Origin of the sequence: Mesorhizobium sp. M0518, assembly GCF_040321125.1 — a bacterium.
In the GTDB taxonomy this organism is placed as follows: Bacteria; Pseudomonadota; Alphaproteobacteria; order Rhizobiales; family Rhizobiaceae; genus Mesorhizobium.
The window spans coordinates 1-54,269 of record NZ_JAMYQY010000021.1 but is presented as its reverse complement, the minus strand read 5'-3'; the positions used below and the strand labels follow the sequence as shown (position 1 = coordinate 54,269).

62 protein-coding genes and 2 tRNA genes (1 of these 64 running past the window's edge) are annotated in these 54,269 nt (G+C 61.9%); 41 read left to right on the top strand and 23 right to left on the bottom strand.

The genetic code is table 11. From position 1 onward, the window contains the following. A protein-coding gene (locus NKI66_RS25870; RefSeq protein ID WP_352722762.1) for a sulfatase-like hydrolase/transferase crosses the window boundary here: on the top strand, positions 1-1,522 show its 3' portion. Its footprint begins 920 nt before the window's first position; the window shows 1,522 of its 2,442 coding nt (coding positions 921-2,442); its start codon lies beyond the left edge, outside the window; its stop codon occupies positions 1,520-1,522. A 446-nt stretch (positions 1,523-1,968) separates the two neighbouring features. Then, the gene (locus NKI66_RS25865) at positions 1,969-2,379 is read left to right on the top strand and encodes a hypothetical protein (protein ID WP_352753436.1); all 411 of its coding nucleotides are present in this window, start codon (positions 1,969-1,971) and stop codon (positions 2,377-2,379) included. A gap of 161 nt (positions 2,380-2,540) precedes the next feature. Here NKI66_RS25865 and NKI66_RS25860 read toward each other — a convergent pair whose 3' ends face one another. Both NKI66_RS25860 and NKI66_RS25855 read right to left on the bottom strand, forming a co-directional pair. Next, positions 2,541-3,542 carry a glycosyltransferase family 2 protein gene (locus NKI66_RS25860; protein ID WP_352631921.1) on the bottom strand — a complete coding sequence of 334 codons (1,002 nt, stop codon included), beginning with the start codon at positions 3,540-3,542 and terminating at the stop codon, positions 2,541-2,543. Positions 3,543-3,586: 44 nt separating this feature from the next. After that, positions 3,587-4,513, bottom strand: a complete 927-nt coding sequence (locus NKI66_RS25855) for a lysylphosphatidylglycerol synthase domain-containing protein (RefSeq protein ID WP_031213747.1) — start codon at positions 4,511-4,513, stop codon at positions 3,587-3,589. Positions 4,514-5,060: 547 nt separating this feature from the next. On the opposite strand from NKI66_RS25855, the gene NKI66_RS25850 reads away from it, so the two are divergent. Continuing rightward, complete coding sequence (locus tag NKI66_RS25850; protein WP_352442186.1) at positions 5,061-5,537, top strand: DUF995 domain-containing protein; 477 nt, start codon at positions 5,061-5,063, stop codon at positions 5,535-5,537. Positions 5,538-6,227: 690 nt separating this feature from the next. Here NKI66_RS25850 and galE read toward each other — a convergent pair. Together galE and NKI66_RS25840 are read right to left on the bottom strand one after the other, a co-directional pair. Continuing rightward, a complete protein-coding gene (gene galE / locus NKI66_RS25845; RefSeq protein ID WP_352442187.1) occupies positions 6,228-7,307 on the bottom strand; it encodes a UDP-glucose 4-epimerase GalE in 1,080 nt (359 codons plus the stop codon). Next, on the bottom strand, positions 7,304-8,341 hold the full coding sequence (locus tag NKI66_RS25840) for a UDP-glucuronic acid decarboxylase family protein (RefSeq protein ID WP_352442188.1): 1,038 nt from the start codon (positions 8,339-8,341) through the stop codon (positions 7,304-7,306). Before NKI66_RS25840 ends, galE begins: the two co-directional genes overlap by 4 nt. A 1,053-nt stretch (positions 8,342-9,394) precedes the next feature. Here NKI66_RS25840 and NKI66_RS25835 point away from each other — a divergent pair. From NKI66_RS25835 to NKI66_RS25815, 5 genes are all read left to right on the top strand, one after another. Next, positions 9,395-10,000: a hypothetical protein gene (locus tag NKI66_RS25835; RefSeq protein WP_127289220.1), complete on the top strand. Its 606-nt coding sequence runs from the start codon at positions 9,395-9,397 to the stop codon at positions 9,998-10,000. A 62-nt stretch (positions 10,001-10,062) separates the two neighbouring features. Next, positions 10,063-10,917: a 23S rRNA (adenine(2030)-N(6))-methyltransferase RlmJ gene (locus tag NKI66_RS25830; protein WP_128305672.1), complete on the top strand. Its 855-nt coding sequence runs from the start codon at positions 10,063-10,065 to the stop codon at positions 10,915-10,917. Between the two features lie 193 nt (positions 10,918-11,110). Further along, positions 11,111-11,563 carry a hypothetical protein gene (locus NKI66_RS25825; protein WP_023813788.1) on the top strand — a complete coding sequence of 151 codons (453 nt, stop codon included), beginning with the start codon at positions 11,111-11,113 and terminating at the stop codon, positions 11,561-11,563. A gap of 133 nt (positions 11,564-11,696) precedes the next feature. Then, on the top strand, positions 11,697-12,278 hold the full coding sequence (locus NKI66_RS25820) for a TetR/AcrR family transcriptional regulator (RefSeq protein WP_352753433.1): 582 nt from the start codon (positions 11,697-11,699) through the stop codon (positions 12,276-12,278). Continuing rightward, positions 12,275-13,111: an EamA family transporter gene (locus NKI66_RS25815; RefSeq protein WP_352753431.1), complete on the top strand. Its 837-nt coding sequence runs from the start codon at positions 12,275-12,277 to the stop codon at positions 13,109-13,111. The genes NKI66_RS25820 and NKI66_RS25815 overlap by 4 nt, the downstream gene beginning before the upstream one ends. A gap of 38 nt (positions 13,112-13,149) precedes the next feature. Here the strand turns inward: NKI66_RS25815 and NKI66_RS25810 are convergent, their stop codons facing one another. Together NKI66_RS25810 and NKI66_RS25805 are read right to left on the bottom strand one after the other, a co-directional pair. Beyond that, positions 13,150-13,461, bottom strand: coding sequence for a transcriptional regulator (locus NKI66_RS25810; RefSeq protein ID WP_352550507.1), 312 nt, complete (start codon positions 13,459-13,461; stop codon positions 13,150-13,152). 464 nt (positions 13,462-13,925) lie between these two features. Next, positions 13,926-14,492 (bottom strand): hypothetical protein, encoded by a 567-nt coding sequence (locus tag NKI66_RS25805; RefSeq protein ID WP_352753429.1) that lies wholly within the window; start codon positions 14,490-14,492, stop codon positions 13,926-13,928. A gap of 418 nt (positions 14,493-14,910) precedes the next feature. On the opposite strand from NKI66_RS25805, the gene NKI66_RS25800 reads away from it, so the two are divergent. Continuing rightward, positions 14,911-15,507, top strand: a complete 597-nt coding sequence (locus tag NKI66_RS25800) for a glutathione S-transferase family protein (RefSeq protein ID WP_027037945.1) — start codon at positions 14,911-14,913, stop codon at positions 15,505-15,507. 106 nt (positions 15,508-15,613) lie between these two features. Here NKI66_RS25800 and NKI66_RS25795 read toward each other — a convergent pair whose 3' ends face one another. Next, the gene (locus tag NKI66_RS25795; RefSeq protein ID WP_023812630.1) at positions 15,614-16,270 is read right to left on the bottom strand and encodes an outer membrane protein; all 657 of its coding nucleotides are present in this window, start codon (positions 16,268-16,270) and stop codon (positions 15,614-15,616) included. Between the two features lie 413 nt (positions 16,271-16,683). Between NKI66_RS25795 and NKI66_RS25790 the strand changes: the two genes are divergently transcribed. The 6 genes from NKI66_RS25790 to NKI66_RS25765 all read left to right on the top strand — a co-directional run bounded on the left by NKI66_RS25790 (position 16,684) and on the right by NKI66_RS25765 (position 21,818). After that, positions 16,684-17,448, top strand: a complete 765-nt coding sequence (locus NKI66_RS25790) for an SDR family oxidoreductase (RefSeq protein ID WP_352753426.1) — start codon at positions 16,684-16,686, stop codon at positions 17,446-17,448. Beyond that, positions 17,445-19,508, top strand: coding sequence for an excinuclease ABC subunit UvrC (gene uvrC, locus NKI66_RS25785; protein ID WP_023812628.1), 2,064 nt, complete (start codon positions 17,445-17,447; stop codon positions 19,506-19,508). The genes NKI66_RS25790 and uvrC overlap by 4 nt, the downstream gene beginning before the upstream one ends. Positions 19,509-19,608: 100 nt before the next feature. Beyond that, complete coding sequence (gene pgsA, locus NKI66_RS25780) at positions 19,609-20,205, top strand: CDP-diacylglycerol--glycerol-3-phosphate 3-phosphatidyltransferase (RefSeq protein ID WP_023673449.1); 597 nt, start codon at positions 19,609-19,611, stop codon at positions 20,203-20,205. A 1-nt stretch (position 20,206) separates the two neighbouring features. Further along, on the top strand, positions 20,207-20,464 hold the full coding sequence (gene moaD, locus NKI66_RS25775) for a molybdopterin converting factor subunit 1 (protein ID WP_023812627.1): 258 nt from the start codon (positions 20,207-20,209) through the stop codon (positions 20,462-20,464). 1 nt (position 20,465) lies between these two features. Further along, positions 20,466-20,942: a molybdenum cofactor biosynthesis protein MoaE gene (locus NKI66_RS25770; protein ID WP_023812626.1), complete on the top strand. Its 477-nt coding sequence runs from the start codon at positions 20,466-20,468 to the stop codon at positions 20,940-20,942. Between the two features lie 111 nt (positions 20,943-21,053). Continuing rightward, positions 21,054-21,818, top strand: a complete 765-nt coding sequence (locus tag NKI66_RS25765; protein WP_352753424.1) for a YbaY family lipoprotein — start codon at positions 21,054-21,056, stop codon at positions 21,816-21,818. 69 nt (positions 21,819-21,887) lie between these two features. Here the strand turns inward: NKI66_RS25765 and ndk are convergent, their stop codons facing one another. Then, positions 21,888-22,310 (bottom strand): nucleoside-diphosphate kinase, encoded by a 423-nt coding sequence (gene ndk / locus NKI66_RS25760; protein ID WP_013532476.1) that lies wholly within the window; start codon positions 22,308-22,310, stop codon positions 21,888-21,890. 345 nt (positions 22,311-22,655) lie between these two features. Here ndk and NKI66_RS25755 point away from each other — a divergent pair, with 345 nt between their 5' ends. Beyond that, positions 22,656-22,913: a DUF2934 domain-containing protein gene (locus tag NKI66_RS25755; RefSeq protein WP_023812624.1), complete on the top strand. Its 258-nt coding sequence runs from the start codon at positions 22,656-22,658 to the stop codon at positions 22,911-22,913. A gap of 17 nt (positions 22,914-22,930) precedes the next feature. Here NKI66_RS25755 and NKI66_RS25750 read toward each other — a convergent pair whose 3' ends face one another. Continuing rightward, positions 22,931-23,623 (bottom strand): glutathione S-transferase family protein, encoded by a 693-nt coding sequence (locus NKI66_RS25750; protein WP_128305352.1) that lies wholly within the window; start codon positions 23,621-23,623, stop codon positions 22,931-22,933. 60 nt (positions 23,624-23,683) lie between these two features. Here NKI66_RS25750 and NKI66_RS25745 point away from each other — a divergent pair, with 60 nt between their 5' ends. After that, positions 23,684-24,196, top strand: coding sequence for a DinB family protein (locus NKI66_RS25745; protein ID WP_023812622.1), 513 nt, complete (start codon positions 23,684-23,686; stop codon positions 24,194-24,196). 48 nt (positions 24,197-24,244) lie between these two features. On the opposite strand, the gene NKI66_RS25740 is transcribed toward NKI66_RS25745, so the two are convergent. Further along, positions 24,245-24,835 (bottom strand): GNAT family N-acetyltransferase, encoded by a 591-nt coding sequence (locus NKI66_RS25740; protein WP_206535255.1) that lies wholly within the window; start codon positions 24,833-24,835, stop codon positions 24,245-24,247. A gap of 1 nt (position 24,836) precedes the next feature. Continuing rightward, entirely contained in the window at positions 24,837-25,796 is a 960-nt protein-coding gene (locus NKI66_RS25735; RefSeq protein ID WP_023812620.1) for a LysR substrate-binding domain-containing protein, read from the bottom strand. Between the two features lie 110 nt (positions 25,797-25,906). Between NKI66_RS25735 and NKI66_RS25730 the strand changes: the two genes are divergently transcribed. From NKI66_RS25730 to NKI66_RS25710, 5 genes are all read left to right on the top strand, one after another. Next, the gene (locus tag NKI66_RS25730) at positions 25,907-26,740 is read left to right on the top strand and encodes a hypothetical protein (RefSeq protein WP_023812619.1); all 834 of its coding nucleotides are present in this window, start codon (positions 25,907-25,909) and stop codon (positions 26,738-26,740) included. Positions 26,741-26,785: 45 nt separating this feature from the next. Beyond that, complete coding sequence (locus NKI66_RS25725) at positions 26,786-27,712, top strand: DMT family transporter (protein ID WP_352753423.1); 927 nt, start codon at positions 26,786-26,788, stop codon at positions 27,710-27,712. Then, the gene (locus tag NKI66_RS25720) at positions 27,705-27,908 is read left to right on the top strand and encodes a hypothetical protein (RefSeq protein ID WP_023812617.1); all 204 of its coding nucleotides are present in this window, start codon (positions 27,705-27,707) and stop codon (positions 27,906-27,908) included. The genes NKI66_RS25725 and NKI66_RS25720 overlap by 8 nt, the downstream gene beginning before the upstream one ends. A gap of 162 nt (positions 27,909-28,070) precedes the next feature. Next, complete coding sequence (locus NKI66_RS25715) at positions 28,071-28,520, top strand: Ros/MucR family transcriptional regulator (protein WP_023812616.1); 450 nt, start codon at positions 28,071-28,073, stop codon at positions 28,518-28,520. A 124-nt stretch (positions 28,521-28,644) separates the two neighbouring features. Further along, the gene (locus NKI66_RS25710) at positions 28,645-30,522 is read left to right on the top strand and encodes an ABC-F family ATP-binding cassette domain-containing protein (protein ID WP_023812615.1); all 1,878 of its coding nucleotides are present in this window, start codon (positions 28,645-28,647) and stop codon (positions 30,520-30,522) included. A 244-nt stretch (positions 30,523-30,766) separates the two neighbouring features. Here NKI66_RS25710 and NKI66_RS25705 read toward each other — a convergent pair whose 3' ends face one another. Beyond that, entirely contained in the window at positions 30,767-31,105 is a 339-nt protein-coding gene (locus NKI66_RS25705; RefSeq protein ID WP_023812614.1) for a winged helix-turn-helix transcriptional regulator, read from the bottom strand. 135 nt (positions 31,106-31,240) lie between these two features. On the opposite strand from NKI66_RS25705, the gene NKI66_RS25700 reads away from it, so the two are divergent. The 3 genes from NKI66_RS25700 to NKI66_RS25690 all read left to right on the top strand — a co-directional run bounded on the left by NKI66_RS25700 (position 31,241) and on the right by NKI66_RS25690 (position 34,805). Beyond that, complete coding sequence (locus NKI66_RS25700) at positions 31,241-32,155, top strand: NAD(P)-dependent oxidoreductase (protein WP_128305354.1); 915 nt, start codon at positions 31,241-31,243, stop codon at positions 32,153-32,155. Continuing rightward, complete coding sequence (locus NKI66_RS25695) at positions 32,079-32,561, top strand: GFA family protein (RefSeq protein ID WP_348625600.1); 483 nt, start codon at positions 32,079-32,081, stop codon at positions 32,559-32,561. Before NKI66_RS25700 ends, NKI66_RS25695 begins: the two co-directional genes overlap by 77 nt. A 135-nt stretch (positions 32,562-32,696) precedes the next feature. Beyond that, positions 32,697-34,805, top strand: a complete 2,109-nt coding sequence (locus tag NKI66_RS25690) for a molybdopterin-containing oxidoreductase family protein (protein ID WP_023812610.1) — start codon at positions 32,697-32,699, stop codon at positions 34,803-34,805. A 137-nt stretch (positions 34,806-34,942) separates the two neighbouring features. On the opposite strand, the gene NKI66_RS25685 is transcribed toward NKI66_RS25690, so the two are convergent. The 3 genes from NKI66_RS25685 to NKI66_RS25675 all read right to left on the bottom strand — a co-directional run bounded on the left by NKI66_RS25685 (position 34,943) and on the right by NKI66_RS25675 (position 37,488). Further along, on the bottom strand, positions 34,943-35,446 hold the full coding sequence (locus tag NKI66_RS25685) for a hypothetical protein (protein WP_128305355.1): 504 nt from the start codon (positions 35,444-35,446) through the stop codon (positions 34,943-34,945). A gap of 313 nt (positions 35,447-35,759) precedes the next feature. Next, positions 35,760-36,902: a flavin-containing monooxygenase gene (locus tag NKI66_RS25680; protein ID WP_023812609.1), complete on the bottom strand. Its 1,143-nt coding sequence runs from the start codon at positions 36,900-36,902 to the stop codon at positions 35,760-35,762. Positions 36,903-36,978: 76 nt separating this feature from the next. Beyond that, the gene (locus NKI66_RS25675; RefSeq protein ID WP_196815338.1) at positions 36,979-37,488 is read right to left on the bottom strand and encodes an Lrp/AsnC family transcriptional regulator; all 510 of its coding nucleotides are present in this window, start codon (positions 37,486-37,488) and stop codon (positions 36,979-36,981) included. 75 nt (positions 37,489-37,563) lie between these two features. Between NKI66_RS25675 and NKI66_RS25670 the strand changes: the two genes are divergently transcribed. The 10 genes from NKI66_RS25670 (at position 37,564) to NKI66_RS25625 (ending at position 46,592) form a co-directional block, all read left to right on the top strand. Continuing rightward, a complete protein-coding gene (locus NKI66_RS25670) occupies positions 37,564-38,772 on the top strand; it encodes a diaminopropionate ammonia-lyase (RefSeq protein WP_023812607.1) in 1,209 nt (402 codons plus the stop codon). After that, positions 38,769-39,995 (top strand): Zn-dependent hydrolase, encoded by a 1,227-nt coding sequence (locus NKI66_RS25665; RefSeq protein ID WP_023812606.1) that lies wholly within the window; start codon positions 38,769-38,771, stop codon positions 39,993-39,995. The genes NKI66_RS25670 and NKI66_RS25665 overlap by 4 nt, the downstream gene beginning before the upstream one ends. A gap of 11 nt (positions 39,996-40,006) precedes the next feature. Further along, positions 40,007-41,179, top strand: a complete 1,173-nt coding sequence (locus NKI66_RS25660) for a M20 aminoacylase family protein (RefSeq protein ID WP_023812605.1) — start codon at positions 40,007-40,009, stop codon at positions 41,177-41,179. Positions 41,180-41,666: 487 nt separating this feature from the next. Continuing rightward, on the top strand, positions 41,667-41,840 hold the full coding sequence (locus NKI66_RS25655; protein WP_023812604.1) for a hypothetical protein: 174 nt from the start codon (positions 41,667-41,669) through the stop codon (positions 41,838-41,840). Between the two features lie 88 nt (positions 41,841-41,928). Continuing rightward, positions 41,929-44,022, top strand: coding sequence for an ATP-dependent helicase (locus NKI66_RS25650; RefSeq protein ID WP_023812603.1), 2,094 nt, complete (start codon positions 41,929-41,931; stop codon positions 44,020-44,022). Positions 44,023-44,041: 19 nt separating this feature from the next. Continuing rightward, positions 44,042-44,821, top strand: coding sequence for a 4-hydroxy-tetrahydrodipicolinate reductase (gene dapB / locus NKI66_RS25645; protein WP_352753421.1), 780 nt, complete (start codon positions 44,042-44,044; stop codon positions 44,819-44,821). A gap of 397 nt (positions 44,822-45,218) precedes the next feature. Then, positions 45,219-45,422, top strand: coding sequence for a DUF680 domain-containing protein (locus NKI66_RS25640; RefSeq protein ID WP_352611869.1), 204 nt, complete (start codon positions 45,219-45,221; stop codon positions 45,420-45,422). A gap of 47 nt (positions 45,423-45,469) precedes the next feature. Continuing rightward, a complete protein-coding gene (locus NKI66_RS25635; RefSeq protein ID WP_023812600.1) occupies positions 45,470-45,673 on the top strand; it encodes a DUF680 domain-containing protein in 204 nt (67 codons plus the stop codon). Positions 45,674-45,720: 47 nt separating this feature from the next. Then, a complete protein-coding gene (locus tag NKI66_RS25630) occupies positions 45,721-45,948 on the top strand; it encodes a DUF680 domain-containing protein (protein WP_023812599.1) in 228 nt (75 codons plus the stop codon). 410 nt (positions 45,949-46,358) lie between these two features. Next, entirely contained in the window at positions 46,359-46,592 is a 234-nt protein-coding gene (locus NKI66_RS25625) for a DUF680 domain-containing protein (protein ID WP_023812598.1), read from the top strand. 51 nt (positions 46,593-46,643) lie between these two features. Here NKI66_RS25625 and NKI66_RS25620 read toward each other — a convergent pair whose 3' ends face one another. The 3 genes from NKI66_RS25620 to purM form a co-directional block, all read right to left on the bottom strand. Beyond that, positions 46,644-47,150, bottom strand: a complete 507-nt coding sequence (locus NKI66_RS25620) for a SixA phosphatase family protein (RefSeq protein ID WP_023812597.1) — start codon at positions 47,148-47,150, stop codon at positions 46,644-46,646. A gap of 195 nt (positions 47,151-47,345) precedes the next feature. Next, a complete protein-coding gene (gene purN, locus NKI66_RS25615; RefSeq protein ID WP_023812596.1) occupies positions 47,346-48,059 on the bottom strand; it encodes a phosphoribosylglycinamide formyltransferase in 714 nt (237 codons plus the stop codon). Next, entirely contained in the window at positions 48,056-49,135 is a 1,080-nt protein-coding gene (gene purM / locus NKI66_RS25610; protein WP_023812595.1) for a phosphoribosylformylglycinamidine cyclo-ligase, read from the bottom strand. Before purM ends, purN begins: the two co-directional genes overlap by 4 nt. A gap of 238 nt (positions 49,136-49,373) precedes the next feature. On the opposite strand from purM, the gene NKI66_RS25605 reads away from it, so the two are divergent. The 3 genes from NKI66_RS25605 to hdaA are packed head-to-tail and all read left to right on the top strand — an operon-like array spanning position 49,374 to position 51,811. Further along, positions 49,374-49,931 (top strand): CDP-alcohol phosphatidyltransferase family protein, encoded by a 558-nt coding sequence (locus tag NKI66_RS25605; protein ID WP_023812594.1) that lies wholly within the window; start codon positions 49,374-49,376, stop codon positions 49,929-49,931. After that, positions 49,903-51,105: an AI-2E family transporter gene (locus NKI66_RS25600; RefSeq protein WP_023812593.1), complete on the top strand. Its 1,203-nt coding sequence runs from the start codon at positions 49,903-49,905 to the stop codon at positions 51,103-51,105. The genes NKI66_RS25605 and NKI66_RS25600 overlap by 29 nt, the downstream gene beginning before the upstream one ends. A 1-nt stretch (position 51,106) precedes the next feature. Then, positions 51,107-51,811: a DnaA regulatory inactivator HdaA gene (gene hdaA / locus NKI66_RS25595; RefSeq protein ID WP_023812592.1), complete on the top strand. Its 705-nt coding sequence runs from the start codon at positions 51,107-51,109 to the stop codon at positions 51,809-51,811. A 15-nt stretch (positions 51,812-51,826) separates the two neighbouring features. On the opposite strand, the gene NKI66_RS25590 is transcribed toward hdaA, so the two are convergent. Both NKI66_RS25590 and NKI66_RS25585 read right to left on the bottom strand, forming a co-directional pair. Further along, positions 51,827-52,108 carry a hypothetical protein gene (locus tag NKI66_RS25590; RefSeq protein ID WP_023812591.1) on the bottom strand — a complete coding sequence of 94 codons (282 nt, stop codon included), beginning with the start codon at positions 52,106-52,108 and terminating at the stop codon, positions 51,827-51,829. A gap of 102 nt (positions 52,109-52,210) precedes the next feature. Further along, positions 52,211-52,287, bottom strand: a tRNA-Pro gene (locus tag NKI66_RS25585). Positions 52,288-52,427: 140 nt separating this feature from the next. On the opposite strand from NKI66_RS25585, the gene NKI66_RS25580 reads away from it, so the two are divergent. Together NKI66_RS25580 and NKI66_RS25575 are read left to right on the top strand one after the other, a co-directional pair. Beyond that, positions 52,428-52,733, top strand: coding sequence for an ETC complex I subunit (locus tag NKI66_RS25580; RefSeq protein ID WP_023812590.1), 306 nt, complete (start codon positions 52,428-52,430; stop codon positions 52,731-52,733). Between the two features lie 47 nt (positions 52,734-52,780). Beyond that, positions 52,781-52,857 (top strand) — tRNA-Arg (locus NKI66_RS25575). 75 nt (positions 52,858-52,932) lie between these two features. On the opposite strand, the gene NKI66_RS25570 is transcribed toward NKI66_RS25575, so the two are convergent. Genes NKI66_RS25570 through NKI66_RS25560 form a run of 3 tightly spaced genes read right to left on the bottom strand, consistent with a single transcriptional unit; the run spans position 52,933 to position 53,818 of the window. Next, positions 52,933-53,214 (bottom strand): hypothetical protein, encoded by a 282-nt coding sequence (locus NKI66_RS25570; RefSeq protein ID WP_023812589.1) that lies wholly within the window; start codon positions 53,212-53,214, stop codon positions 52,933-52,935. Positions 53,215-53,253: 39 nt separating this feature from the next. Beyond that, positions 53,254-53,535, bottom strand: coding sequence for a helix-turn-helix domain-containing protein (locus NKI66_RS25565; RefSeq protein ID WP_031213538.1), 282 nt, complete (start codon positions 53,533-53,535; stop codon positions 53,254-53,256). Between the two features lie 4 nt (positions 53,536-53,539). Then, complete coding sequence (locus tag NKI66_RS25560) at positions 53,540-53,818, bottom strand: hypothetical protein (RefSeq protein WP_245273258.1); 279 nt, start codon at positions 53,816-53,818, stop codon at positions 53,540-53,542. 232 nt (positions 53,819-54,050) lie between these two features. Between NKI66_RS25560 and NKI66_RS25555 the strand changes: the two genes are divergently transcribed. Continuing rightward, on the top strand, positions 54,051-54,269 hold a 219-nt coding region (locus tag NKI66_RS25555; protein ID WP_502900969.1), incomplete at its 3' end, for a helix-turn-helix domain-containing protein.

The following is a 54,269-nucleotide window of genomic DNA, read 5'->3' as shown; positions in this document are numbered from 1 at the left end:
CACTCCCTCTACAAACTATTCGATATTTTCGTTGTTCAGCTCGATGTACAATGACATATCTTACTATGGAATGACCGCGAGCCATCCGGATCTGCCGCTGAGTTCAATATCCAACACTCTGACCGCAAGCGGCTTTCGCACCGGATTTTTCTGGAGTGCGGATTCACGGTTCCAGCGCGTGGATGAGTTTCTGCTCAACAAGGGGCTTGATGTCATTCAGGACTACCGTGGGCAGAAATGCGATATTCCCACATTCAAGCTCAGTTCCAAGGAATGGAAGAATTTCGACTACAACAGCGATCTCTGTACCGCTCAATCCGTCATCAACTGGGTGAATGAGGATGCCGAAAATCCCTTCTTCGCGGTGATGTTTACGGCGATGACCCATTACCCGTATCTCATCGACAGCCCGCTGTTTACGGCGATGAAAGAGATCCCCGACCTCTCTGACGGCTCGAAAGTTCACTATTCCGATGACGAGAAGTTCAACGCCTACCTCAACGCGCTGAAGGTCGGCGACCAGGCGCTGGGACAGATACTCGATTCACTCAAGCAGTCCGGCAAACTCGATTCGACGCTTGTGGTCATACTCGGCGACCACGGTGAAGCGTTTGGAGAGCATGGGAACTACGTTCATGCCAGTGCTCTCTACGAAGAAAATATCCATATCCCGCTTATCATGATCAACAAGCAGCTTTTCCATGATGACGTCGCACATGCTGTCGGTGGGATTATCGACATAGCCCCGACCATCCTCGATATACTCGGCCTTCCGCTTCCAAGATCCTGGCAGGGTCACAGCTTGTTCAGCGAGCAGCGGCCGAACAAGACATTCTTCTTCATTCCCTGGAGCGGTTTCCAATTCGGCTACCGCGAAGATGATCGAAAGGTCACCTTCAACGCGACCACCGGCAGCATCGAGGCGTATGACCTCAAGACGGATCCTACGGAAAAGGTCAACCTCATCAAGGCCGGCACCGGCGATCGCACCGCCATCCTGCAGCCGATCGCGGGATGGGTACAGTCGCAGAAGCGCCGCGTTGCCGATATGATCGCCGATGCGACGAAAGACGCGGCGCGTTGCAGCATTGCCAGCCTCGAGATCGACGCGGCCGGTACCAGCTTCGAGGGTTCCCCTCGGCTCGACGTGCTTGTCGACGGAAAGCCGGTTGGACAGGCGGACGTCCTGGGGACGGAAAGCACGGCGATCACAGCAGAATCGATCGTCGCGGAGTTGAAGGCAGCGTCCGCTCATACCGTACCATTTCGCTTCAATCTAAGCGCCGTGCCCAATCCGCGGAAAATCGAACTCCGCTATGCCAACGACTTGTGGGCGGGGCAGGGCAAGGCTGGCGATCGCAACCTGTTCGTCAAGAATATCAAGATAGACGGCCGAGTGGTGCCGAAGAGCAAGCTGCATGTCGACAACAAGACTGTAGGGTTCATCGATGACAGCGGGACCAGCATGTTCAACAGCGGCTCGCTGTGGGTCAGCGGTCCATTTGTCGAGGGGTGCATATAGCGGCATAGGCACTCTGGAGCGGGCCGCCACATCCAGCCACTTCCGGCGATAAGGATCGCCAGCCCTTTTTGTCGGCTGGAGAGAGCCTGGGGCAGTCGGCCCTGCCGGCGCCGGTTGCGGCGCTGAGCGTTTTATACATCGCAACATCCCTGACAGCCCGAGCGCCGGCTTCTGTTTGCCGCGGGCGCGAGTCCGTCGCGTATGCCGGTGTGCCGTTTGGCAAGGCTCCGTCTGCCAGCCGATCCGACAATCGAATTTCCTTCAAATTCGAGCGAAGAGTGAAAGGCTGCGTTCATTATGACGTTTGCACGAATTTTAATAAGTCTCTTCTAATATGACGGAACGATGTGAGTGGAAAACGACCACTCACGAGCGATTAGAAACGACGGATTCGAAGTATATTCTTCGCTTTCAATCACGTTGCATTACAGGGCAGGGAGCAGATGATGAGACAGTTTATGGAAAATCTGACCGGCAGAAAATATGCCTATGCTGTTGCTGCAATCGCATTGGCCTCGATGTTGTCAGGCTGCCAGACGATGGACACGACCAAGACCAGCTCAATCAACGGACGGATCGTTGATCAAGGTTTTGGCAAGAAGGTCCAGCACGTCAGGAAGCTCGATCGCGTCGGAAAGAAGGTTCTCTACCGCAAGCCGCTCACACAGACGACCATGGTGACGCGTACGAGGCAGGAGACCTATGCGGCCTTCGTGCGGCCGCAGCGGGTCGGCAGGCCGGCGACGGTGAAGGTCTCCTACAGCCCGGGCAATGGCGGCCCGTTCCTGGGTCATTCGCCCTGGATTTGCGGCCCGAGCGGTTTCGGCCAGCGCGCCAGCTGCCGTTCGCGTTACTAGACTGGAACATCGGACCTGAAGTGGCGGCCGATTTGATCGCCGTCTGGTCTTCGCCGGGGGGCGCCGTCGAGGGCGAGAGGTTTGGCGCGTTGCGCCTTGCCTCTTGCCCTCCGGGCGCCATCGGTCTGTTGGGCGGGAACCTTCAGGAAGTCCCGATCAGCTCATGATGGCCGGCCCGGGCGGAGCCAGCCGTCATTGTCACTGGGCGCCGGCTGTGGCCGCGCGACATAGGCCGATGCTCCATTCGCTTCGTGATAGACCCGTGCCAGCATTTCAGCCAGCACGCCCGACGTCACCATCTGCACCCCGGCGATGAGCAGGAAGAAGCCGGTGAACAGCATCGGGCGTGTTCCGATGTCCTCGGCGAAAAGCAGCTTCAGGCAAAGCAGGTAGGCAAGGATCAGCGAACCCAGCGCGCCAAGCACGATGCCGATGCCGCCGAAGAAGTGCCCGGGCCGTGTGCGATAGCGCATGAAGAAATACATGAACACCAGATCGAGCACGACCCTGAAGGTGCGCGAAATGCCGTATTTGGACTGGCCGTGGATGCGGGCATGGTGCGTCACCACCTCCTGCGCGATGCGTCTGGGTGTCGTCACCGTGGCCAGCCATGCCGGGATGAAGCGGTGCATCTCGCCATAGAGCTTGACGCTGCGGATGACGTTGCCGCGATAGACCTTCAGGCTGCAGCCATAGTCCTTGAGGCGCACCCCGGTGACGCGCGCGATCAGCGCGTTGGCAATGCGCGAGGGCAGCCTGCGCATGAAAAACCCTTCCTGGCGATCCTTGCGCCAGCCGACCACCAGGTCGAGATCCTCGCTCAACAGGCGGTAGACCATACGCGGAATGTCGAAGGGATCATTTTGCAGGTCGCCGTCGATCGTGGCGATGACGTCGCCGCGCGCCGCGTCGATGCCGGCCTGCATCGCGGCGGTCTGCTTGTAGTTGCGCACCAGCTCGACCGCATGCACATGCGGGCCGTAATGCGCCGCCAGGCGCCTGATCTCGCTCACCGTCGCGTCGGTACTGCCGTCATCGACCAGCACGACCTCCCATGGCTGCTCGTAGCGTTCCATAGCCTGGTGAATCCGTGCCAGCAGTGGCTCGACGTTTTCGGCTTCGTTGTACATGGGTACGACGATGGACAGTGTATGGTCCGGCATCACCGTGCCGTCAGGCAGTCCCGAAGCAGGGATGGGCAATACGCTCATAGGGATGGTTTCCTTGCAGGGCCGACGGCCGGGTTCCCCGGCAGCGTCGATTTCGAGGGAAACAGCCAGGCGATCGCACCCGTGGCGATTGCCGAGCAGAAGATGAACAGATGCAGTGCCAGCGCTGCCTGAAGGCCGCTCTTCATGGCAATGCCGGAGGTGAGCAGCGCCGCCGCTGCACCCGCCTCGTAGGTGCCGAAGCCGGCAACGCCTTGCACCGGCAGTATGGCGGCGCCTTCGGCCCCGACGACGCCTGGAAAGGCGGTCGAAAAGGATGTCCCCAGCAGCATTGCCAGCAACCATCCCTGTACGGTGAGCTTCAGCGACCAATTGGCGATCGTCCACCACCAGCCATAGCGCGATCGGCCGGTCGCCTCGGTGAAGACATCGCGCAGCCTGCCGAGTTTCGCCACGATCTTGCCGCGGCCTGCCCAGTCATGCGGCGCCCGCGCCCAGCGCGGCAGATACCAGGCGGCAGCGACCACCGCCGCCACGCCCGCGATCCTTGTCGCCGGATGCAGGCCCGGCCACACCACCAGGGCCAGCACGCCGACGACGAAGGCATCCTGCAGTCTGAACCACAGAAGCGAGGCGCTGGCGCGCATGATCGGTATGCCGAAGACCTGGCGCAGGAGCAGGGGAAAGGCCGTCTCGCCGCCGCGAAAGGGCACGACGTTGATCATTGCATTGTGGATCAGGATGATCCGCAGGCAGGCACCGAAACGGCCATGCACCTCGTCGCGGAACTCGTCGCAGACGCGCAGCGCGCGCAGCACGTAGGTGACGAACAGCGCAAGCGCCACCGCCGCGAAAGCGCCGGGCGTGATGCTCGCGAAAGCATCGCCCACCATCTTCCAGCGCGAGTCGCTGACGACCCACGCCAGCAGGGCCAGGCTCACGATTATTGAGGCAGCTCGTTTCAACAATTCAACAATTCCTGCGCAGGCTTGCGCTATCGGATTCCGTCGGCCGCGGCGTGCTGTATCTCAAAATCCGCAGCATTGGTAGCGGCCCAAGCCTTTCCGATCGATCGCATTGCCTGGCTTGCGAGCGCGCATCCGCGCAACTTCAGGCGGCCGCTGAACCTCCGGCATCGGCCTGCTTTCCGACCCGACTATGGCCTCGGTTTCATCGATGGCTGCTGATTAGGTCGGCCGGCTGTCCGGATCCATAAGCCCGATGCGCAATCGCGATGTTGCCGTCTTGATGGACAATGCGCGTGTCGCGAATAGTTGTTGCCCGCATGCTTTGCGGCGGTTGACACCGCCTTTCTCACGACTGTTAAATGGTTCGCGTGGCCGTCAAAGTGCTGACGCAGCCGCCTTGGACCGAATAGACATGCGAGTGCCAACTATGCCGACAGCTTTGATCAGATCGCTGCCGCTTGATGTCGGCCGTCGGCATCGCAAGGGGCCTCGGCGGTGTGCAAGTCTCAAGCAACTTGTGCTGCTCCTAGCTCTTTGCGGTCAGGTGGCTGTTTCGGGAGCGGCGCACGCGGCCGCCGCCAACGACAAAAGCACGGCGGAAGCCGGTACCGCCGCTGTTCCGACTGCTTACGAACTACAGCTTCTGTATGCCGGCCGCACATGGATATGGAAGGACGGAGCAGCTTATTTCGCGCGGGACAATCGACACCTCAGGGCCTGGACGTCCGGGCAGGGCACGGCAACCGTCGCGGAGGGCAGATGGCTGGTGACCAAGGACGGCAAGATGTGCATGGAGCTCGCCTGGCGATCGAAGAGCTACACCGGCGAGCCGCACCGCACCTGCTACAGCCATCGCATTCAGGGCCGGAACATCGAGCAACGCAAGGATCCGGACGGGGAATGGTACGGTTTCAAGCGATCTCCCGAGGATCCTTCCGACGAATACAAGAAATTCGAAGCAGGCGACACCAAGGGCGCGCAGTTCGAAGAGACCCGCAAGCTGGTCGATGCCAAGAAGTAGGCCATGCTTCCAGCCACGCTGAGCCAGTGGCCTGGCTGTTCTTGCCGTGCGCCTGTCGCGGAACCCGCGAATCGCCTATGGTTAAGCCTTAAGCGGCTCGGCAGGCGCGGTCGGCGCGCCGATCGCATCTAGTCGCATTCAATTGCATCAGCCAGACGACGAGACGATGGCCTGCCATACGGTTTTGATGAAATTTAATAATTAGTGATATCTAATATAGCGTGTGATGTGCGAGTGGTCACTCATGCGGCGTGAAAGCGGCCCAAGTATAGTATGTCGCAACGCGCCCTTGGCTTATACTTGATAGCAAGGGACAGAGGATGAGAAATTCCGCGAGCGTATTTTGCTCAAGCAAAAATGTCGTATCTATTGCCGCGGCCGTAGCGTTGAGCTCTATGGTTGCAGGTTGTCAAGGTATGGACGCAACTGAAACCGGTTCGGTCCTTATCAGGCCCATAGTCCACCCGGTCCGCAGTCAGCCCGCGGTCCAGCCCGTGCAGGCCACATTTCTCGTGCGCTCGCTCCGTGCCGACCATCCGATCCAGATGACAAGCACAATAGCAACTGAAAGTGCCTACGCCTTTGCACCACCGCAACGGATCAAAGCCAGCACGCCGGCGCCGGTGAAAATCTCGTTCAATCCGGGCGATGGCAGCACGTTCTCGGGCGGCTCGCCTTATATCTGCAGCCCTAGCGGATTTGGCCAGCGCGCGAGCTGTCACCCCCGCTATCTCTGACTCGTCGAGCGACGACCGACGCTGCCACCCTGGCTGGCGGCAGTTTCATTGGCTTGGTCTTCAGTCCGAAAAAGGGAGCGGCCGTCCTGACAATGGTGTCGATGTCTGAAAGCTCCGGCACAAAGCCAAGATGTTCGCGTGCGCTTCCCGGATCGGCGTAGAGCTCCGCCGGATCCCCAGGGCGTCGGCTCCTGAGCACTGCCGGAACCGGCCTCGACGTCATTCGGCCGACCGCCTTGACGATCTCCTTGATGGAGATGCCCCGCCCGGTGCCGAGATTGACCGCAAGACTTCGCCCGCCACCCTCGAGATAGATGAGCGCTTTCAGGTGAGCGCGGGCCAGATCGGTGACGTGGATATAATCCCTTACGCAGGTGCCGTCCGACGTGTCGTAGTCGGTGCCGAAAACCTCGATCGCGTCGATGATGCCCGATGCGGCCATGAGCACTCTGGGAACCAGATGGGTTTCCGGCGAATGCCACTCACCGAGCTCGCCGTCGGGATCGGCGCCACAAGCGTTGAAATAGCGCAGGATCGCAAATTTCATTCCATACGCGGATGCATAGTCGCCAATGATCTGTTCACCCATCAGCTTGGAGCGCCCGTAGGGGCTGATCGGATTTTGCGAGGAGGTCTCGCGAACGGGCAACGCTTCCGGCACGCCGTAGGTCGCACAACTGCTGGAGAAGATGATGTTTTCGATCGAACTCGCGCGTGCGGCATCGAGCACCGCGATGGTGCCTGTCACATTGGTCGAATAATATTCGGCCGGCTCGCGAACGGACTCTCCGACATAGGCCAGCGCCGCAAAATGGATCACGGCCGTCGGCCGGTACGTTTCCATAGCCCGCCGCAGTGCATCCTGATCCCGGATATCGCCGACGACAAGCGGACCCCAGCCGACGGATCTCTCATTGCCGCGGCTCAGATTGTCGAAAACCACCGGCATGTAGCCGGCGGCGGCCAGCTGCTTGCAGGTGTGACTGCCGATGAAACCGGCTCCACCCGTCACCAGGACTGCCGGCCGGCTCATGAAGCGGCAGCTCCTCTGGCGATGTGGCTTCCGTAAAGCAGGGCATCAAAATACTCGACGGTACGCGCGAGCCCCTGGCTCAAGCTGATTTTCGGCTCCCAGCCGAGATTGGCCTTGGCAAAGGAGATGTCCGGCTTGCGCTGCCTGGGATCGTCGACGGGCAGCGGCCGATGCACGATCTTCGATCGGGCGTTGGTGTAATCGACGACCAGCGTCGCCAGTTCCATGATGGTGAATTCGGCAGGGTTGCCGAGATTGACCGGGTGGGCGGGCGCGCTCGGCGCGTTCATCAGTCGGATAAAGCCCTCGATCAGATCGTCGGCATAGCAGAAAGAGCGCGTCTGTTGGCCGCTGCCATAGACGGTCAGGTCCTCGCCGCGCAGCGCCTGGACGATGAAGTTCGAAACCACACGCCCATCGTCGGGCTGCATGCGGCGACCATAGGTGTTGAAAATGCGGGCGACACGGATATCGAGGCCATAGGTCCTCGAATAATCGAAGAACAGGGTTTCGGCCGAGCGCTTGCCTTCATCGTAGCAGGAACGCGGTCCGTGCGTGTTGACGTTGCCGAAGTAGCTCTCGGGCTGTGGGTGCACGAAGGGATCGCCATAGACTTCGGATGTAGAGGCCTGGAATATCTTGGCCTTGTTCTGTCGCGCGAGTTCCAGAAGGTTCAGCGATCCAAGCACGCTTGTCTTGAAGGTGTGGATCGGGTCTGCCTGGTAGTGCGGCGGAGAGGCGGGGCAGGCGAGATTGTAGATCTCGTCGCATTGAAGATCCGAAGGCAATGCATCGACGATGTCGTGCTCGATGCAACTGAAGCGCGGATTATGCAGAAGGGTATTGAGATTGTATCTTTTGCCGGTGTGGAAATTGTCCAGCGCGACAACGTCGTATCCGTCCCGCAAAAGACGTTCGCACAGATGCGATCCTAAAAATCCCGCTCCTCCGGCGACAAGGGCGCGTGGTCGGCTTTGGTTGGCGCCCCTTTGGCTGCCGGATTCCAGTTTCAGAACCTTGACAAGCTTACTCATGCTTTCCTCATACGCACCGCACACGCTACCGCCGGGCCGGGACAAAGCATCGCCCGGCCACGTTACTCAGAACGTGGCAAACCTCCGCATCTGCGGAACGCCATCACTGATGTGCGTCAATTGTTCTTTGGCTTTCGCGAAGCTGGTGCGACTACACAACCTCCGTGCTGCCGCTCAGCATTCTCTGCGCCCCGAAATCGCGATCACACGCTCGGTGTCACCATCGTCGATTGCTCGCCCAAATTGCACATCCCAACGCATCGAAAATATACCTGTGGAAATCATAGTCAACTAAATTAGATATTTCTTAACCATATCTGTTTGCGAATGGTTAATCACGGGCCGGCATCGGCCTCGAAGCTGAACCGGGAGATGTCCAGAGCAGTTCCTCATTTTGAATCAGCGTATTGGGTCGGTCGCTGGCCGTCGGCGCCACACGCTGTTCGTTATGTCGAATCAGCGCTTGGCAGCCAAGATCGCCATGAAGGAGGGGTTGCGCAATTCAGGGCGAGGTCGGGATGGATCCAGCCGAAAGTGGATTTAACGACCCAAGCGACGGGAAAATTTCAGATAGCAACGAGATTTCTGCCCGAAACCGCTCGGAGTGCAAATATAAATTCCAGGGCGCGAATATTCATACCATAGGGCTTGACCTATCGTAGGCACGCCGCAGCTGGCTATAGTGGGAAGAAGGGCAAGGGCTAAAGCTTTGTAAGCAAATTCATTCACAGGGACGAATTTTGACTTCATCCTCTTTTGGTGCCGCTGTTCATGATCTTTGCGCATCAAGGCCTCTGGTTCGCAAGGCGCGCCAATGGCCCATTTCGCCGAAAAGCGCATGCGCGTGTTCATTTCATAGTGGAGGAGAGGCCATTTCGGCAACGAATTTTAAGCGCATAGGTAGAACTCCGCACTGGCGCGCGGCCACGCCGCCACCGGGTTGTTGCTTGCGCACGTCTAACTCGATCGCCTGGGGTTGGCGACTCGGCTGGCCATCGCCTTTTGATCGTCGGGGCGCTATTGGCAAGGTCACGATGGAATGTGGTGATGTGAATGCGCTTTCTGTTTGTCCTGATCCTGCTCGCCGGCGCCGGCATCGGTGTCGTCTATCCCTGGGCGATGAGCAACTTCTCCGGCCATGAGATCGGCACCTGGCGGGTCTATGAGCAGGGCCGCTTCAAGCCGCTGACGGTGCCGCTCTCCGGCCGCGATGCGCCGGTGCGGGTGCTGGTCGACCTGACCGCAAGAGCCGAGCGCATCGTCTCGCAGCAGCGCACCGTGCTGACGCTGACCGCTGCAAGCAATGGCCGCACGGTGCTCGCCTCGACGCTGCAGTTCAACCATTCCGACAATCCTCGCCAGGCCAGCCCGCAACTGCCCGACAAGATCTTTCGCGACGAGGCCGGCGTGATCGCGACCGTCAGCCCAGGCCCCTATACCTTCACCGTTGGACCTGGTGATGCCGACGACATACCGATGCGGGCGGTCGATCTCATCCTGCGCTCCGGCGCCGGCGAGATCGACAGCCGTGCACGGCCGGTCGGCTTCGCGCTGATGGCGATCGGCCTGATCGGATTTTTGCTGACCTTGCGCACTCGTGGCGGCCGGCCGGAAAATCCCAACTCGCAGCCGCCACCGCCGCGCTGGGGCAGGGGCTGATGCATGTCGCCCAAAAGTGTGCAGCGGTTTTGGGACAACGACATGCATAACGGCACAAAACCATGAACTACCGCCACGCCTATCATGCCGGAAATTTCGCTGACGTCGTCAAGCATGTCGTGCTGACACGCTTGCTCGAGTATCTGAAGCAGAAGGACAAGGCGTTTCGGGTCGTCGACACCCATGCCGGCATTGGCCGCTACGACCTGTCGTCCGTCGAGGCGCAGAAGACGGGTGAATGGCAAGGCGGCATCGGCAGGCTGATCGATGCCTCGTTTGCCGCGCCGGTGGCGGTGCTGCTCGCGCCTTATCTGGAGACAATACGGTCGCTCAACCCCGAGGGTGGTATCCAGAAGTACCCGGGCTCGCCGTTGATTGCGCGCCATCTCATGCGCAAGCAGGATCGGCTGACGGCGATCGAGCTGCACCCCAAGGATGCCGCGAGGCTGAGGACGTTCTTTGCCGGCGATTTCCAGGCCCGGATCATCGAGCTCGATGGCTGGCTGGCGCTCGGCGCCCATCTGCCGCCGAAGGAAAAGCGCGGCCTTGTCCTCATCGATCCGCCATTCGAGGAAGCGGGTGAGTTCGAACGCCTTGTCGACGGGCTTATAAGGGCGCACAAGCGGTGGCCCGGCGGCATCTACGCGCTCTGGTATCCGATCAAGGACCGCAAGGCGATCATCGCCTTCCGCAAGGCGCTGAAGCAATCCGGCATTCCGAAGCTGCTCGACATCGAATTCGAGATCAGGCCGGCCTCTTCGGAACCCAGCCTCGACGGCAGCGGTCTGCTGGTGGTCAACCCGCCGTTCACGCTGGAGGGCGAGCTGCGGACGCTGCTGCCGGCCCTGCACAGGCTGCTTGCTGTGGGGCGGCCGGCGCACTGGTCGTTGGAATGGCTGGCCGGCGAGCAGGCTTGAGGCGGGCTCATCGATGACCCAGGGACCGTGCTCTCTTGGGTCTGGATATGAACGTGCCAGAGCCATTCCGGTGCGTGCAAACTCGGCTTTGGTCAAAAAGCGGTTTCAAACTGGGAAACCATTGTCAACGCAACCGCTTGACCGCCGCCGAGCGAATCCGCACAGTGCGCGCAATCGACCTTGAGAGGCTGCCATGACTCGCTTCGCCAAATCCGCCCTTGCCGCCCTGATTTCGCTCTGCACCCCGCTTGCCGCGCCTCTCGGTATCACCCAGACCGTGCAGGCCGCCGATCTTACGGTCTATTCCGATGAAGACAGCGGGGTCTGCGGTCAGCCCTGGGTACTGAACAAGATCACCAGCCGCTTTTCCTATCAGGTGCATCACGTGCCGCATCTGCCTGACGTGCAGATCACCGATTTCCGGCGCATCCACCAGCATCGCTATCTGGCGGCCAACGATACCTGGCCGATCGGTCGCCGTTATTGCGGCGCCACCGTCAGTCTGTCCGACGGCCGCGATCGCACCATCTGGTACCTGATCGAGGAAGGCCAGGGCTTTGCCTCGATCGGCGACAATGTCGAATTTTGCGTCTCGGGCTTCGATCGCTGGATGGTCTACAACGGCCGCTGCCGCATTCTGCGCTAAACCCGGTCTCCCCTTCCAATCTCTTTCGCGCCTGTGGCTTGATGGCTGCAGGCGTTTTTCGTGCCGCGTTGACAGCAGGTGCGATCCGTCGCATACGTGTGAGACAGACCTGTCTCACTACTAGGTAGCCTCCATGACGCCATCGTCCGCTTCCGGCAAGCGCCAGCACGTCGTTGAAACGGCCTACGTGCTGTTCAAGCGCGCCGGCTTCCATGCCACGGGTATCGACCGGATTATCGCCGAAGCGGATGTGGCCAAGATGACGATGTATCGCCACTTTCCCAGCAAGGATGAACTGATCGTCGAGGTGCTTGGCTATCGCGCTATGCGTTTCGACCGCCAGCTCGACCGGCTCGCCCAAGAGGGCATTCCGCCGGAACAGAAAATCGGAAGAATCTTCGACTGGCATGCACGCTGGTTCCGCAGCCCGGATTTCCATGGCTGTCTGTTCGCACATGCGCTGGCCGAGTTCGGCGATCCCGGGCATCCGGTTTTCAAGGCCGTTGTCAGGCAGAAGAACGGCCTCAAGCGGCGCATGCGGTCTATCCTCGAAGAGGTGATGCCGCGCGGCCGCGCCGAGAGCGTGGCGGCGACGCTGCTTATGCTGATCGAAGGTGCGACCTTGCTGGCGCAGATGGGGCAGGCCGACGCCGCCATTCGCGACGCCCGCAAGGCGGCCATGGGCATCGTCGCTGCTTCGCGCAGGCCGCAATGAGCCCGCTGGTCATCGGGCTCGCATTGTTTGCGGCGATCCTGCACGCAAGCTGGAACGCGTTCCTGCGCACGGGGGCCGACAGGCTGTGGACCGTCACCGTCATGAGCTTTTCAAGCACGGCGCTCGCCATCCCCTTCGCCTTCTTCCACGCCCTTCCGGCCGCGCCGGCCTGGTCCTACATCGTGCTCTCGGCCTGCCTGCAGGTTGGCTACAGTTTGTTTCTGGTGGCCGCCTACAGATATGGCGAACTGGGACAGGTCTATCCGATCGTTCGCGGCAGCGTGCCGCTGCTTGTCACGCTCGGCGGGTTCTTCCTGGCCAACCAGCAGCTCACTCTGCCGCAGACCATTGGTGTCGCGCTGGTCGCGGGCGGCATCATGGGCCTTTCACTCGGACGGGGCAGGGCCGCCACGACATCGATATTCTATGCATTGGCAACGGGAGCAATCATCGCCGCCTATGCGACGGTCGATGCGCTCGGCGTTCGGGCGGCGGGAAATGCCGGCGCCTACACCGCATGGGTCCTGCTGATCTACGGCGCGTTGCTGCCGGCGGCCTTCGTCGCCTGCCGTGGCCGGCTCATTGTCGACCTGCGCGCGTCCGAAACCTGGAAAGCGCTGGGCGGCGGCCTGTTTGCACTTCTAGCCTACGGTGTCGTGGTCGCGGCCTTCGCGCTTGGACCAGCAGGTCCGATCACCGCGATCCGCGAAACCAGCGTCGTCTTCGCGGCCTTCATCGGACGCCTGTTCCTCGGCGAGGTGCTGACGCCGCGGCGGGCCGGCGCCTGCGCCATCGTCGCGCTCGGCGCCATCTGCCTGGGTTATCAGCCGTGACGGAACTAGGCATCGCGCAGGATTGCCCGGTCACCATGCTATTTCCTGCGCGGCGCCGCCTCGGCCTGATCGAGGATTTTGCGCAGGAATGCGGCGTGGCCGCGGAACGCGCGCCGTCCGCTCGTCGTCGCCTTGACGCGCGTCTGCGGCCGGCGGCCGACGAACAGCTTTTCGATGTCGACATAACCCGCCCTGGCCAGCGTATCGAGGTGCGCGCCGAGATTGCCGTCGGTGACGTCCACGATGGCCTTCAGCCCGGTGAAGTCCAGTGTTTGACGCCTTTCCAGCATGCTCAGCGCGGCCATGATCCTGAGCCGAGTGCTCTGGTGGATGATTTCGTCGGCACTCATCGATTGGCTCCGGCGCAGCCAAGCCGGAGGCCACGGACAACCATGCTGCCGCCGTGGCGGACCGTCTTGGTAATCTGGAACGGCGGCAGCGCCGTTTGCCTCTGTGCGATCGACATCGAAGTACTCCCCATGCTGCGCAGAATACTCTGTTACGTAGAGTTATCTGTCAATTCACGAGCAAGCCGGTCTGCGATCGTGCTTGACAAGACGATGCATCGACCGGCTGTCGCGTTGCAGTATAGATCGTCCGCCTGCACGAGATGATCGCACCGATGAGGCGGCGGTCATGATATCGGCGGCCGACGATCGACACGCAAAGCTGTTCACTGATCTTGGGAGCTTCACGAGAGGAGCGGTCCCGCGGAGTGCGGAGAATGTCGGCGACACATTCTAGCCATTGGTCGAAGATCAGCAGTGAATTTCTGCGACGATCAGCACGACCATGTGCCGATCGTAACCGAAATTTAAGCTGCTAAAATCAGTCTATTGCTTCGCTGGCTAGCAAGCCGCGAGTCAGATATGCATGAGCGCGCCGGGTCATTACGGCCGTCGGCACAAAGGAAGGGGCATCGCATGGCTAAGCAGTCATCCAAAGCGCCGGCGTCCAAGGCACCGGCAAAGAAAGCACCCGCAAAAGCAGCGACGGCAAAGGTCGCAGCTGCAGTGAAGAAAGCAGCACCCGCTGCCAAGCCGAAGGCCGCGGCGGCCAAGGCAAAAGCAGCACCGGCCAAGAAGCCGGCAGCGAAAGCTGCTGCGAAACCAGCAGTGAAGAAGGCAGCGCCCGCCAAGGCAGCGGCAAAGCCGGCTGCGAAGGCGGCACCGGCCAAGAAGCCTGCAGCGAAAGCCGCCGCGAAACCCGCAGCGAAGAAGGCAGCACCTGCCAAAAAACCGGCTGCCAAGGCTGCACCTGCCAAGAAGCCGGCTGCGAAGGCTGCTCCGGCAAAGAAGGCTGCGGCAGCGAAATCTTCAGCACCGGTGAAGAAAGCGGCACCTGCGGCCAAGCCGAAGGCAGCGCCCGCGAAGGCCGGCAAGAAGTAGTCGCGTCTTCCCTCGCCGGGGCGGTGCCGAAACAGTCAAGGGCGGGTGCCTGACAGGCGCCCCGCTCGCTGTTAGGCAGTCGGAAGGCGAGAACAGAGGCGGACGGAGGATATCTTTTCGCAGCTCCCAGGACTTCGCCATAGGGCGAAGTCCGGTGGGGCTTTTTTTGTGTCATTCATGCGGGTGATGAAATATCGGCGCGAGGCTCTTCGGTCTTGCCTGCCGGCTGAGCGATCCCTGCGATTCCGGCAACTCGGCGACCATGGTGATGAAGCGCCGTCTTCACGGAGCGCTCGCTAAACGGCCCTGGCCGATGCGCCGCTCGCTGGCGGCTGGGTTTTCCGCTTCTGGCCATTGCTCGATCGCGCCTGATCGGTCAACAGTGCCGGCCTGCAAAACAGGAAACCGATCATGCCCAGACTGCTCTATGCGTCGTCTTCTCCCTACAGTTCCAAGGTACGAATGGCAGCAGCCTATGCCGGCATCGCTGTCGATCTGGTGCCGATCAAGACCGAGGAGAAGCCGGCCGACTTGATGATCGCCAACCCGCTCGGCAAGATCCCGGTTCTGGTGCTCGACGACGGTCGCTCCATCCATGACAGTCGCGCCATCACCCAGCATCTCAACCGTTTGTCGAAGAACGCGCTTTTTCCACGCAATCCCGACAAGCGGCTCGAGGCGGAAGTGCTGGAGGCATTGGCCGACGGCATTTGCGACTGCGCGCTGTCGATGGTCTATGAACGGCGCACGCGGCCCGAGGAGATGGTCTATCAGCCTTGGCTCGATCGCCAGTGGGCGAAGATCACGGCGGCACTCGACCTGCTCAACGCCAACCCGCCGAAGCTGCCGAAGAAGATCACCGCCGGCCAGATGGCGCTGCGCGCCTGCCTTGGCTATCTCTCGCTGCGCTTTGCCGGAAAATGGGAAAAGGGCCGCGCCCGGCTGACACGGTGGGCTGCGCGCTTCGACGAGAAGTTTCCAGAGCTGAAGCCCTGCATTCCCGGTTGATAGCCGATTACCCCGGAATTGATTTCCCGATCACCCGGGAAAATCACTCAGACACAAAAAAAGCCGGGCGCGAGGCCCGGCTTTTTCGTGTCGTGGCTTGAACGACTTAGAACTTCATACCAACGCCGAAGGTGACGCGGTTGTCGGTGGCCTTGACCTTGCCGATGCCGTCGAAGCTCTTGCTGCCGAAGTCGGTGTAGCGGTACTCGACGCGGCCGAAGACATTGTCGGTCAACTTGATGTCGGTGCCAACACCGGCGGTCCAGCCGAGCATCGTTGCGCGATCACTGGCCCCAAGGACGGTGTCTTCCACCTTCAGGCTTCTGCCGGCGAGACCGCCGGTGCCATAGAGCAGGATTTCTGGGCTGACCGCGTAGCCGAGACGGGCACGCAGCGAACCTTCAAAGCCGGCCTTGGAGTCGATGCCGTTGTCGTCGCCCTTGACGCCGTTGTAGCCGAGTTCGGCTTCAGCGCCGTAGACGAAGTTCTCCTGCTGCCACTGATAGCCGCCGAAGACACTGCCGACGAAACCCTTGGTATCGGTTTCAACGTCGAAATCCTTTTCCTTGGTCCGGCCGCTGAAGCCGTAGCCGACGTTGAGACCGGCGTAGGGACCGGCCCACGAAGCGACCGGAAGTTCAGCGATCGGCGCAGGTGCCGGCGGCTCTTCCGAAACCACGTCAGCAGCATAGGCAGTTCCGCTGAGGGCGAAGAGGCCGAGCGCAACGGCCAGCGGCCGTGCGAATTTGAGATTGGCTTGCATTGTTCTTTACTCCTTAAGCCACAGGACACAGGCTTGTTTCTCACGATCGCCATCTACCCGTCCGGGGGGTGAAACGGATCTGGCGTTCGTCGGTTCCAAATGTCGTGTCAAAATGCGGCTGAAGCGAACCTGAACTTGGGTCATTCCCCGGCACGAATGAGGCAGAACCTTGACGTTGCATCTTCGCAACAGCGAAATGGCAGGAACCATCCCGTGCTGCGCTGCACACCGCTTGGTGCAAGGACTCCAGCACCCTATATTGCGGTCGGGCGCGCCCGAGTCCAGGGCGGGCCGGGATGTCCAAACGGCCGTTTCGCCACAATGCTGCCCAAGGTGCGAACACCATTTAACGCATGCCGGGCCATATTTCGCCGGCACTGCTTTTTCGGCCCGAAATTGAGGATTGACACCATATGAGCAAAGCCACTGTCACGGCGCTGGTGACGGGCGGGGCCAGGCGGATCGGCAGGGCGATCGTCGAGGATCTCGCCGCCCACGGTTTTGCCGTCGCCATTCATTGCAACCGCTCGCGCACCGAGGCCGATGTGTTGGCTGCCGAAATCATCGCCGGAGGTGGCCGCGCCGCCGTGGTCGCCGCCGACCTGACCGATATGGACGCCGTTGGCGATCTCGTCGGCCAGGCGCAAGCAGCGCTCGGACCGATCCCGCTGCTGGTCAACAATGCGTCTCTGTTCGAGGACGATTCGGTTCTGGATTTCGACTGGCGGGCCTGGGACCGGCACTTTGCCGTCCATGTGAAAGCGCCCGCGCTCCTGGCGCAGAATTTCGCCCGGGCGTTGCCGGCAGGGCAGGAGGGCCTGATCGTCAACATGATCGACCAGCGCGTCTGGCGACCAACGCCGCGCTACTTCTCCTACGCGCTGTCCAAATCGACGCTGTGGACGGCCACGCAGATGATGGCGCAAGCGCTCGGCCCCAGCATCCGCGTCAATGCCATCGGCCCGGGGCCGACACTGAAGAACGCGCGTCAGGACGACAGCGATTTTGCCGCACAGGTGGATGGCTTGGTCCTCAAGCGCGGCCCGGAATTGCCGGAATTCGGCGCCACAATCCGCTATCTCTGGGAAGCGCGCTCGGTCACCGGCCAGATGATCGCGCTTGATGGCGGCCAGCATCTTGCGTGGCAGACGCCCGATGTGACAGGCATGACGGAATGAGTCCCGTAGACCACAAAAGCAAGCCGCGCGGCGGCGCCGACGATCTGCCCCCCGATATCGACGTCGAGGACGAGGCAGTCGAGGAGATCGTTGAAACCGTCGGTCCCGATGTCGCCTTCACCGCCATCGACTGGACGCCGCATGCCGGCGACGCGGAAGGCATGATCGGCGCCGAGGTGATCCAGACGCTGGTCAAGCGGCTGCCCAACGCGCCCGGCGTCTACCGCATGATGAACGCTGCCGGCGATGTGCTCTATGTCGGCAAGGCGCGCAGCCTGAAGAAGCGCGTCACCAACTACGCGCAAGGCCGCTTCCACACCACCCGCATCGGCCGCATGGTGCGCGAAACGTCGACGATGGAGTTCGTCGTCACCCGCACCGAGATCGAAGCGCTGCTGCTCGAAGCCAACCTTATCAAGCGCTTGCGGCCGCGCTTCAACGTCCTGATGCGCGACGACAAGTCGTTTCCCTATATCCTCTTGACCGGCGACCATGTCTCGCCCGGCATCTACAAGCATCGCGGCGCGCGCTCGCGCAAAGGCGATTATTTTGGGCCCTTCGCCTCGGCCGGTGCCGTTGGCCGCACCATCAACTCCCTGCAGCGCGCCTTCCTGCTCAGGAGTTGCACCAACTCGTTCTACGAGAACCGCACGCGGCCATGCCTGCTTTATCAGATCAAGCGCTGCGCCGGCCCCTGCACCGGAGAGGTTTCGCACCAGGACTATGCCGAACTGGTCAATGAGGCGAAGGACTTCTTGTCCGGCCGCAGCCAAAAGGTGAAGACGGAAATCTCGGCCGCCATGCAGCAGGCGTCGGAAGCTCTCGATTTCGAGCGCGCCGCGATCTATCGCGATCGACTTGCGGCCCTGTCGCATGTGCAGAGCCACCAGGGCATCAATCCGGCTACCGTCGACGAAGCCGATGTCTTCGCCATCCATCAGGAAGGCGGCCAGGTCTGCATCCAGGTGTTCTTCTTCCGCACCGGCCAGAACTGGGGCAACCGCGCCTATTTCCCCAAGGCCGATCCGGCGTTGGAAGCAGCCGAGGTGTTGGGTTCGTTCCTGGCGCAGTTCTATGACGACAAGCCGACGCCGCGGAACATTCTTCTGTCGCATGGCGTCGAGGATCAGGAACTATTGGCCGAGGCGCTCTCCACCCGCGCCGGCCGCAAGGTCGCGATCTCCGTGCCGCAGCGTGGCGAGAAGAAGGACCTGACCGACAACGCCCTGCAGAATGCCCGCGAGGCGCTCGGACGCCGGCTGGCTGAAACCTCCACCCAGGGACGCCTGCTTGCGGGTTTCGCCGAGACATTCGGCCTGCCGAAGCCGCCGGTGCGCATCGAGGTCTACGACAATTCGCACATCATGGGCACCAATGCCGTTGGCGCCATGGTCGTCGCCGGGCCGGAAGGTTTTGTGAAGAACCAGTACCGGAAATTCAACATCCGCTCGACCGAGATCACGCCTGGTGACGATTTCGGCATGATGCGCGAGGTGATGGAGCGACGGTTTTCGCGGTTGCTCAAGGAGCATGGCGATGTCCCGGCTGGCGATGCAGTTGATGGTTCGGCAGACGATATGGAGGACGATATCTCCGGCAGCTTCCCGGCCTGGCCCGATGTCATCCTGATTGACGGTGGCCAGGGCCAGATGACCGCGGTGCGCAAGATCCTTTCGGATCTCGGCATCGAGGACCGCGTGGTTGCCATCGGCATCGCCAAGGGCCAGGACCGCGACGCCGGCCGCGAACGGTTCTTCGTCAAAGGCAGGGACTCGTTTTCGCTGCCGGTTCGCGATCCCGTGCTCTATTTCGTCCAGCGGCTGCGCGATGAGGTCCATCGTTTCGCGATCGGTTCGCATCGGGCGCGCCGCAAGAAGGAGATGGTCAAGAGCCCGCTCGACGAGATCAGCGGTATCGGTCCAGGCCGCAAACGCGCCTTGTTGTTGGCCTTCGGCACCGCCAAGGCGGTCAGCCGCGCCGCCATCGAGGATTTGAGGAAAGTCGACGGTATTTCCGAGCAGGTGGCGAAACTGGTCTACAATCATTTCCATGAGAGCTGACAGCAAGGATGCTATTTTCGTCTGGTCAATCGATTCTCGCCTGTTGACCCCCTACATTCGCTTCTGATTTGAGTAGGCAGGCAGAAAGAGTTTCCCAGATATGGCCAAGCGCGCGTTCAACCTGCCCAATATGCTCACCTACGCCCGCATCGTCGCGGTGCCGCTGGTGGTGCTATGCTTTTTTCTCGAAGGACATCTGAAGTCGAGCGATTTTGCCCGCTGGTCGGCGCTGATCATCTTCCTGCTCGCCTCGATCACCGATTATCTGGATGGCTATTTGGCGCGCGCCTGGCAGCAGACCTCCAACATCGGCAAGATGCTCGACCCGATCGCCGACAAGCTGCTGGTCGCCACCTGCCTGCTGCTGCTGGCCGCCGACACCGATCGCCATGCGGGCATTGCCGGCTGGTCGTTGTGGGCCGCGATCATCATCCTGTGCCGCGAAATCCTCGTCTCGGGCCTGCGCGAATATTTGGCGGCGCTGAAAGTTTCGGTGCCGGTGACGCAGCTGGCAAAATGGAAGACCGCCATCCAGATGGTCGCCATAGCGTTCCTCTTGGCCGGACCGGCCGGCGACAAGATTTTTCCGCTGACCACCCAGACCGGGCTGGTGCTGCTGTGGATCGCGGCGCTGGTTACGCTCTATACGGGCTACGACTATTTCCGCGCCGGCCTCAAGCACATCATGGACGAGTGAGATGACGACCCGGCTCATTTATTTTGCCTGGGTGCGCGAACGCATCGGCCTGCCTGAGGAGGATGTCGACCTGCCTGCCGGCATCGAGACGGTCGCCGATCTCCTGCGCTGGCTGAAATCGCGCGGCGAGGGCTACGAGCACGCGCTGCGATATCCCGACGTGATCCGCGTCGCCATCAACCAGGAACATGTCGAGCACCGCGAGAAGATCGCGGGCGCCCGCGAAATCGCGCTGTTCCCGCCGATGACCGGGGGCTGACATGAGCGGCGGGGTCTTACCTGTCGTGCGCATTCAGCGCCAGGATTTTGACGTCGCCGCCGAGATCGCCAGACTGACGCAAGGCCGCGCCGATATCGGCGCCGTGGTGACCTTCTCAGGCCTTTGCCGCGACGAGCAGGGCGCGCTCTCAGCGCTCGAGCTCGAACACTATCCCGGCATGGCCGAAGCGGAAATCGCCCGCATCGCTGCTGAAGCGGTCGAGCGTTGGCCATTGCAGGGGCTCACCGCCATCCACCGCCACGGGAAGATCGCGCCCGGCGAGAACATCGTGCTGGTCGTGGCAGCCTCGGCGCATCGCCATGCGGCGTTCGAGGCGGCGAATTTTCTGATGGACTATTTGAAATCGCGCGCGCCCTTCTGGAAGAAGGAGCATCGGGCTGACGGCTCGGAGGGTGGCTGGGTCGAGGCCAAGGAGGCCGATGCAACGGCCGCGCAACGCTGGTCTCAGTCCGAATAAGATCCGCCGCAGCCATGCATTGACCGCAATCCTTTGGCCAATTGGCAGGATTGGTCAGCCTGGGGCATTGGCAGCCCGGGGCATTGGCAGCCAGGGGTGAGGGAGATGGTCATGCTGGACAGGATCGCGGAGTTCTTCATCTTCGGTTTCGTGCCTCTGGTCGTCGGCATATTGGCCGTTCCGGACCAGTCTGTTGCCGCCGAACAGGCCGTGAGGGGCGAGGTCATCTATCGCGAGCGCATTGCCTTGCCGCCCAGTGCCGTGCTGTCCGTACAACTTGCCGATGTGTCGCTGGCCGATGCGCCTGCCACCATCATCGGCGAGCAGAAAGTGCAGCCGGCCGGCCAGGTGCCGATCAGCTTCGAGATCAAATTCGACCCTTCCGTCATCCGGTCGCAGATGACCTACGCGTTGCAAGCCCGCATCACCGTCGATGACAAGCTGCTGTTCATCTCCGATATGCGCCATCAGGTCGATCCGCTGGCCGACGTGCCGCAGACCATCATGCTGAAGATGGTCACCCCGAGTGCCGAGCCGACGGCTTCCGTCTTCGACCAGCTCTGGCTGGTCGACTATGTCGACGGCATCGGCGCCATTGCTGCCCCGCAAGCGACATTCAGGGTCAGCGGGGCCGGCAAGGCGGGCGGCAGCGGCCCCTGCAACACCTATTTCGCCACTGCCAAACTCGATGGCCAAACGATCGTGATCAGAGACATCGGTTCTACCTACAAGGCCTGTGCGCCCGAGGTGATGGCCGAGGAAAAGGCGCTGTTCGATGCGCTGGCCAAGGCGGCGTCATACCGTGTCGATGCCGGCAAGCTCATCATATCGGACAAGGACGGCCGCGAGATCCTGCGCTTTAGCGCGGCGAGCTGACCCCCCAACGAAGAAGGCCGGCGAAACGCCGGCCTTCTTTTTACGGGATCCAAGGTCTGGACTATCGGCTCAGCCGACGATCTCGGTGTCCGAGAACCAGTACTTGATCTCTTCTGCCGCGGTCTCCGGTGCGTCGGAGCCGTGCACGGAGTTTTCGCCGATCGACAGCGCATGAACCTTGCGGATGGTGCCTTCGGCGGCGTTAGCCGGGTTCGTGGCGCCCATCACTTCGCGGTTCCTGGCAATGGCGTTCTCGCCTTCCAGCACCTGGACGACCGTCGGTGCCGACGACATGAATTCCACCAATTCGCCGAAGAAAGGGCGGTCCTTGTGGACGGCATAGAAGCCTTCCGCTTCGCGGCGGCTCATCCAGACCCGGCGCGAGGCGATGACGCGCAGGCCTGCCTCTTCCAGCATCCTGGTGATGGCGCCGGTGAGATTGCGCCGGGTTGCGTCCGGCTTGATCATGGAAAATGTGCGTTCGAGCGCCATGGGTCGTCCTTGTCTGAGAATGGAATTGAGAGTGGCGGGCTCTATACAAGCCGCCCGGCCCATTGCCAAGGGGTGAGGAACGGTCCGCGCGGCGGACGGAAAGCCAACTGCTTGGCTTTCCGAGTGACGAACGGTGAAAGCCCGGTCCGCCTTCGGGCGGATTGAAAGGTCCAGTGGACCTTTCAAAGGGTTTGAACGCCCGAAGGGCAGGGAGCGAGAGCGAAGGGCCGGACGGCTGCGCGTTTCTGCGGCAAGCCGGCCCCGTTCAGACGGCTGCACAGCAACGCTTTGCTTGCTATAGTCGCGTGTCGGCGCCGCGCTGAGGTCGGGCCGTATGGAGACACCATGACCATGACAGACGATCGTCAGGAACGCATTCGCAACCGCGCACACCAGATTTGGGTGCAGGAGGGCCAGCCGGCTGGCCATCATGAGCGCCATTGGCATCAGGCGGCCACCGATGTCGACCAGGAGGACGCCGCAGGCAAGTCGGCAGCCAAAAAGCCAACCAGGAAGGCAGCTGGCGCAGGCAAGGCAAAGGCCGCCCCCAAGGAGGCAAAGGCTGCCACGAAGGCCGGCAAGCCAAAGAAGGCGGCCAAGTAAGTTACTGCTTTACGGCGTCAAGCCGCGGCGGCGACCTTTCGTCCCAGCCCGCCATGCAGGTCGAGGCAGCGAACGAACCACTGCGCCACCACGTCGCCATCGTCGAGCAGTTGGTAGGGAGAGGCTATGCGCGCCCATTGCAAGGCGCCGAAGACGATATAGTCGCTAAACAGCGGCGACGCGCCGCCGATGAATGGCTGATAGCCGAGCATTGAACGCAGCGGCTCCAGCGCGGCGCGGAATGTCGCCAGCCCGGCGTCGCGCGCGGTGACGACGTCCTCCAGCGTCTTGCCAAAGCGTTGCTCGCGGCTCCGGCGGAAATAAGCGGCGTTCTCCTCGTCCTGCATGGTGTGGAGGTCGATGATCGCGGCGGTGGTCACGTAGGGATGGATGGTCAGTTGCGACCAGCGCTCGACGAAACGAGCCATCGCCTTGCCGCCTTCACCGCCAAACAGCGTCGGCCGGTCCGGATAGGCTTCATCGAGATAGAGGGCGATGGCGAAGGAATCCGCGAGGACCGTCTCGCCGTCGCGGATCACCGGGACGGTTTTCGAAACGCCGCCCTCGACAGCGGGCACCTCGAGAAAGCGCGTCGGCACGGTCGATATGTCGAGCCCCTTGTGGGCGACCGCCATCGCCACCTTCCAGCAATGCGGGCTGAACGGACGTGTGCTGTCGCGTCCGACGAGATCATAGAGCAGAATGGTCATTGGCGGCAGGCCCTTCAAGCGTTAGGTAGGCCCCGCATCGACGCGAGCCGAGGGGAAGCCATGAGACAGCATTTCATGATGTTTGCGGCCTATAATCAATGGGCCAATGGCCGCATCTATGAGGCCGCCGCCGAGCTCGATGATGAGGAATTCAACCGCGATGTCGGTGCCTTCTTCGGCTCGATGATGGGCACGCTCAACCACCTTTTGACTGCCGACCGCATCTGGATGAAGCGCTTCACCGGCGAGGGCGACGCGCCGACGACACTGGATGCCATCCTGCATCGGGGGTTGACCGGCCTGCGGGCGGCGCGTGAAGCCGAGGACAGGAGGATCATCGATTGGGTCGGCGGCCTCAATGACAAGGCGTTGACGGGCCGCTTCACCTACATGACCGTCTCGGATATGCGCACCGTCTCGCAAAGGCTGGCGCCGGCGCTGGACCACGTCTTCAACCACCAGACCCATCATCGCGGCCAGGCGCATACGATCCTGACCATCCTGGGACGGCCAAGCCTGGGGTTGGACCTGATGCTTTTCCAGCGGACCGAGGAGGGCAGGGCTTTCGCCTGATCCGGTGGCGTTTTGCGTAGTCGGTCCGGGGTTGAAGAGCTTGCGCCACTATCGCTGCATTTTGTGCTGCAGCATCGTCTTTACCTCGGGCCACTCGGAATCGATGATGCTGAACCGGACGGAATTGCGCTTCCGACCGTCCGGCATGATCCGCTCGTTGCGAACGATCCCTTCCTGCTTGGCGCCAATTCGCAGGATGGCTGCCCTTGACGCGTCGTTCAGTTCGTCTGTGGTGAATTGCACACGGACACATCCCATGAACTCGAATGCATGGGCCAGGAGAAGATACTTCGCCTCGGTATTGACCCCGGACCGCTGAACCGAACTGCTGAGCCAGCTATGCCCGATCTCCAGCTTTCTATTCGTGCGATCGATCTTCCAAAACCGCGTACTTCCGCAGATCACTCCCGTGCTGCGCATGACGATTGCATAAGGCATGACAGTGCCGGCCCGTCGTCCAGCCAGGGCATTGGCAATATATCCATCGATCGTGTCTGGCCCGGGGACCACGGTGGCCCTCAGGTTCCACAACGCACCATCCGCTGCCGCGCTCAGAAGCCCCGACGAATGTGCCTGCTGAAGTGGCGTGAGCTCAACAATCTTTCCGACCAAGGCGGGCTGTACGGATTGCACGTCCATTTCAGGCAGCCGTCGAAGCTTCGCCCCTGATTTCGCTGTCCAGCTGGCACTGCGTCAGAGCCGCTTCCGCCATCACCCACTGCTTGAACAACTGGACCTTGCGTGCGGCAAGGCCTTTCTGCGGAGAGACAAAATACCAGCCAGCCGTGTTGGGATGGTGGACGGCGAAGGGAGCCACCAGCCTTTCGGCGCGGATGTCGCTGGCCATATAGGCACGGTTGGCCACCGCAAATCCCATCCCGGAATTGGCTGCCTCGTAGGACATCATGCACGAGTCGAAATAGATGCTCTTGGTCTCGCTGAGCACGAAGCTGGCGCCGGCGAAACCAAGCCAGGATTGCCAATTCTGGGTGCAGGTGTCGGAATGCAGCAGGGTGAAGTGCTTGAGGTCGTCCGGTGTCACCTTCGACAGCCGCTTATCGCCGAGGACTTCGTGGAACAGCTTGCGGCTGCACACCGGTGTCAGGTCTTCGCGAAACAGCAGATCGGATTGCAGCCCGTGAAAGTGACCGTCGCCATAACGGATTTCGAGATCGAATTCCGAGGCCGTGAACTCATGCGTCGCGTAGGAGGTCGAGACCCGCATCACGATATCGGGATATTGCTGCTGGAACAGCGGCAGGCGTGGAAATAGCCAGCGTGCGGCAAAGGTCGGCAGCACCGATATTTTTAGCACATGCTCCTGCGATTGCCCGGTCGCTTCCATGCTGGCGGCGACGATTCGCTCCAGCGCCTCGCGAACGCGCGAGACATAGGTCTCACCCTCCGGCGTCAACGAGACCGCATTGCCGCCGCGCTGGAAAATCTTGAAACGAAGCTGATCCTCCAGGCTTTTCACCCGCTGGCTGACCGCTGAAGCGGTAATGAACTGTTCTTCGCCGGCACGCGTGAAATTACCGTGCCTTGCAGCACTTTCCACGATTTTAAGCGAATTGAGGTTGACCTGACTGAGCAGACGCACGGTTTCGACCTTAAGCTTGGCTTACACTAGCACCAGCATTCCTAATTTTACAGGGGTGGGTGAATTAATCGACTGTTTACCAAGTGTTGCCCCCATCCTGGAGAAGTACAATGAACGCCCATACCATTCCCGAACTGCGTTATGCGATGAGCCGCGAAGCCATTATAGGCCATGAAACCGCCTGGAAAGTGTCGAGTTTCGGTGTCGCGCAATATCTGCACGGCTATGACCCGGCACTGCTTGCCGCGATCGAGGAGGCTGCCCTGAAGCTCAAGGCCAGCCATGCCGTGCACAAGCACCTCGATCTGACCTTCATCACCGGGGCCGACCGTTTCATCCCCGAGATCAAGGAATTGCTGCATGACAAGCTGCGCCTGGAGCGGCTGTCCGACATGATGGGCACCAAGCTGGAGCCCTATCCGCTGTCGATCGTCGGCTCGACGGTCACCTTCATGAATCCCAAGGACGGCGCCGTGGAGTGGCATTGCGATGGCGTTCCGGTCACCGAGCTCATTCCATTGTCGATCAGCAATCCGCTGGTCGGCGGCCACCTCGAAATCTACTGCGACGACTCCGAAACCGGCCGCGCCATTCTCGAAGCCGGCCGCGAGATCCCGCGCAACAGTGTCATGCGCATCGATCACAAGATGAACTACGCGACGCTCGGGCAATTCCTGGGCGTCCTGCATCGCACCGCTCCGATCCGGTTCGGCGAGCGCGTCACGCTGGTGCTCAACCAGCGCTCGGTGGCCAAGCCCTATGTCGACGACAACAGAATGTTCTATCTCGCCGCCGACAATGACCACGACCGTGAGTGGGTCAGCGAACTGGCCGAAGATGTCTGGACCAACCAGTTGCCGGCCTATCGTCGGTTCGAGGCAGAGCATCCCGTGCCCGCGGCCGTCGATGCACCGGTTCCGGGCGGCGCCAGGGAATCATGGTAATGAACCAAGATCCCGAAAAGTCGGAACCGGTTTTCGGACAGGATCATGGTCGAACAGCAAAATAGAATCCCATGCCGATTGTTTCGGCAGGGATCCGGCTCGATATCCGCGTTGGTCTTCGCTGCCGGTGCGGTGGCGTTGTGGTCCACCAATGCGCTGGTCGGCAAATCCCTGCTGGCCAGCCACCCGGCGTCGCAGGTCCAGTTCCTGCAATTTGCAGGCGCTGCACTCGTCTTCGCCGCCATCCGATTGATGAGCCGGGAAAGAGTAGCACCGGTCACGGCCGGGGCGGCGCTCATCTCTGTCGCAGTCGGATTCATCGGTCTGGTCGGCACCATGGTGCTGCAATACATCGCCTTCGCTTCGATGCCGGTCATCGAGGCCAATCTGATGGCCTACACCTGGCCGTTGATGGTCGCGGTGGCAGTCATCGCCTTGGAAAATCCGCGGCATCCGGCCCTGTTGGGTCTCGCCACGGTGGTAGGCTTCATCGGCGTCGCACTGGTGATTTCGGGAGGGCGCAGCCAATCCTGGTTCCAGGGCGATCTGGTCGGCTATCTCGCCGCATTCGGGTCGGCGCTGTGCATGGCCTTCTACTCGATCATGGTGGGACGGGTCGCCACCCCAGCGGATCGCCTGTTGCTGCCATCGTCTTTGATTGGCGTCGCTTTGACGTTTCTATGGTGCGCTCGCGACGGTTTCACCTGGCCCGTCGGCGCGGACCTGGCTCTCGGCCTTTATCTCGGCGCCGGTCCGATGGGCTTGGGCTACTATTTCTGGTCGCGCGCCTTGAAGCTTGAAGGCAGCGGCAGGGTCGCGGTGGTCGCCTATCTCACGCCGATCGCCTCGACCCTGCTTTTGACCTTGTCCGGCGAGCGGCTGACGGTGACGGCCATTGTCGGAGCTATCCACGTCATCGGCAGTTGTGTCGCGGTCGGTGTGGAACGTTCGGAGGCCGAAAACCATGTTTGACGAGAATGAGCGTCTGGCTATTCAGGAAGCGAATTGGCTGATCGATGAATTCGGCGCCGAGGCACCGCTTTACGCCGCGATGAGGGCCGAAAAGGCGATAGAACAAAAGGATTTCGCGCGTTGCGCCCGCTGGAAGCGTATTCTGGAGATATTGGACGAAAGTCCTGCCTCTAAGTCTGCTGGTTCCAAGTATTAGATTTTCTAATTTGCACAGCGTCGATTTTGCATGAATGCTATTTTTGCTGATTCTTGATTCTTTTATGAGGCTTGGCGGTCCGTTGGGGGACGCGGTTAAAGAGATACATCGACACAAGTCTTCGCTGGGGTGGATGATTTTGTCGCAAATAAGGTGAAAGAATTGTCAAATATCGATGATAAGACCGTTATCGAGCTGACGGCCGATATTGTCTCGGCCTATGTAGGCAACAATCCGCTTCCGGCTGCCGGCCTGCCCGAGCTGATTGCCAGCGTCAGCGCCTCGGTTCGCAAGCTCGCCGGTGCGGCTGTCGCGGAAGTCCCAAACCTGGTTCCGGCCGTCAATCCGAAGAAGTCGGTGTTTCCCGACTACATCATCTGCCTTGAGGACGGAAAGAAGTTCAAGTCGCTCAAGCGGCATCTGCGGACCGACTACGGCCTGAGCCCGGACGACTATCGGGCCAAATGGGGCTTGCCACCGGACTATCCGATGGTTGCACCAAACTACTCGGCGACGCGATCGGCGCTGGCAAAGTCGACGGGACTTGGCCGCAAGCCGGCAGCAGCGCCGGCCGCTGTCGCCAAGGCAACGAAGCGCAAGGCGACTGCCTGAGAGCAGGCAAGCCACTGTTCGGCTGCTTTGACGGCGCCCTAGCGGGCGTCGTTTCGAGGCCTTGTGCGGCCAACTGGCCCGCAAGGCCTTGCGAAGCGTTGATGTCCGGTGCAAAAGCGCGGCCATGCTGATCATCAACGACCTATCGCTCCGCATGGCCGGACGCTTGCTTCTCGACCATGCCTCGCTGACCTTGCCGGCCGGCACCAAGGCCGGCCTTGTCGGCCGCAACGGCACCGGCAAGACGACACTGTTCAAGGCCATCACCGGCGATTTCCCGTCCGAGACAGGATCGATCAGCCTGCCGAAGAGCACCCGCATCGGCCAGGTGGCGCAGGAAGCGCCGGGCACCGAGGATGCGCTGATCGAGATCGTGCTCAAGGCCGATCTCGAACGCACGGCGCTGCTCGAAGAAGAAAAGACGGCGACCGATCCGCACCGCATCGCCGACATCCATATGCGGCTGGCCGATATCGACGCGCACTCAGCCGAATCCCGCGCCGCCACCATTCTCGCCGGCCTCGGCTTCGACGACGCTGCCCAGAGGCGTCCGGCATCGTCCTTCTCCGGCGGCTGGCGCATGCGCGTGGCGCTCGCTGCGGTGCTGTTTGCCGAGCCCGACCTTCTGCTGCTCGACGAGCCGACCAACTATCTCGATCTCGAAGGCACGCTGTGGCTGGAAAACTATGTGTCGAAATACCCGCACACAGTGCTCTTGATCTCGCATGACCGCGACCTGCTCAACCGCGCCGTCAACTCGATCGTCCATCTCGACCAGAAAAAGCTGACCTTCTGGCGCGGCGGCTACGACCAGTTCGAGCGTCAATATACAGAGCAGAAGGAATTGCAGGAGAAGGGCCGGGTCAAGCAGGAGGCCGCCCGCAAGCACATGGAATCCTTCGTCGAGCGGTTCCGCGCCAAGGCCTCCAAGGCGAGACAGGCGCAGTCGCGCATCAAGGCGCTGGAAAAGATGAAGCCGATCGCGGCCCTCGTGAACGATTCGGTGCGGCCGTTCTCCTTCCCCGAGCCGGTGAAGACGGTGGCCTCGCCGATCGTGGCGCTGAACAACGTCAATGTCGGCTACACCGAGGGTCAGCCGATCCTCAAGAAGATGACGCTGCGCATCGACGCCGACGACCGCATCGCGCTGCTCGGCGCCAACGGCAACGGCAAGTCGACCTTCGCCAAATTGCTGTCGGGCCGGCTGAAGCAGGAGAGCGGCACCATGACGGTGGCGCCCGGGTTGAAGGTGGCGATCTTTGCCCAGCATCAGCTCGACGATCTCCGGCCGGACGAAAACGCCTACGAGCATGTCCGCCGGCTGATGCCGGAGGCCCCGGAATCGAAGGTACGCGGCCGCGTCGCCCAGTTCGGCCTCACGACCGAGAAGATGAACACCGCCGCCAAGGATCTGTCGGGCGGCGAGAAGGCGCGGCTGCTGATGGGGCTGTCGGCCTTCGAGGGCCCAAACCTGTTCATCCTCGACGAACCGACAAACCATCTCGACATCGACAGCCGCGAATCGCTGATCCATGCGCTGAACGAATTTCCCGGCGCCGTCATCCTGATCTCGCATGATCGCCATCTGCTGGAGGCAACCGCCGACCGGCTGTGGCTGGTCAAGGACGGCGCGGTCAACCCGTATGACGGCGACTTGGAAGACTACAAGTCGCTGGTCACCGGCGTCTCCGGCGACCGCCGCGGCAAGCGCGAGGCCGACAAGGCGTCAAAAGCCGACCGCCGCCGCGATGCAGCGGCACGCCGCGCCGCCTTCGAGCCGCTCGCCAAGGAGATCCGCGCCACCGAAGCGCTGATGGACCGCATTCGCAAGCGAATCGACGGCATCGAGGACGAACTGTCCAATCCGGCGGTGTACGAAAAGGATCCCTCGACGGCGACCCGGCTGGCCAAGGAGCGCTCGCAACTGGCCCAGACACTGGCCGGCCACGAGGAAAAATGGCTGACCATGTCGGCCGAGTATGAGGAAGGCACGGCGGAGTGAGCAGCCGGCTATGCAAGCGAATTCATCGTGCCAGCCGCACGATGAATTGCCTGTGAACGCCGGGACGGTGTAGAGTAGCGGCGGATCCGGCAGATGGCTGAAAGGCCTGTGGCACAGATGCACTTGCTGCGGCTATTTTGCTCGACCGGACGACGCTGCCCGGCATCTATTGCCGCCTTTGGCGTTTAGAAGCGGACCGCGGATCACAAACTCTTCCGCGACCATGCACGAGTTCCTGCTTTTTTCAGGCGGCTTTCCGCTCGTCTTTCCATGTCTCGTGCCGCTTTCCCCATGCCGACATAGCGGTGACCGCATCGTTCAGACTCATGCCCAGGGTCGTGACCGAGTATTCCACGCGTGGCGGTACCTCGTCATAGGCGCGCCGGCTGACGAGTCCGTCGGCCTCCATCTGTCGCAATTGTTGCGCGAGCATCTTCTCACTGATTCCAGGCAACCGCCGGTGCAGTTCGGCGAAGCGGTGCGGCCGCAGGTGCAATTCCCACAATAGCGAGGTTTTCCACTTTCCGCCGATTGCCTGCATCGCGGCGGCAAAGCCGCAACTGTCTGGCTCCTTGCTCCTCATGTGACAACTCCTGACATGATTCCAATAGCTTACCTCAAGGTGCGTACTTCTCAACACAGCAAGAATATATATCTTTGGATCAGCGCGCCAAACACAAACCAATCCCTCGTCGAGAGGGCTATCGGAGAAGTCACCATGAAATCCAATGTCTGCGTGCTCGGCGCGGGCCGCATGGGCTCGTCCATCGTTCGAACGTTGCTCGACCGAAATTATCCAACATCCGTGTGGAATCGCACTGCAGCCAAGTGCCAGCCCCTGGCTGCTCTTGGCGCGAGGTTGGCCTCTTCAGTAGAGGACGGAATCCGGTCGGCCGATGTCTTGATCATAAACGTTCTGCATTATGCCGCCAGCGATGCGCTGCTCAAGCAGCGCAATGTCGCTTCGGCGCTGGCCGGCAAAGCCGTCATACAACTCACCTCCGGCTCAGCGCGTTTGGCGCGGGAGGAGGCGCGCTGGATCGAAGCGCATGGCGCCGGCTATCTGGACGGCGCGATCCTGGCGACTCCGGATTTTATTGGCAAACCGGACACCGCATTGCTGTATTCAGGATCCCACGCCGTCTACGAAGCGAACAAGACCCTGCTTTTTGCCCTTGGTGGCGGCACGAGTTATGTCGGCGAGGTGCCTGGCCAAGCCTCCGCGCTTGACACCGCGCTGCTCACCCAGATGTGGGGCGGGCTGTTCGGCGCGCTCCAGGGCATGGCTGTCGCCGAGGCCGAAGGTCTCGATCTGGATACGTTCAGGAGCCATCTGTCCGCATTCAAGCCGGTTGTCGATGCCGCTTTGTTCGATGTGGTTGACCGGACAAAGGCGCGCCTCTTTGCCGGCGACGACGCAACGCTCGCGTCATTGGGCGCCCACTACAGCGCCTTCCGGCATCTTCTCGAAGCATGCCAGGAGCGAGGTCTTGACGCGGCCATGCCGCGCGCAATGGACGGGATTTTTCAGCAGGCGCTCTCGCGCGGGCGCGCGGATGATGATTTTGCATCTCTCTCACCCCTGTTTGGAAATGGCTCGCCCCGTCCGGGCAGGGAGCCCGCGAATGCGTGATGGCAAGACAGAGCGAAGGGCGACCTGCTCGTGTCGCGGCGCGGAACTGGTTCTCGCCGGAGAGCCTCGGCGCGTCTATGCCTGCAGTTGCCTGGAATGCCAGAGATGCACCGGGGCAGCGTTCTCATACCGAGCCATCTATGCCGACTCCGCCATAGTCGCCCAGAAAGGCGAGACGAAATCCTGGCGACGAACCGGTTCGTCGGGGCAATGGCTGGAGCAGACATTTTGTACCACATGCGGATCGATCGTCTTCATGCGTGCAGAAGGCCTGACGGAAGCGCTGTCGGTATCTGTCGGCTGTCTGGAGGACCTGGAATTTCCGGCTCCGGCAATTCTCCATTGGCCCAACAGGAAGCACAAATGGCTCTGCCTGGAAGGCGTGCCCCTGGCGGAAGTCTCCTGAAGCAGACTGCCCCAGCATTGAGTGGCCGATCGGCTTCTTCCAAAGAGGAGAAGGCAGGGGGCTTGCTCGCCGAGGCAAAACCGTGCGCCGCATCTGGCCCTACACGCGGCGTTCTGAACCCGTTAGTCTTGCAGAATGAACCAGCACGCGCACCTCCGCATCGGCCATTCGGCCTGTCCGCATGATTGCCCCTCGACCTGTGCGCTCGAGGTCGAGCTGCTCGACGGCAAGCGCATCGGCCGCGTCCATGGCGCCAAGTCCAACAGCTACACGGCCGGCGTCGTCTGCGCCAAGGTCGCGCGTTATGCCGACCGCGTCCACCACCCCGACCGTTTGCTGAAGCCGCTGATCCGCGCCGGCGCCAAGGGCGACGGCGCCTGGAAGGAAGCAAGCTGGGAGGCGGCGCTCGACCTCGTCGCCGAAAAATTCATCGCGGCCGAGGAGAAATACGGCTCGGAGACGGTCTGGCCCTATTATTATGCCGGCACGATGGGACTGGTGCAGCGTGACGGCATCGACCGGCTGCGCCACGCCAAGAAATATTCGGGCTTCTTTGGTTCGATCTGCACCAATCTCGCCTGGACCGGCTGGATGATGGGCGCCGGCGCCTTGCGCGGGCCGGACCCGCGCGAGATGGCGAAATCCGACTGCGTGGTGATCTGGGGCACCAATGCGGTGGTGACGCAGGTCAACGTCATGACCCACGCCATCAAGGCGCGCAAGGAGCGCGGCGCGAAGATCGTCGTCATCGACGTCTATGAGAATGCGACGATGAAGCAGGCCGATCTCGGCCTGGTGCTGAAGCCGGGCACCGATGGCGCGCTGGCCTGCGCGGTCATGCATGTCCTGTTCAGGGAAGGCATGGCCGATCGCGCCTATCTCTCGAAATACACCGACGACCCGAAGGGGCTGGAAGCGCATCTCGAGACGCGCACGCCGGAATGGGCGGCCGGGATCACCGGCTTGACGGTCGCCGAGATCGAGGCCTTCGCCCGCCTCGTCGGCACGACGAAAAAGACCTATTTCCGCCTCGGCTACGGCTTCGCGCGCCAGCGCAATGGCGCCGTCAACATGCATGCAGCGTCCTGCATCGCGGCTGTCACCGGCAGCTGGCAATATGAGGGCGGCGGCGCCTTCCATTCCAATTCCGGCATCTTCAAGCTCAACCAGGATGTGCTGGAAGGCACGAAGATGCGCGATCCTTCGATCCGCCATCTCGACCATTCGCGCATCGGCCCGGTGCTGATGGGAGCCAGCGACGCGCTCTATGGCGGCCCGCCGGTGACGGCGATGCTGATCCAGAACACCAACCCGGTGAATGTTGCACCGGAGCAGCGGCTGGTGACGCAGGGTTTTATGCGCGACGACCTGTTCACTTGCGTGCATGAGCAGTTCATGACCGACACGGCCAAGCTTGCCGATGTCGTGCTGCCGGCGACGATGTTCCTCGAGCACGACGACGTCTACAAGGGCGGCGGCAACCAGCACATCACGCTCGGCCCGAAGCTGATCGAGCCGCCGGACGGGCCGCGCACCAACCATTTCGTCATCGAGCAATTGGCTGATCGCCTCGGCGTCGCCGATCGCCCGGGCTTCGGCCTGACCGAGCAGCAGCATATCGACATCATCCTGGGCAAGCGCGGGCTGGGCAGCTTCGACAGCTTGAAGGAAGAAAAGTGGGTCGACCTGCAGCCGGATTTCGACACCGCGCATTTCATCAGGGGATTTGGCCATGCGGATGGAAAATTCCGCTTCCGTGCCGACTGGACGGGACAGGCAGCGCCCAATCGGCCGCCGAAAAGCATGGGCCTGTTCGGCCCGGTGGCGCGGCTGCCGGAATTTCCTGATCATGTCGATCTGATCGAGGTTGCCGACGAGGCGCACCCGTTCCGGCTGACGACGTCGCCGGCGCGCAACTTCCTCAATTCGACATTCTCGGAAACGCCGGTGTCGAAGGCCAGGGAGGGCCGCCCGGAACTGCTTCTGCATCCCGACGATGCCGCAGCCCTTGGGTTGGCCGACGGCGATCGCGTCGAAGTCGGCAACACGCGCGGCGAAGTCGTGCTGCATGCGAAGCTGTTCGACGGCATCAAGCGCGGCGTGGTGATCGCCGAAGGCATCTGGCCAAACAGCGCCCATGAGCGCGGCGAGGGCATCAACGTGCTGACCGGCGCCGATGCGCCGGCGCCCTATGGCGGTGCTGCCTTCCATGACAACAAGGTCTGGCTGCGCGCGGCGGGGTGAGGGCGGCATAGCCGGTCAGGGATTTCCTGGTCGTGCATCTGGCGATGCGGCAACAATAACAAGTATTGGCCGCGCGCCGTGCATAGCTGCGACGTTAATATTGTTGAGATTTCAGCGGGGGCTATGTATCGCGGAAGTTAGGAGGGATTCGAAATAATTTCGCTTTGGGATGGATGCACGTGAAGTTCATTTTCAAGAAATATTAGAATATTTTTTATTTGGTTGTTGAATGAAATCGAAATTATTAGGTGGAAAACCGCAAAAAATATGAGGTAGAAAAACATATCGGCCCCATTTTCATTGGTTACTAAGAAATATACCCATCCAAAAAAGGCTAAAATTAAAATAGGGTATGATATCAATGTCCCACTATTAGTAAATGAGCCACGTATAAAATTACCATTTTTGCCTTCAATAAACTGTGCCTTAAATGTTGTTATGTTTCTGTATACTCCAGCTTCAATCCAGAATTTCTTGTTAACTTTGTCTAAAAGCACACTGCTTACCAGGTTGCCGTGTTTTTCATTCGAATCAGAAATTTTAAAGAATAGATCTTTTTCTAATGTCTCATATTTAAAATCCCCAACCATTCTAGGGAGGACTAAAATTCTTAGGAAATTGCTATATCTGGGAGATTTCATGAAGCGCCGCTTGCTCTCTTTTACCAAATAAGAGGTTTCGCATAAACTCCCAATTTAAAGCTACGATTTGGTACCAGAGCTTTGCAACACCCTTTAGCGGGCTTTGCGTCATCTCACCACCATCACCCAATATTCTGGCTCTTCCGGCCGTGGCTGGCGTTTTTCCCATTCGACCGTAAATCCGGCTCCAGCTAGGGCCGCCCCCGCCCCAAACCAGGATCTCTAAAACACGATGGCGCTTGTCGCCGCCAAGCTGACGAAGGAGATTGCCAGCATGATGCTGACGACTGCGCTGGGATAGGCAGACCGCAGATCAAACCGGCAGGATTTCAGCCGCCTTGTTTCGGTCTCGTCGGAGGCTGATGTCGTCGGCGATCTGCTCTGCCTCGATCGAGATTTCGCGCAGCAATCCGGTGACCGGATTGTGAAACCCAATCAGATAAAGACCGAGGTCCGAAGCCCTCGCATTGACGCCGCTACCGCCTGGCTGGACGCCGGGCTCCAGCAATCTGGCATAGCCCGGCCGGAAACCGGTGGCGAAGATGATCGCATCGAACGCGCCATGCTTGCCATCGACAAAACGGGTGCCTTGTTCGGTGATCTCGGCAATATCGGGTGTGACCTTGATCGCGCCTTCGCGGATCTTGCCGACCGTACCGATATCGATCGTCGGGATGCGCGACGAGAGCGCGATCTGCTGCAGCATTCCTTGCCGCGGCCGCTTCAGCCCATATTTCCCCAGCCTGCCCAACGCCAGATCGAGAATGATAGGGAACAAGGCATCGTTGATGCGTTGCGGCATCAGGCGAGCCGCCATGCCGATCATCTGGATGGGCACGCCGAGCAGCTCGCGCGGCACGATATGGACGCCGCCGCGCACCGAAATCGTCGGTCGCGCACCGCCTTCCACCAGATCGAGCGCAATCTCGGCGCCGGTGTTGCCCATGCCGACGATCAGAACCGACTGGCCGGCAAAAGGCATGGCGTTGAGATAGTCGGCGCTATGCAGCCTTTTGCCCCTGAAGGCATCGGCGCCGGCAAATCCGGGCATCAGCGGCTCCGCGTTGTTGCCCGACGCGATCACCACGTTTGAAGCGTGCAGGGGGCCGGTTGTCGTGTCCACGAGCCAGCTTCTGCCTCGCCGGCTGATCGCCCGCACCGTTTCTCCAAATCTGGGCCGCAGATCGAAGCGTTGCGCGTAGGCATCGAGATATGAAGCGAACAGATCGCGCGGCACATAGCGCGGATACTCCCTGGGAAAGGGCACGAAGGGCAGCGACGAATAGCGTTTGGTCGTGTGCAAATGGACGCGCTCATAGTGGCGTCGCCACGCGGGTGCGGCCTGCTCCTCTTTTTCGAGCAGGACGAAATCCTGCCCTGCCTGCCGCAGGCACGCGGCAATGGCCAGGCCCGCCGGCCCGGCACCGATAATCGCAACTGGTGTGGTGTCGTCCAAGCGCGCCTCCCCCGACAAATTCGCTTCCGGAGAATGGCAAAAGCATGGCAGCCGGAGCCTGCCATGCCTGCAACGCTCAGCCGGGCAAGGGCACCGTCAACCCGACCTTGACCCTGTCCATCGCAACAAACGTGCGGAACTTGCGGACATTGTTGCTGTCGAAGAACAGTTTTCGCGTCAGCGCTTCATAAGCGCCCATGTCGGCCACGGTGATGACCAGGATGAAATCGGCCTCGCCGGTGACATAGTAGCATTGCTGGATTTCAGGGGTCGCCGAGAATTGCCGCTTAGCCGCGTCGATCAGTTCGGCGCGTTCGCTCTCGAGTTCCACCTCGACGAAGATGGTGATCGGCTGGCCGACCGCCGCCGGCTCGATCACCGCGACATTGCCGGCGATGACGCCGGTCTGTTCCATGCGCTTGATGCGGCGCTGCACCGCCGGCGCCGACAGGTTCACAGCTTCGCCGATCAGCCGCTGCGGCGTCGTGTTGTCGCGCTGCAGGATGGCAAGGATGGCGAGATCGAAACTGTCGAGCGAGGGCGGGATTGCAGGCAATGAGATATTCCTGACGAAACAAATTTGCATTCGGGAGGCCATATTACAGCGCTCCTTGCGCCGATCCTGCAATATATTCTCGCTGAATGCCAAGGAGGCCTGCCAGTGTTCCTGCTCAACCGCAATGCTTTGCATCGCCTGCCACTCGATCCAACCGATGCCGAAACTCTTGGCGTGGCCGGCGCCGACACGGTCGAGCGTTTTCTCAGCCATCGCGACAATCACCTGATGACGCCGCTGCATGCGCTGCCGGCGCTCGCCGCCGAATTCGGACTTGGCGCCGTCCACATCAAGGATGAGGGCTTTCGCCTCGGCCTCGGCAGCTTCAAGGCGCTTGGCGGCGCCTATGCCGTCTTCCGGCTGGTGCTGGAGGAGGCAGGCAGCCGGCTTGGTCGCCCTGTCGACGTGGCCGATCTCGATCGCTCTGATGTGCGGGCCGTCGCCGCGGCGATGACATTTGCCTGTGCGACCGACGGCAACCATGGCCGCTCCGTCGCGCAAGGCGCGCAACTCCTCGGTGCGCGGGCGGCGATCTTCGTCCACGCCGGCGTCAGCGAGGAGCGCATCGCCGCGATCGCCCGTTATGGCGCCGAGATGATCCGCGTTGACGGCAACTATGATGATTCGGTCAGGCAAGCTGCCCAGGTTTCGGCCGAGAAGGGCTGGACCGTTGTGTCCGACACCTCGTGGCCCGGTTATGAACGGATTCCTGGCCTGGTCATGCAGGGCTATACGGCGATCGTGCGCGAAGCCTTGCGCCAGCTCTCTCGGACGCCAACCCACGTCTTCGTGCAGGCCGGTGTCGGTGGCATTGCCGCCGCGCTGGCCGGCCATCTGGCCATCGTGCTCGGTGACGCCAGGCCGACCTTCATCGTGGTCGAGCCGGCGCGTGCCGGCTGTGTTTTTGCAGCCGCCCAGATTGGGCACCCGGTCAAAGTCGCGCACGGCCAGCCGACGGTGATGGCCATGCTTGAATGCTACGAGGCGTCGCCCGTCGCCTGGCGGGTGTTGGCGCGCGCCGCCGATGCCTTCATGACGGTGGATGAGGCCGACGCCGTCGCGGTGATGCGGCGGCTGGCACGGCCGGCCGCCGGCGATCCGGCGATCGTCGCCGGCGAAAGCGGCGGTGTTGGTCTTGCCGGGCTGATCCGGGCGATGGCCGACAACCCGACCGAGCTTGGACTGGACGGCAAATCGCGGGTGCTGGTGATCAACACCGAAGGTGCCACCGACCCGCATCGCTATGCCGAGCTGGTTGGCATGAGCCCGGCCGATGTGCTGGAAGGCAAGATGAAAGCCGAGGCAACGGCATGACCGCGATCGATGCACAGCGCCTGCTTGGCCGTATCCGCGAACTCGGTGCCGTCGGTCGCGACGGCGAGGGCAGGCTGATCCGGCTGGCCGCCTCCGACACCGACAAGCAGGGCCGCGATCTCTTCGTCGGCTGGCTGCGGCAGGTGGGGCTCGATGTCGCCATCGACCGGGTCGGCAATATTTTCGGCATCTGGCAAAGCCCGGACAACAGGGAGCAGGCGCCGCTGCTCATCGGCTCGCACATCGACACTGTCATCGATGCGGGCATCTATGACGGCTGTTATGGCGTGCTTGCCGGGCTGGAGGTGATCGAGACGCTCAAGGGATCAGGCTTTTCGCCGTCGCGTCCGGTCGCGGTCGCCGCTTTCACCAATGAAGAGGGCGTGCGCTACACTCCCGACATGATGGGCTCGCTGGTCCATGCCGGCGGCATCGATGCCGAAACGGTGCTGGCGGCTGTCGGCACCGACGGCAGCGTGCTGGGCCAGGAGCTCGCCCGCATCGGCTATGCCGGCGACCGGGAACCTGGGTTCCTCAAACCGCATGCTTATCTCGAACTGCATATCGAACAGGGGCCGGTGCTGGAGCGTGAAAGCGTGCCGATCGGCGCGGTGGAGAATCTGCAAGGCATCTCCTGGCAGCGTATCACCATAGACGGCGTCGCCAATCATGCCGGCACCACGCCGATGTCGATGCGCAACGATGCCGGCCATGCCGCCGCCCGGACCATCACCTTCCTGCTCGACCGGACCAAAGCCTCGAACGCGCCGACGGTGGCGACCGTGGGTACGATCCGCTTCGAACCGAATGCCATCAACGTCATTCCCTCGCGCGCCGTCTTCACCATCGATCTGCGCGATCCCGACGAACAGCGCCTGCAGGCGGAGGAGGCGGCGCTTGCCGCCTATCTCGAGCAGCTTGCCACCGATGGGAACGTGACGATCTCGGTCGAGCAACTGGCCCGCTTCGAACCGGTGATCTTCGACCTTCGCATCGTCGAGCTGATCGAGGCCGCCGCGAAGAACCGTGGCCTCGGCGTCCGGCGCATGACGTCCGGCGCCGGCCACGATGCACAGATGCTGGCGCGCATCGCACCGGCAGCGATGATCTTCGTGCCGAGCACCGGCGGCATCAGCCACAGTCCGCGCGAGCACACCGAAGATGCCGAGCTTGTTGCCGGTGCCAACATCCTGCTTGATGTGGCCGCGCAACTTGTGAAGTAACAGGGCGAAAAATGTCTGAACTCGATCGCGACGCGCTGAGGCGCGAGATGATTTTCTGGCGGCGCGATCTGCATGCGCATCCCGAATTCGGTTTCGAGGAGAAGCGTACCGCAGCCTTCGTCGCCGCCAAACTGCGTGAGTTCGGCCTCGACGACGTCAGCGAAGGCGTCGGCGGCACCGGCGTCGTCGGCACGTTGAAGCGCGGCAGCGGCAACCGGGCGATTGCGCTCAGGGCCGACATGGATGCGCTGCGCATATCAGAGCGGTCGGACGCATCCTACCGTTCCTGCAACCCTGGCATCATGCATGCCTGCGGCCATGACGGCCACACAACCATGCTGCTCGGCGCGGCAAAGCTGCTGGCAGGTGAGGGCGGTTTCGACGGCACCGTGCGCTTCGTCTTCCAGCCAGCCGAGGAATGGGGCAGGGGCGCGCTCGCCATGCTCGACGATGGGCTGATGCAGCGCTTTCCCTTCGACGAGATCTTCGGCCTGCACAACATGCCCGGCCTGCCGATCGGGCATTTCGAGACCCGTGCCGGCCCCATAATGTCGGCCGAGGATATCTTCGAGATCGTGCTTAAAGGGCTCGGCGGTCATGCCGCGCGACCGCATGCGGGCAACGAGACGCTGGTCGCCGCCTGCGCGCTGGTCACCAATCTGCAGACCATCGTCTCGCGCCGGCTGAGCCCGGCCGACATATCGGTGGTTTCGGTGACCGAGCTGATCACCGACGGCACCCGCAACGCTCTGCCCGGCCTTGCCCGCATCCTCGGCGATGCGCGCAGCTTCCGGCCCGAGGTCAGCGCCGAGATCGAGCGGCAAATGCGCATCATCGCCGAGGGCATCGCCGTCGCCTACAATGTCACCGCCGAGGTCAAGTACAGCAGGGAGTTCGTGCCGCTGCGCAACGATGCCGAACTGGTCGATGCGGCATTTGCCGCCGCAAGGCACGTCTTCGAACCCGGCAACATCGCCGTCGCCCGCGAGCCGATGACCGCCTCCGAGGATTTCGCCCGCTTCCTCGACCATGTGCCGGGTTGCTTCGTCTTCCTCGGCAATGGCGAGGCTTCCGCGCCGTTGCACAATTCCAGCTACGACTTCAACGATGAGGGGCTGTTGTTCGGCACGAATTTCCATGTCGCCGTGGTCAGGCAAAGGCTGAGTGGCGAGGCGGGAAGATGATCGAGTTTTGATCCCCAGGCCGCGCTCGCCGCTAGCCCAAACACCACCGCTATTGCCAACCAGCTCCGGAGTTTATTGAGATTGCGGGGATGATGGTCAAGACAAGCTTGTGACGGACCGGCGACCGATAGGGCCGTGCGCATAGGTACGTTTTTAACAAAGATAATCCCCCAATGACGCAGGGGAAAGACTCAGCTAGCCTCACCTGTGCGGCGGACCTCATTATCCGCTTGGCCGGCGCTTCATTCCTCCTCCCAAGCGGCGCCGGCCTTCTTCCCCAAAAGCCTGTCCGGGACGCCACAGCGGCATGCGGCAGTGCACGAGCCCCGCAAACGCCAAGTTCCGCCTCCGGTGCTCCGAGAATGCATCGGGAAAGCGCTGGCGAAACCCATAGCCGTCCTCCATCTTCGACTGCGCGCGTGGACGATTGGCAAGGGAACCAAAGGCGGTTTCCCCGGTTGGTTCTGCTCCAAAGGAGTGTTGCACCATGTTCCGTCTGCTCGTCGTCGGCGCCTTCGCCTATGTCACCTATCGTATCGCCAGGAAGATGGTCGAAAACGTGCCCGATACGGTCGACCCGCTGCTGTTGCCGCCATCGCAATATGATCGCGAGACCTTGCGGCGGCAGTCGGCCGACATGGGTGTCGATCCGCAACGCTAAGACACGGACGTCACGCTTCGGCCTGTCGAGCACGAGGCCAGCCTCGCATCGACGTTGCGAACAAAGCAGAAACGATGCTTGATGGGCGATGAACCTCGCCACTGCTGATTCGACCTTTCGGGACCCGACCGTCCAGCCTGCCTATCTCGCCCGGCTCAACGATGCCCAGCGCCAGGCAGTCGAGCACGGCGACGGCCAAATAGCCGGTCCGCTGCTGGTCATTGCCGGCGCGGGTTCGGGCAAGACCAACACGCTGGCTCACCGCGTCGCCCATTTGGTCGTCAAGGGGGCCGACCCGCGCCGCATCCTGCTGATGACTTTCTCGCGCCGCGCCGCGTCCGAAATGGCCAGGCGCGTCGAGCGTATCGCCGGCGAAGTGCTCGGCCGCGATGCAGCTGTCATCACCGATGCGCTGACCTGGGCGGGAACCTTTCACGGCATCGGCGCGCGGCTGCTTCGCGACTATGCGCTGGAGATCGGCCTCGACCCTGCCTTCACCATCCATGATCGCGAGGATTCCGCCGACCTGATGAACCTGGTCCGCCACGAACTCGGCTTCTCGAAGACGGAAGCGCGCTTCCCCACCAAGGGAACCTGCCTTGCCATCTATTCGCGCGCCGTCAACGCACAGGCGCCGCTCAACGAGGTCTTGGGTTCTGCCTTTCCCTGGTGCGCCGGCTGGGCGGAGCAACTGAAAGAATTGTTCGCCGGTTATGTCGAGGCCAAGCAGGCACAGAACGTGCTCGATTACGACGATTTGCTGCTCTACTGGGCGCAGATGGCGGCGGAGCCCGAGATAGCGGCGCATCTGGGCGGGCGTTTCGACCATGTGCTGGTCGACGAATACCAGGACACCAACCGCTTGCAGGCTTCGATCCTGATGGCACTGAAACCCGACGGCGCCGGGCTGACGGTGGTGGGCGACGATGCACAGTCGATCTATTCGTTCCGTGCCGCCGAGGTGCGCAACATCCTCGACTTCCCCAACCAGTTCGCGCAAGCCGCCGATGTGGTGATGCTGGAACGCAATTACCGCTCGACCGAAACCATCCTGGCGGCCGCCAATGCGGTGATCGGCGAAGCCTCGGAGCGCTTCACCAAAAACCTGTGGTCGGAGCGCAAGTCGACCGACAGGCCAAAACTGGTGAGCGTGCGCGACGAGGTCGAGCAGGCCAATTTCGTCTGCGACACCATTCTGGCCGAGCGCGAGGCCGGCACGGCACTGAAATCTCAGGCGGTGCTGTTTCGCGCCTCGCACCACAGCGGCCCGCTGGAGATCGAGCTGACGCGGCGCAACATTCCCTTCGTCAAGTTCGGCGGGCTGAAATTCCTCGATGCAGCCCATGTCAAGGACGTGCTGGCGGTGCTGCGCTTCGCCGAGAACCCGCGCGACCGCGTCGCCGGCTTCCGCGTGCTGCAGCTGATGCCAGGCATCGGCCCTTCGGCTGCCGCGCAGATCGTCGAGACCATGACGACGGCGCTGGACGAAGCCATGGGGCTGGCCGGCTGGCGTCCGCCGCAACGCGCGGCGGATGACTGGCCGGGCTTCGTCTCGCTCTATTCCGGCCTGCGCGCCGGCGCCAAATGGCCGGCCGACCTCGAACAGATCAGGCTGTGGTATGAGCCGCATCTGGAGCGCATCCACGAAGATGCGACGACGCGGCGCGCCGATCTCTTGCAACTTGAGCAGATCGGTTCGGGCTATGCTTCGCGCGAACGCTTCCTGACAGAATTGACGCTCGATCCGCCCGATGCCACCAGTGACCAGGCCGGGCCGCCGCATCGCGACGAGGACTATCTGATCCTGTCGACCATCCATTCGGCCAAGGGCCAGGAATGGAAGAACGTCTTCGTGCTCAACACGGTCGACGGCTGTATCCCGGCCGATCTCGGCGTCGGCACCAAGGAAGACATCGAGGAGGAGCGCCGGCTGCTCTACGTGGCGATGACGCGGGCCAAGGACAATCTCAACCTGGTCATGCCGCAACGCTTCTTTCCGCACGGCCAGGCGGCGCGCGGCGACCGCCATCTCTATGCGTCGCGCACCCGCTTCATCCCGGCTTCGATCCTGGCGGCGTTCCAGCAGGTGTCATGGCCGAGCGCACAGGTGGCACAGGGCAGGGCGGCCCGGCCGGAGGTGCGCGTCGATATCGGCGCGCGCATGCGCGGCATGTGGAAATAAATAGCCGCGGGATAGCGCCATGTCGAAACCACCGGTCAGGGTCGCCATCGCGGGTGCGCTGGGCCGCATGGGCCGCGAGATGGCGGCCGCCGTGCAGGGCGACGCGCGGCTGGCGCTCGCCGCCCGCTTCCACCGGCCGGGCAGTATCGGCGAAGGGCTGGTGAGCCGCGACGAGGCGCTTGCCGTGGCCGACGTGGTCATCGACTTTACCACGCCGGCTGCCTCGGCTGATCTGGCCAGCATTTGCGCCGAACGCGGCGGGCCGGCCCTGGTCATCGGCTCAACGGGCTTCGATGCTGATGAATCGGCTGCGATCGCCGACGCCGCGAAAACAATTGCCATCGTGCGCTCCGGCAGCTTTTCGCTCGGGCTCAACATGTTGATCGGACTGGTCGAGCAGGCCGCGCGGGCACTCGATCCCGATGACTGGGACGTGGAGATTGTCGAGGCGCATCATCGCCACAAGGTCGATGCGCCATCGGGAACGGCGTTGATGCTGGGGCATGCCGCAGCCGGCGGACGCGGCATCGATCTGGACACGGTCGCAAGGCGTGTACGCGATGGCGTCATCGGCTCGCGGCCGACCGGCGAGATCGGCTTTGCGGTGCTGCGTGGCGGCAGCATCGTCGGCGAACACAGCGTCAGCTTCTGCGCCGAGGGCGAGACCTTGACCTTGTCGCATGCAGCCGGCGACCGCATCATGTTCGCCCGCGGCGCGATCGCCGCCGCACTCTGGGTGGCTGGACGTCCGCCCGGCGAATATGACATGCGCGACGTGCTGGGCATGACCGGCCTGTAGCGGCCGGTTTGTCGTCCCGGTTGGACGTACGCACCCATATCTCGTCCGCCTCCGCACCGTAAAAAAGAATGCTGGAGGGGTCAGGTCTATTCAAACCGAACCGTTCGGTTCGATTTCTGTTGACGGACTGTATAGCAGATGGTGAACGCTGGCTTGGTTGTCGGCCTCGTATGGTGGGAGAAGAATCTCACTAACGATTTGATTTCGAACAGTAAAGTTATGACCGCCGAGGCCCTGTGCCAAATTTCAAGGTCCGAATTCGAGCCGCGGGGGAACATCTTCGTGATTGGAATCCGCGGCAGGGCAAGCCCATCTCGGGGTGGTCCGAGTGACGCGAAATTCCTCCCAAGGGCACGCCACTAGACGGACAGAACAAAGAAATACTGGAGTAAATAAAATGACCAAGATCGCTCTTACCGCCGCCGCCATCCTCGTTGCCACGGGCACTGCTTTTGCCGGCAGCGACAACTATGGCTCGGCCAACGCCAATCAGCCTGCCGTCACTGTCGACCATTCGGTCACCGCTTCGACCTCGAAGGTGACACAGACCGTCCAGGCCCCCGCTTCGCAGGGCGCTGACCGCAATCTCTTCGGCCGCTAATCGCGACTGCCGATATCAACCCAATCTTGAATTCAGGAGTAAATAAAATGACCAAGATCGCTCTTACCGCCGCCGCCATCCTCGTCGCCACGGGCACTGCTTTTGCCGGCAGCGACAACTATGGCTCGGCCAACGCCAATCAGCCTGCCGTCGCTGTCGACCATTCAGTCACCGCTTCGGTCTCGAAGTCGACGCAGACCATCCAGGCCCCAGCGTCGCAGGGCGCTGACCGCAATCTCTTCGGCCGCTAATCGCGACTGCCGATATCAACCTAACCTTGAACTCAGGAGTAATTAAAATGACCAAGATCGCACTCACCGCCGCCGCCATCCTCGTTGCCACGGGCACCGCTTTTGCCGGCAGCGACAATTATGGCTCTTACAATGCCAACCAGCCGGTTGCGAACCAGTCCGTGTCCAACATCGACACCACGCACACCGGCTCGATCCCGAAGTCCGTGAAGACGCAGGGTGATGCCAATGCCAACGTGCCGGCTCAGTCGGGCCAAGGCATCTGGGGTCGTTGATTTTCTGAAGTCTGCGACCACAAAGAGCGGTGGGCTTTGCCCGCCGCTCTTGTTTTTATGCATGAGCAGGATTTCGGCCGACGGCGCCAGTGTCGGGCGCCGATCGTAATCGAACCAACTGGTTCAATTTATGTTGACGAATCGTGAACGGATGGCGAGCGCTGGCTCGACGAACCGCCGCACCGTGCGTCAGGTATCCCCCTTATAAGCGTTTGAGATCAATTGATAAAACAGGGTGAGCTCAACACCTTGGCCCACGTTCGAGGTCCGGATTTCGCGCGTGAGGGAACGTCTTCGTGATTGGAAGTCGGCGCACGAAAAACCCAGATCGAGGCTGTCCGAGCGACGCGAAATTCCTCCCAAGGGCACGCCACTAGACGGACAGGAACAGGAATACCGGAGTAAATAAAATGACCAGGATCGCTCTTACCGCCGCCGCCATCCTCGTTGCCACTGGCACCGCTTATGCCGGCAGCGACAACTATGGTTCGGACAATGTCAATCAGCCGGCCGTCACCTCGCGCGCGGTCAATGTCGACCACAGTTACACGGCTTCGACCCACAGGCTGGTCAAGCACCGCGACCTCACGCTGAGGCCCGATTCGGTCCAGCCGGAATCCGGCCAGGGCAACTGGGGAAACTGACGGCTCAAGCGGGCGTGCGGTGGGCTTGGCCTGCCGCACCTGCCATGGACGCTAGCCAAGGTCCTTCGGCCGCAGGCAATGTGTCAACCGGGCGGGGGACACGACGGACCAATCGCCTTCGAAGACCACCCGGGCCAGGGCTGCCGTCGGGAATTTCTCCTCAAGTCTCTTGAGCGCCTTGGCGTCTGACCCCGGCCCGGCAAGCTGTCTGGCCAAATGTTCCAGGCCCGGATTGTGGCCAATTACCAGCAAGCTGCCGCTTGAAGCGTCGGTTTGACCAATCTGGCTCAGAATGTCCGCCGCTGAAGCATCGTACAGCGCCTTGAATGCGATCCGGGGTGGCACGGGCAGCTCCGCCGCCACAAGCCGCCAGGTGTCGCGGGTGCGCAGTGCCGGCGACACCAGCGCCAGGTCCGGCAGCCAGCCGCGCGCCGCAAGCTCGCGTCCCATCAAGCACGCCGCCTTAACCCCGCGTTCGGCCAAAGGCCGGTCGAAATCATCGAGATCAGGGTCGTCCCAGCTCGATTTGGCGTGACGGAGGAGGAGTAGTTGTCTCATCGATGTCGGTCAGGACCAGGGAGACTGGTCAGACGAGTGCGGGCCTTTTGTTTGATCGCTTCAATGTCGAAGGGATCTAACGGGCCGCTTTCCAATCCTTCCAGCCAAGCTCTGCGCAGCCGGTCCGTTTCGGCCTGGCACCGAGTCTGATTTGGCGGTTCCAGGCTAAGTGCCGTTGTCATTCCCGATCTAGGTTCAAGGCGTGATGCGCGCCAGATGCTCGAGGTCGGCTTCCTCGCGCAGCGGATCCGGGGCCATCACCACCGAGGTGCCGTTGTCGGCATCGTCGGCAAAGTGGGCAAGCACGGTGCGGCCGGCCTCCATGCGCGCCTTGCCTTCGGCAACCAGTCCCAGCGCCAGCGGATAGAGCCGGTGTTCGGTCTTCAGCACGCGGGCTGCCAATGTATCGGCGGTGTCGCCGACCATCACCGGTACGGCCGCCTGTGCGATGATCGGACCGTCGTCCATCTCGGAGGTGACGAAGTGCACGGTGCAGCCATGGATGCGGATGCCGGCGGCCAGTGCGCGCACATGGGTGTCGAGCCCCTTGAACGCCGGCAGCAGGGCAGGGTGGATGTTGATCATGCGGCCCTGCCATCTCTGGACGAAGCCGGGGGTGAGGATGCGCATATAGCCGGCCAGCGCCACGATCTCGGCGTTGAAGGCCGCGAGCGCCGCGTCTATTGCCGCGTCATGCGCCTGCTTGCTGCCATGGTCGGCACGCGAGACGACCTGCGTGGCGATGCCGCGCGCCCTGGCGATGCCGAGCCCGGCGGCATCCGCCTTGTCGGAAATGACACCGACGATCTCGGCCGGGAACGCCGGGTCGCTGGCCGCGGCAATCAGCGCGGTCATGTTGGAGCCGCGTCCCGAGATCAGGACAACGGTGCGTTTCCTCTGCGCGCTCATAGGCCGATCGAGCCCCGATAGATGACCCCGGCGTCGCGGCGCGGCACGATGCGGCCGATCGGCGTCACCGTCTCGCCGGCCTCCTGCAGCACGGCGGCGACCTGTGCTGCCTGGCCGGATGCGACGGCCAGAATCATGCCGATGCCGCAATTGAAAGTGCGCATCATCTCTTCCGGCGCCACGCCGCCGGTCTTGGCCAGCCACGAAAACACGGCAGGAACGTCGATCGCTTCGAGGTCGAGTTCGGCCGAAAAATCCTTGGGCAGCACGCGCGGGATGTTTTCCGGGAAGCCGCCGCCGGTGATGTGGGCGAGCGCCTTGATACCATGCGTGTTGCGGATCGCCTTGAGAATCGACTTGACGTAGATGCGGGTCGGCTCGAGCAGCGCCTCGGCCAGCGTGGCCTCGTCGTTGAACGGCGCCGGATCGCTCCACGACAGACCGCTGACGGCGACGATGCGGCGCACCAGCGAATATCCGTTCGAGTGCAAGCCAGAGGAAGCCAGGCCCAGCAGCACGTCGCCTTCGACAATATCGTCGGTGGGCAGCAATTGGCCGCGTTCGGCGGCGCCCACCGCAAAGCCGGCCAGGTCGTAATCATTGCCGTGATACATGCCGGGCATCTCGGCCGTCTCGCCGCCGATCAGCGCGCAGCCGGCCTGGCGGCAGCCCTCGGCAATGCCGCCGACGATCGCGGCACCCTGGTCGGGATCGAGCTTGCCGGTGGCGAAATAGTCGAGGAAGAACAGCGGTTCGGCACCTTGCACGACGATGTCGTTGACGCACATGGCGACGAGGTCGATGCCGATTGTGTCGTGCTTGCCGGCATCGATGGCGATCTTGAGCTTGGTGCCGACGCCGTCATTGGCCGCCACCAGCACCGGGTCGGTAAAGCCCGCGGCCTTGAGGTCGAACAGGCCTCCGAAACCGCCGATCTCACCATCGGCGCCCGGCCGGCGCGTCGCGCGCACCAGCGGCTTGATCTTCTCGACCATGAGATTGCCGGCATCGATATCGACACCGGCCGCGGCATAGGTGAGCCCGTTCTTGCGCTTGTTCACGTCGCGCTTGCTCATTTCTGGTGCCCGTTCAACAATTTTCCTTGTCGCGGGCTCTTCGCATGAACGGTTTCTGTCCGCAAGGATAACGGCCATCTCGACCTACAAAACCGTGGACAGGGCGCGCGTAGGGGCTCGTGATTGGCGAAAGCCGGGCTGAAAACCGCTCTCCCATGCGGGGAGATCGGCAGCTTCTCCCTTGTTGCCACTCACCATCTTCATCATCTATCTCCGACCAAGAGGAGGTGCCAAGCATTTGACCATCCCCAACCTGATCACCATCCTGCGCCTTATCCTGGTGCCGGCGGTGGTGCTGGCGATGCTGCAGGCGCGCTGGGACTGGGCTTTTGCCGGGTTCCTCGTCGCCGGTATTTCCGACGGCGTCGACGGGTTCATCGCCCGCCGTTTCAACCAGCAATCCACCCTCGGCGCCTATCTCGACCCGGTGGCGGACAAGCTGCTGCTGGTTTCGGTGTTCGTTGTCATGAGCTTCATCGGGCAATTGCCGCTGTGGCTTGTCGTCATCATGGTGTCGCGCGACGCGTTGATCGTCTGCGCGGTGGTGTTGTCCGCCGTCATGACCCATCCGGTCGAGATGAAACCGTTGTTCGTGTCGAAGGCCAACACCGCGATCCAGATCGTGCTGGCCGCGCTTGTGCTGGGAGAACTTGCCCTTGCCGTTCACCTCGACCCGCTGAGGTCAGTTCTCATATTGCTGTCCGGGGTCTTGACCGTGGCTTCGGCCGCAGCCTATCTCGTGACTTGGCTGAGGCACATGAGCGGCTATGGCGAAGGCTCCACTCCGGACATCTGAGACAGAAGCGGCAGCGATCGAGGCCGCGGCCGCCGACACCGCCGCGTCCGCGACCTTTCGCCGCCAGATCTTCTTCTGGCTGGCCGGCGCCGCGCTGCTGGCGCTTTTCCTCTATGTTTTCAGCGCGATCCTGCTGCCCTTCGTCGCCGGCATGGTGCTTGCCTATTTCCTCGATCCCGTTGCCGACCGGCTGCAGCGGCTCGGCCTGTCCCGTTTCATGGCGACGGTGGTCATCCTCATCACCTTCCTCATCGTGCTGGTGCTGGCCTTCGTCATCCTCATCCCCGTTCTGGCCACGCAGATGGCCGATTTCGCCGGCAAATTGCCGGAATATCTGACCCGGCTGCAAAGCCTGATCACCTCGTTCGATCCGAAATGGCTGGAACAGAAGTTCGGCGTCAACGCCAATAGCTTGCGCGACGGGCTGAATTCGCTGCTGACCTCGGGCTTCGGCCTGATCACCACCGTCTTCACCTCACTGTGGAGTTCCGGCATGGCGCTGGTCTCGGTGGTCAGCCTGTTCGTGGTGACGCCGGTGGTCGCCTTCTACATGCTGCTCGACTGGGACCGCATGGTGGCGGTCATCGACGGTTGGGTGCCGCGCGACAACGTCGCGACCGTGCGCGCCATCGCGCGTGACATCAACACCGCCACAGCCGGCTTCGTGCGCGGCCAAGGCACGCTGTGCCTGGTGCTGGGCGCCATTTATGCCACCGGGCTGACGCTGACCGGACTGAATTTCGGCATCCTCATCGGCCTGTTCGCCGGGCTGATTTCCTTCATCCCTTATGTCGGCTCGCTGACCGGGCTGGTGCTGGCCGTCGGCGTCGCCTTCGTCCAGTTCTGGCCGGACTGGACGATGATCGTCGCCGTCGCGGTCGTGTTCTTCATCGGTCAGTTCATCGAGGGCAACATCCTGCAGCCGCGGCTGGTCGGCAAAAGCGTCGGCCTGCACCCGGTATGGCTGATGTTTTCGCTTTTTGCCTTCGGTGCGCTGTTCGGCTTCGTCGGCTTGTTGATCGCGGTGCCGGCTTCTGCGGCCGTCGCCGTGCTGGTGCGGTTCGCCATTGCCCGCTATCTCGAATCGCCGCTCTACAAGGGTCGCGGCACGGCACCTGTGCCGCAGCTTCCGGCCGATCGCGGCGGCGGCCACCGCACGCAACCGCGTCGCTGAAGTGACTGCCCAGCCAACCGACCCGCCACGCCAGTTGCCGCTCGATCTCGGCCATGGCACCGGCTATTCGCGCGACGAACTCGTCGTCTCCGGCACCAACAACCAGGCGGTGGCGCTGGTCGACCGCTGGCCGGACTGGCCATCGCCGGTGGTGGTGCTGGCCGGTCCCGCGGGTTCGGGCAAGACGCATCTGGCCTCGATCTGGCGCGCGCGTGCCGATGCGGTGGCGGTCGACGCCAGGCGCATCGGCGACAGCATTGCCAATCTCGGCGCGCGGCCGGCGCTGATCGACGATGTCGATACCGGCGCGGTCGATGAACAGGGCCTGTTCCATCTGATCAATGCGGTGCGTGGTGCCGGGTCGACGCTGCTCCTGACGGCGCGCCGCTTTCCGTCCGCCTGGGGCGTCACGCTGCCTGATCTCGCCTCACGGCTGAAAGCAGCGGCGACAGTGGAAATTCATGAGCCCGACGATCTCCTGCTCGCCGGCGTCATCACAAAACTCTTCGCCGACCGTCAGATCGAGGTCGAACCGCATGTCGTGCAGTATCTGGTCCGCCGTATCGAGCGCTCGCTGGCGACAGCGATGCGCGTGGTTGAGCGGCTCGACCGGACCGCGCTCGAACGCAAGACGCCGATCACCAGGGCGCTGGCAGCCGAAACCGTCAACGCCATGGACGAAGGGCAGGGCGAATTCGAGATTTAGCCTGAGAGGCCAGTCTCAGAGCCACATTCTGGCGAAATGACGGACCGCGAGGTAGACGGCAGAGTGAGCGGCGATATAGCCGGCGGCGACCAGCACAAACATTCCGATACTGATACGCCAGGAGCGGGAGACGACAGCGCCTGGGGCCTGCCTCGCCTGTCTGCGGCTTTCACGGTTGTTCCACATCGCCAGCGCGGCGCAGGCAATTGCCCACGTCACCATGAACGGAACGGTGATGCCGGCATAGGCAAAGTAGGCCGGTCCGAAAAGCGACACCCAGGCATCGATTCCAAGCATCTGAACCCCCTGTTTGCCGAACCGGCCCGCGGCTGCCGGATGCACGACCGGAGCCGGAGCAAGTGACCATATGGCTGCGCCGGGCATTGGGCTGTGAGGGGATGGTCGGAGTGGAGAGATTCGAACTCCCGACCCTCTGGTCCCAAACCAGATGCGCTACCAGGCTGCGCTACACTCCGAACGGTCTGTTGCCTATTCATTTCGGTGGTGCATGGCAAGTGCAAAAACCCGCGAGAGCAAAAACCTTGCCGCCGTGCGCATTGCGCAGTAATGACGGGCGAAGGGTGGCGATGCTGCCTTGCACAAGAACGAGGTGGCCATGTCCGCGCGCATTTTCAGCCCAGCCAAAACCGCGATGCAGTCCGGCAAGGCCAAGACCGGCCACTGGGTGCTGGAATTCGATCCCGAGACGCGCAAGAAGATCGATCCGCTGATGGGCTATACGACGTCGGCAGACATGAGAAGCCAGATCAGGCTTAGCTTCGACACGCGGGAAGAGGCGGTGGCCTACGCCGAAAAGCAAGGGCTCGCTTTCCGCGTCGAAGAGCCGAAAGAGACCAAGCGCCGCCAGATTTCCTATGCGGAGAATTTCCGCTATGACCGCAGGACGCCCTGGACGCATTGAACGGCGCCCAGCGCCAGAATATCCAGCCGGTCCAAAGGCCGGCCAGCGGTCCCGTAGCTCAGCTGGATAGAGCACCGGCCTTCTAAGCCGATGGTCACAGGTTCGAATCCTGTCGGGATCGCCAAAGCCTTTCGGGTCCATTCCGGACACATAGGTCGCGGACATGGGCTTTCAGAGAGCGTCACCAGGCCTCGTGCGCTCAAACCGCCGCCGCCAGAAGCAGCGTTACCCCCAGGACCGTCGACGCATAGATCGTGGCTAGAAGCACGATCGGGCGAGGATATTCGGCGGGTGTCGCGAGGCCGGCAAAGTGGGGATTTCGAAATGTTTCGGTGCCGGGCGACGGGCCGTCGGCGGCAGCGGGAGTGTTGTCATTGCAAGCGAGTAGAGAAAGACGCTGGGCAATATCGGCGGCGATCAGAGGATCGTCCGCCACCAATTTCGACCAGTCCGAAACAATGCCGATTTCACCTTTGAACATCGCGCGCCTCCCGTTTGGGATCTAACAGCGATATCTAAATTATGTTCCGCCGATAGTTTGACGAGGCGGACCGCTCTTGGTCCTTGCAACCTTCTGATCGATGAAAACCACGCCCGCTGCCTCCAACCCTCGACGGATGGCAGCCAGCTTGGCCGAGCTCGGAATCCTTCGTCCGCTCTCGAAACTGCCGATCGTTCCTTCGCTAAGGCCGCACTTCGCGGCGAGTCGCACCTGCGACCATTTCAGCATCGCTCGTGCGGCTCTGCACTGCTGGGACGTAAGGGGCTGGATCCCTGAGACGGTGGAGCTTCGCGTGTTCACATCCTCAGATCCCTTCGCTTCGGCGGGAGGTGGCTTTGCACCAGGTGCACCTTGTCCAGACCCACGGTGACCATTGTCCGAACGACACCGTGACCTTGTCGCCCTCGATCTGCGTAACGTCGCCGGATAATTCCATCGGCTGGCCCTCGGTCAGCTTGGTCGCTGGACCAATGACCGAATGCGAAAAATCGTAACCGGGGATCGACACGCTGACGCGGTCTTCCGTGACGCGCTTCAGCACCGTCGCCATGACCGCCACTTCGTCGCCGACCTTTATTGCCATGCTTCTGATTCTGGGGCGGCATCCGGCTGGCGTCAAGGATTAGCTATGCCTTATATAGCAAGTCACGGAATCACCTCTTTCCATCCAGGAACGCCACGACAGCGGTAAATACCGCAAGCTGTTCAGCTCTATCATGGTGATGAGGGGATTTAGCGTGGCCGGGCAGTCGTGAACTGACCCCCGAAAGTTGGACATCAACCTTCGGGGGTTTTCATGTCCAAACAGCGAGAGTTTGAAGCGCACTGTTGTTGATCGTTATTTGAGTGGTGAAGAGAGCTATGCGAGCGCCGGTGCAGCCGACGGCGTAGATGCTGCGACGGTACGCAAATGGGTTGCGAGCTATCAAGCGCACGGGGTTGCCGGCCTCGCTCGCAAGCTCAGCCACTATGACGGCGAGTTCAAGCTGTCGGTTCTGCACCGGATGTGGGAGGATGGACTGTCCTGCCGACAG

Coding starts and splice junctions, on each gene's coding strand:
- NKI66_RS25695 (WP_348625600.1), top strand. CDS start 32,079: ATGATGATTTTGCATCTCTCTCACCCCTGTTTGGAAATGGCTCGCCCC.
- purM (WP_023812595.1), bottom strand. CDS start 49,135: ATGAGCAAGCGCGACGTGAACAAGCGCAAGAACGGGCTCACCTATGCC.
- NKI66_RS25705 (WP_023812614.1), bottom strand. CDS start 31,105: ATGAGGAGCAAGGAGCCAGACAGTTGCGGCTTTGCCGCCGCGATGCAG.
- NKI66_RS25590 (WP_023812591.1), bottom strand. CDS start 52,108: ATGCTTGGAATCGATGCCTGGGTGTCGCTTTTCGGACCGGCCTACTTT.
- NKI66_RS25620 (WP_023812597.1), bottom strand. CDS start 47,150: ATGAGACAACTACTCCTCCTCCGTCACGCCAAATCGAGCTGGGACGAC.
- NKI66_RS25630 (WP_023812599.1), top strand. CDS start 45,721: ATGACCAAGATCGCACTCACCGCCGCCGCCATCCTCGTTGCCACGGGC.
- galE (WP_352442187.1), bottom strand. CDS start 7,307: ATGAGCCGGCCGGCAGTCCTGGTGACGGGTGGAGCCGGTTTCATCGGC.
- moaD (WP_023812627.1), top strand. CDS start 20,207: ATGACGACCCGGCTCATTTATTTTGCCTGGGTGCGCGAACGCATCGGC.
- NKI66_RS25625 (WP_023812598.1), top strand. CDS start 46,359: ATGACCAGGATCGCTCTTACCGCCGCCGCCATCCTCGTTGCCACTGGC.
- NKI66_RS25725 (WP_352753423.1), top strand. CDS start 26,786: ATGGTCGAACAGCAAAATAGAATCCCATGCCGATTGTTTCGGCAGGGA.
- NKI66_RS25750 (WP_128305352.1), bottom strand. CDS start 23,623: ATGACCATTCTGCTCTATGATCTCGTCGGACGCGACAGCACACGTCCG.
- NKI66_RS25790 (WP_352753426.1), top strand. CDS start 16,684: ATGAGCAAAGCCACTGTCACGGCGCTGGTGACGGGCGGGGCCAGGCGG.
- purN (WP_023812596.1), bottom strand. CDS start 48,059: ATGAGCGCGCAGAGGAAACGCACCGTTGTCCTGATCTCGGGACGCGGC.
- NKI66_RS25580 (WP_023812590.1), top strand. CDS start 52,428: ATGTCCGCGCGCATTTTCAGCCCAGCCAAAACCGCGATGCAGTCCGGC.
- NKI66_RS25815 (WP_352753431.1), top strand. CDS start 12,275: ATGAGCCCGCTGGTCATCGGGCTCGCATTGTTTGCGGCGATCCTGCAC.
- uvrC (WP_023812628.1), top strand. CDS start 17,445: ATGAGTCCCGTAGACCACAAAAGCAAGCCGCGCGGCGGCGCCGACGAT.
- NKI66_RS25835 (WP_127289220.1), top strand. CDS start 9,395: ATGCGCTTTCTGTTTGTCCTGATCCTGCTCGCCGGCGCCGGCATCGGT.
- NKI66_RS25730 (WP_023812619.1), top strand. CDS start 25,907: ATGAACGCCCATACCATTCCCGAACTGCGTTATGCGATGAGCCGCGAA.
- dapB (WP_352753421.1), top strand. CDS start 44,042: ATGTCGAAACCACCGGTCAGGGTCGCCATCGCGGGTGCGCTGGGCCGC.
- pgsA (WP_023673449.1), top strand. CDS start 19,609: ATGGCCAAGCGCGCGTTCAACCTGCCCAATATGCTCACCTACGCCCGC.
- NKI66_RS25655 (WP_023812604.1), top strand. CDS start 41,667: ATGTTCCGTCTGCTCGTCGTCGGCGCCTTCGCCTATGTCACCTATCGT.
- NKI66_RS25660 (WP_023812605.1), top strand. CDS start 40,007: ATGTCTGAACTCGATCGCGACGCGCTGAGGCGCGAGATGATTTTCTGG.
- NKI66_RS25810 (WP_352550507.1), bottom strand. CDS start 13,461: ATGAGTGCCGACGAAATCATCCACCAGAGCACTCGGCTCAGGATCATG.
- NKI66_RS25635 (WP_023812600.1), top strand. CDS start 45,470: ATGACCAAGATCGCTCTTACCGCCGCCGCCATCCTCGTCGCCACGGGC.
- NKI66_RS25650 (WP_023812603.1), top strand. CDS start 41,929: ATGAACCTCGCCACTGCTGATTCGACCTTTCGGGACCCGACCGTCCAG.
- NKI66_RS25640 (WP_352611869.1), top strand. CDS start 45,219: ATGACCAAGATCGCTCTTACCGCCGCCGCCATCCTCGTTGCCACGGGC.
- NKI66_RS25745 (WP_023812622.1), top strand. CDS start 23,684: ATGAGACAGCATTTCATGATGTTTGCGGCCTATAATCAATGGGCCAAT.
- NKI66_RS25690 (WP_023812610.1), top strand. CDS start 32,697: ATGAACCAGCACGCGCACCTCCGCATCGGCCATTCGGCCTGTCCGCAT.
- NKI66_RS25710 (WP_023812615.1), top strand. CDS start 28,645: ATGCTGATCATCAACGACCTATCGCTCCGCATGGCCGGACGCTTGCTT.
- NKI66_RS25840 (WP_352442188.1), bottom strand. CDS start 8,341: ATGAGTAAGCTTGTCAAGGTTCTGAAACTGGAATCCGGCAGCCAAAGG.
- NKI66_RS25865 (WP_352753436.1), top strand. CDS start 1,969: ATGAGACAGTTTATGGAAAATCTGACCGGCAGAAAATATGCCTATGCT.
- NKI66_RS25560 (WP_245273258.1), bottom strand. CDS start 53,818: ATGGCAATAAAGGTCGGCGACGAAGTGGCGGTCATGGCGACGGTGCTG.
- NKI66_RS25820 (WP_352753433.1), top strand. CDS start 11,697: ATGACGCCATCGTCCGCTTCCGGCAAGCGCCAGCACGTCGTTGAAACG.
- NKI66_RS25685 (WP_128305355.1), bottom strand. CDS start 35,446: ATGAAATCTCCCAGATATAGCAATTTCCTAAGAATTTTAGTCCTCCCT.
- NKI66_RS25765 (WP_352753424.1), top strand. CDS start 21,054: ATGCTGGACAGGATCGCGGAGTTCTTCATCTTCGGTTTCGTGCCTCTG.
- NKI66_RS25570 (WP_023812589.1), bottom strand. CDS start 53,214: ATGTTCAAAGGTGAAATCGGCATTGTTTCGGACTGGTCGAAATTGGTG.
- NKI66_RS25740 (WP_206535255.1), bottom strand. CDS start 24,835: ATGGACGTGCAATCCGTACAGCCCGCCTTGGTCGGAAAGATTGTTGAG.
- NKI66_RS25720 (WP_023812617.1), top strand. CDS start 27,705: ATGTTTGACGAGAATGAGCGTCTGGCTATTCAGGAAGCGAATTGGCTG.
- NKI66_RS25800 (WP_027037945.1), top strand. CDS start 14,911: ATGCCCAGACTGCTCTATGCGTCGTCTTCTCCCTACAGTTCCAAGGTA.
- ndk (WP_013532476.1), bottom strand. CDS start 22,310: ATGGCGCTCGAACGCACATTTTCCATGATCAAGCCGGACGCAACCCGG.
- NKI66_RS25860 (WP_352631921.1), bottom strand. CDS start 3,542: ATGCCGGACCATACACTGTCCATCGTCGTACCCATGTACAACGAAGCC.
- NKI66_RS25755 (WP_023812624.1), top strand. CDS start 22,656: ATGACCATGACAGACGATCGTCAGGAACGCATTCGCAACCGCGCACAC.
- NKI66_RS25830 (WP_128305672.1), top strand. CDS start 10,063: ATGAACTACCGCCACGCCTATCATGCCGGAAATTTCGCTGACGTCGTC.
- NKI66_RS25665 (WP_023812606.1), top strand. CDS start 38,769: ATGACCGCGATCGATGCACAGCGCCTGCTTGGCCGTATCCGCGAACTC.
- NKI66_RS25675 (WP_196815338.1), bottom strand. CDS start 37,488: ATGCAAATTTGTTTCGTCAGGAATATCTCATTGCCTGCAATCCCGCCC.
- NKI66_RS25770 (WP_023812626.1), top strand. CDS start 20,466: ATGAGCGGCGGGGTCTTACCTGTCGTGCGCATTCAGCGCCAGGATTTT.
- NKI66_RS25825 (WP_023813788.1), top strand. CDS start 11,111: ATGACTCGCTTCGCCAAATCCGCCCTTGCCGCCCTGATTTCGCTCTGC.
- NKI66_RS25795 (WP_023812630.1), bottom strand. CDS start 16,270: ATGCAAGCCAATCTCAAATTCGCACGGCCGCTGGCCGTTGCGCTCGGC.
- NKI66_RS25700 (WP_128305354.1), top strand. CDS start 31,241: ATGAAATCCAATGTCTGCGTGCTCGGCGCGGGCCGCATGGGCTCGTCC.
- NKI66_RS25600 (WP_023812593.1), top strand. CDS start 49,903: ATGGCGAAGGCTCCACTCCGGACATCTGAGACAGAAGCGGCAGCGATC.